Below are 57671 nucleotides of genomic sequence, written 5' to 3' on the forward strand. Positions count from 1 at the left end.
GGTATTGAGCAATTATCAGGCACAAAAGATAAAGAAGATAATTTCTTTTTACTACCTGACCTTGGAATGGAAATAGCCCGAATTGAAAAGGAAAATGAAACTCCCGAAGATATTGCGAAAGGCAAGGAAGAATTGTTTAGAGATTTTAGTATAAAAAGTGAGCGTATCCATACCTTAAATCAACTTTTAAAGGCCTATACCCTATTTGAAAAAGATATAGAGTATGTAATCATGGACAACAAAATTAAAATTGTTGATGAGCAAACGGGTCGTGTTATGGATGGTCGTCGTTATTCTGACGGACTACACCAAGCATTAGAAGCAAAAGAGAATGTAAAGATTGAAGATGCTACGCAAACATATGCTACTGTTACCCTACAAAATTATTTCAGAATGTACAACAAGCTTTCTGGGATGACAGGTACTGCTGTTACGGAAGCTGGTGAATTTTGGGAAATTTATAAATTAGATGTGGTTGAAATACCAACCAATGTTCCTTTAGTCCGTAAAGACAAAGAAGATTTAATTTATAAAACCAAACGCGAAAAATACAATGCTGTCATTGATGAAATTGTAAGATTGGTTGAAGAAAAAAGACCAGTATTAGTTGGTACAACCTCTGTTGAGATTTCTGAATTATTAGGTAGAATGTTAACCATTAGAAAAATACCTCATAATGTATTAAATGCAAAATTGCACAAGAAAGAAGCTGACATTGTTGCCGAAGCTGGTAATCCTGGTGTAGTAACTATTGCTACAAATATGGCCGGTCGTGGTACGGATATTAAATTATCTGCTGAAGTAAAAGCGTCAGGTGGTTTAGCCATTGTCGGTACAGAACGACATGATTCTCGTCGTGTAGATAGACAATTACGGGGTAGAGCTGGACGTCAAGGTGATCCAGGATCTTCTCAATTTTATGTTTCTTTAGAGGATAATTTAATGCGATTATTTGGTTCGGAACGTGTTGCCAAAATGATGGATAGAATGGGATTGAAAGAAGGCGAAATGATTCAACACTCTATGATTTCAAAATCTATTGAACGAGCTCAGAAAAAAGTTGAAGAAAATAACTTTGGTATTAGAAAAAGATTGTTAGAATATGATGATATTATGAACTCTCAACGTGAAGTGGTTTATAAACGTCGTCGTCATGCATTGTATGGAGAACGTTTACAGGTTGATATTGTAAATATGGTTTATGATACCTGTGAAGCTATTGTAATTGATAACAAAGCGTCTAATGATTATTCTAATTTTGAATTTGAACTAATTCGTTTTTCTTCAAGCTCTTCACCGTTTACAAAAGAAGAATTTGAAACGAAACCTGAGCAAGATTTAATTGACGAACTGTTTAGAATTATTTATAAACACTATCAAAATAAAGTTGAGCGTAACGCTGAAGCAGTATTCCCTGTAATTAAAGATGTTTACGAAAAACAAGGCAATCAATATGAACGTATAGCAGTTCCTTTTACGGATGGTGTTAAAACTCTAAATGTGGTTACGAATCTAAAAGATGCTTATGAATCGCAAGGAAAAGGATTAGTTTCTGATTTTGAAAAAAATATTTCATTAGCCATAATTGATGAAACCTGGAAAGATCATTTACGTCAAATGGATGAGCTAAAACAATCCGTTCAGAATGCAACTTACGAACAAAAAGATCCACTTTTAGTGTATAAATTTGAGGCGTTTGAATTGTTTAAAAAAATGTTGACTAAGGTAAATAAAGAAGTATTATCATTCTTATTTAAAGGAGAATTACCAAATCAAAATGCTCAAGAAATTTCTCAAGCTAAAGAGCAAAAACGAGAAAAAGTACAAGTAAGTAAGGCAGACTACAATAGTCCCACTCAAGATACAAGCACCAATCAAACACAAGAACAACATGTTACCGAAACCATTGTACGTCAAGAACGTAAAATAGGAAGAAATGAACGTGTTACCATCAAACATGTGATGAATGGTGAAAGTAAAGAAGTTAAATTTAAGCAAGCCATTCCTTTAATTGAAAAAGGAGAATGGGTTTTGGTTGAATAGAGAATAGAGAATAGAGAATAGAGAATAGAGAATAGAGAATAGAGAAAAAAAATAAAAACATTAAATAGTACTATATGAAATGTCCAATTGATGGTTCTGAATTAGAAAAAAGAATGCATGAAAACACTGTAGAAGTTGATGCGTGTAACGAATGTGGAGGTGTTTGGCTTGATGCTAATGAATTAGAAAAAATTCAGGATGTTAAAATAAATGATTACAAGGAAGAATTAGCTCGCATACCTGATTATGTAGGTAAATCTATTTTAATGGCAAAATCTAAAGATCAGCCTTTACTAAATTGTCCAAAATGTGATAGAGAAATGGAACGTAGAGAATACGGATATTGCTCTCAAATCTATATAGATTCTTGTGTTAATGGTCATGGTGTTTGGCTTGACAAAAGTGAACTAAAAGATTTAGAAGTCTTTTATGAAAGATCTAGAATCGAAGCTCCTGAAATACGAATGGGATTTTTCAGTAGCCTTTTAGATTTTTTTAAATAGACCTATTTCTTCTTATTAAAAACTAAATCCAATGTTCTTTGACGTTGGATTTTTTTTGTTTTAGTTTCAACGAACTTTTCAATAAAATATACTTCTTTTGGTACTTCAAATTTTGTTAAATATGGTAAAGTGGTAAGTTGATCAATTACTTTTTCTTTGTGCTCACTTTCAATGATTAAAATCAGCTTCTCTCCTAATAATGAATCTGGAACACCTGCTACAAAAAAACGTTGATGAATAATTTCGGATAATTTTTCCTCAATTTGCTCAGGTATTAACTTTATACCTCCCGAATTAATAACATTATCAGCACGCCCTAACCATTTAAACTCATTGTTAGAAATAATTTCAACCAAATCATTGGTAATAATTATGTCATCAGAAATTTCAGGAGCCTCAATTACCAAACATCCTCTTGAATCTTTTGAAATAGCAACTGTATCAAGAGTTTTATAATTAGATAACTTCAAAGCTGCTCCTTGCCGAGATTGATTATTTAGCCTTTTTACAGCAATGTGAGTAATCGTCTCCGTCATTCCATAAGTAGCAAATATTTCTGTTGAAACCGATTGTAAGTTTTCCATCAGATTATTATCTACAGCACCACCTCCAACAATAAGTTTTTTTACCTTATGTAAATGACCCAGAGAATGGTGGACTTGCAATGGCACCATTGCACAGAAATCATAAACTCTATCAATATCTTGCAACGGATTAGAACTCGCCTCTATAACGTCTATATGCCATCCTAATATCAATGCTCTAACCAACATCATTTTTCCAGCAATGTAATCTGTAGAAAGACATAATAAAGCCGTTGTATTTTCTGGTAAATCAAAAAAAGTACTGGTAGCTTTGGCACTATTTACCATATATTCCTTTTTTAATTTTATCCTTTTAGGAGTTCCTGTAGAACCAGAAGTTTGAACATTTACAATTGCACTATCATTAAACCAATCTTCTAAAAAAGTTGTAACACTGGAAGGTAAATCTTTTGAAAACAAAATCAATTCTTCCTCCGAAACAAAAGATGTTCCGTTGAGTTTAAAGTTTTTATGGTAGTTATTGTTATGCATTGGATAAACATCCTTATAATCCCCTTAAGGCGATCTTTAATCGATTATAATAGGTTCTTCAACTTTTCCAAATAATTTCTCTTTCCAATTTTTCCAGCCGTACTTTCTTGAAAAAATAAATAACATAATGGGATATATAACAAATACAGGTAAATATGTATTTAAACCTAATGAAGGTTCAGAAGTATCTAAATACAGAGCATCTGTCTGAAATACAGACCAATTGGTCGTTATTAAAAATGCCGCGATAATATTATTTGAAGCATGTAAACCCAGGGCAAGTTCAGTTCCTTCATCCATTAATGTAGAAATTCCGTAAAAGAAACCTGTTCCGATGTAAAATACCATAATACCAAATCCTAATTTTTCAACTTCCGGATTCATTCCGTGTAAAAGACCAAAGGCAGTCGAAGTCACTATTAATGGAAACCACCTATTTTTAGCTAACACTCCTAATCCTTGCATTAAATAGCCTCTAAAAACCAATTCCTCAGCACTTGTTTGAAATGGTAAAAGTAAAAAGGAAACCAATAACAATGTGAAAAACGGAATAGGTTTAAAATTCCATACAAAATCATCAGGAGATAAATAAACACCAACTAAAGACATGATCAAAACTATACCTCCCCAAAGTATAAATGCAAACCAAAATCGTTTCCAATCAATTTCAAAGCGAGAAGTAATTAAGCTTTTAAAGCTACGTTTATGCAAAAATCTAACAAACAAGTATAAAATAAAGAGAGCTACGATAAAGGTAAAAATCATCAATCCTAAAAATAAATTGTTGTCAATACCCGCTTTCATGAAATTATCCAAAGCTTCTTTTCTAAACATATCCATATCACCATCTACAGCAAAATATCCTGTAATCATTAATGGAATACTAGCAAACTGGATACCTACAAAAATGGAAACAAATGTAAGTACATACATCCACCATTCATTTCTACCTTTATATGCTTGTTGTATAAAATTCATCTTTCAATTTTGATTTTCAAAAATAAGAGTTAAAAACTAAACTGCCATTTTAAATTAGGGTTATAATGTAGTTGCCCATTGTTAACCTCTAAAGGCGATTTTAAATTGTTGGTAAACAAGCCTCCAGTGCCCAGCCCTTGAGGCATTGTTGTATTTAAGCTATAGGTAAACTGAGCTATCGCATTTAATCCTATATTACTTTCTAGGGCAGAAGTAATCCACCACAACACATTGTGTTGATTTGATATTTCAATCCAATCTTTACTCCCTTGAAAACCACCAACTAAGCTTGGTTTTAAGATAATATACTGAGGCTTAATCGTTTCCATTAAATTTTGTTTTTCTACTGAGTTAAATATGCCTATCAACTCTTCATCTAATGCAATAGGTAAAGGTGTTTTATCACACAAAGTTGCCATTTCTTGCCACTGCCCTGCTTTAATAGGTTGTTCAATGGAATGTAAATCGAAATCTGATAATTTCTGTAACTTTTCTAATGCATTCTGAGGTGTAAAAGCTCCATTTGCATCAACTCTCAACTCGATATCAGAAGCTTTAAACTCTTTTCGAATAGATTTTAAAAGTTCTATTTCGGCATCAAAATCAATAGCTCCAATTTTTAATTTTAGCGTAGTGAATCCTGCCGCTAATTTTTCTTTAATTTGTTGCTTCATAAAATGAGCAGTACCCATCCAAATTAAGCCATTAATAGCAATTGAATCGTTACCATTTGTAAATTCCGAGGGAAACAACATGAATTTATTCTTATTTTGAAGTGAGCTTAACGCTTGTTCTAATCCAAATTGAATGGAAGGAAACTCAGATAATTCTTCTAACAGTGTGTCCTTTTCTAAATTTATATGATTACAAACCCATTGCAGTTTTTCTTCATAATCTGGTCTATCATCTGCACTTAGTCCTTTAAAAAGTCCACACTCTCCTATTCCATGCTCGTCCTCTTTATTTATGAATAAAAAATAGGTTTCTTTAGTATGTAAAATACCACGAGAAGTTCCGCTTGCTTGCTTAAAATTAAGCGTATATTTTTTATAATTTGCCTTCATTTTCTGTATTAAAAACAACAAATATATACTATTTTTGTAAGGCAATTGCCCTCGTAGTTCAATGGATAGAATAGAAGTTTCCTAAACTTTAGATCCAAGTTCGATTCTTGGCGAGGGTACTAATTTCTCATAAAAATTGAGAAATCATCGATAAGATTTTAGACTGCATTACATATCTCAAAATAGTTAAATCCCAAAACAATTAGCATAGAGCTCTTACAATTCGATAACAGCACCTACTTCTAGTAAAATCAACTCTTTATCCTTATCAGCGAATTTTTTTACAGCTACTTTATGGTCAATTTTTATATAACCAAAAGTATCGAAGTGACAACCTAAAATTTTATCACATTCCACAAAATCAGAAGCAACGATAGCACTTTCTGTACCCATTGTAAAATTATCACCAACAGGTAAAATTGCTAAATCTAGTTTTCCGATAACCATTGGGATCAATTTCATATCATAGGTTAACGCGGTATCTCCAGCGATATAAACTTTATGGTTTACTGTTTCCAGCACAAAACCGGCCGGATTACCACCATAACTACCATCAGGAAAAGAACTTGTATGAATGGCATTAACCATATGTAGTTTTCCAAAATCGAATTGCCAAGTACCTCCGTGATTCATAGGGTGTCCCTTAATCCCTTTAGCTTCGAAGTGATTTACAATTTCAAAATTTGAAATAATATTAGCACCAGTATTTTTTGCGATGGCTTCTACATCTAAAATATGATCGCCATGGGCATGGGTTAGTAAGATATAATCCGCTTTTAACGTATTAATATCTATATTTTTAGCCAATTCATTACCTGTAATAAATGGGTCAACAATAATTGTTTTTCCCTGTGTTTCAATGCTTAAAGTAGCATGTCCGAGATACGTGATTTTCATTTTGAATATATATGAGATAATGCAATTTACAAAAAAACTGTGATTAAAATTACTTCCAATCACAGTTTCACTATATAAAAAAGTTAAAATTTATAGTTCACTTTTACTGTAAAATTCCTACCAGGTTCAAATATTCTTCCTGAAAGCAAATCAGAATTTTGATATGAAAAATTCAGATGTTCATAATATGTTGTATCAAAAATATTTAAAACAGATGCTCCTACTGTTAAATTTTTTATCGGTACAAAACCAATACTAAAATCGAAAGTGGCAAAGTCGTTAGAGGCAGTTTCCATAAAACTTTTTGATATTCTATTTTGAGCCGCAACAAATCTGGAATTTAAACGGGTCCAGAATTTTTCCTTTTCGTACTCTAAACCGGCATGAGCAGTAAGCGGAGTTATTTGAGGCAATGGCTCGTCATACTCTTCATTTTGAGCATATGTATAAGAAATATCTGTTGTGAATTTTAAGTCTTTATTAATCTCATAGTTGAAATAAAACTCAAATCCAGATTGGGAAGCCTTATCTATATTTACAAAGCGTTTTGCAAATGTAGGTTGAGCACTAGGCATGAATTTACGCGATATATTTTCATCTACTACAGGCACAATATAGTTCGTTATTAAGGAATAGAAAACGTTTGCTCCAACTTCAATTTGATCGAATCTCTTGTTAAAAGAAACTTCAATTTGATTATTAATTTCAGGATCTAAGTTTGGATTTCCTACGTATTCATAGGGATCAACACCTACGCTAAAATGATTAACAAAACGTTCTATCATCGAAGCTGTCCGTACTCCTCGCCCTAAGGCTATTTGTACTTGAGCATCTTCTGATTTATATTTCAGCGAAACGGTACCACTTATATTCGTTTCATTAGTATCCTCAATTTCACCTCCATATAATTGTAAAAAGTCTAATTCCGCATCATTTATAGATGCATTTACAAAATCGGAACGCAATCCTGCTGTTAAAGTAAAAAGATTCGTTAGTCTATACTTACCCTCCACAAAAACACCAAAATCATTCAATTTAGAATCTTGCCATATTTTATCAGTAAATAGTTTAGGAGTTGCTAAGGTATTTCCGTTCATTATCTTAACTATTCTTTCTCTATCTCCCTCTCTGCCAATAAGGTTAGCATCTAAACCTGTATAAATAAAAAGATTATCATTTGGTGTTAATACCAATTCTGTTTTACCCCCATAAGTTGTTGAAAACACGTTTGAAGCTGCCTCCGTCACTTTATAACTCGGTCTATTTTCATTTGTCATTAAATGATCTACTTCAGAATAAAACCCTTTAACTGAAAAGGAACTAATTAGGTCTGATATATCCGTAACTTTATAATCTAATCCAGCTAAAAAGCTATCATCATAAGGAGAATCCATAGGTAATCCAGCATGTTTTATGTCGCTACCAAATGACTGCCTCCAACTTAATTGAATGCGTTGCTTTTCTGTTGGATTATAGCCTAATTTTACGGAATAATCTGTTGATTTAAAGGATGATGGAACAACGGTACCCTCACCATCTTCGTAATCGCCATAATCACGATACTCGCCATTTAAGGAAATATCGAATTGATCTGTTTTATAGCTAATACTTCCTCTTGTAGAAAGATTATCTCCATTAGTTTCATAACCAGCTTCTACATCCCCATGAATACCATTTGCTAAGGTATTTGGATTTCTAGACACTAAGTTTACTATCCCCCCAAAGTTAGGACCAAATCGCATCGTATAAGGACCTTTCACTACTTCAATTCTTTCAATTTCATCTGAAATAATATGCGTAGTAATCGGGTCCATTCTATTTGGGCATGCATTTAAAATTTTCATACCACCATCAAGCTGAATATTCAATTGTTCATATTTAAATGCTCTAAAAAATGGTTCAGAAGCATAGGCTCCCCTTTTTTGAATACCAAAGCCAGGTATGTCTCTAAACAAGTCACTAACATTTCTGGGTTGTGTAGTACTTTTAACATGATCCACCACAACTTTAGATTGCGATAAATCTTTTAAAACATCAGCCTCCACTATTATATTCTCTAAATTTATATGTTTTACATCTAGAGCTATAGACAACTTGCTCGTTTCAATAATAATCTCTTTTGATTCAAAACTCAAATGCCGAATTATGAGTACATCACCAATAGCAGCATTTATGGTAAAATTTCCACCACTATCAGAATTTACGATTTCATTTGATTTCTTGATTTGAATAGAGGCATTCTCAATAGTTTTATTGGTAATTGCTTCTACTACTTTTCCTGTTATTATGGTTTGTTGACACCATAATGTGTTAGTTGATGATACCAAAAATAGTATCATTAATAAATATGTTTTCATTAGTTTATGTTTTAGCTTTTATTAATCAATTACTCTGATTATTACCTATGAGATTTTATAATTAAAAAAAATCATATAGCAATACACCATTCTAATACAGACAATATCCTTAAAAAAAGATTCAGTATGCTGTAAAAAATTGTTTGTAAACGAAATGGATAATTGTAACTATTTAAACTAAAAACTCTGGAGGTTGAAAAACAGAGCTTATGTAGTTATTTGTTTTGCCTGTTTTTATTATATGGAAATTTAATTTTTTTGAAAATTGAAATGCATTTAGCTTATGATGCTCATTTTCATGAGAAGTTATAGGAAATTTATCAAAATCAATTACAGGTAATCCTGATGGTTTGTCCTGATTATCACTAGGAAGTGTTTTCTTTATTTCTTTGGCAAGATGACATTTACCATTACATTTAAGCTCTGGTTCGTCTTTATTAATACACAATACCTTGGCTATATAATCATAATTCAAATTATAGTCAATTACCGGAACAATGGGCCTAATCAATGCTCCAACGTATAAAAAGATAAAAAGATATGTATATATTAATTTCACTTACTTCCTCTAATGATACAAAAATAATATTTTTGATATGCGTAAAGAATGACTTTTATCATAAAGTTTGAGACAATCCTAAAAGAATGGCGAATAAAAAAGTACTTAAGGCTAATTTCTTTAACTCAGGATCTAGTTTAGTGGCATCTTTATTATGATATACGGTAAGTAAATGATTGGAAATAGGTATAAATGCAATTACAAATAAAAATTGTATCGGTGATTTATAATGAAGAACTGAGTAAAATAATGCCGTTAGAAAAGCGACAATTAACAAACTATAATGATAATACTTAGCCAATCTTTCTCCCATTTTAACCACTAATGTTCTTTTATTTGCCATTGTATCAGATAAGCGATCACGAAGGTTATTTAAATTTAACACGCCAACACTTAACAAACCAATAGAAACTGCCGGTAGAAAAACGGACCATTCCACCTGTTTAGCATATAAAAAATAGCTCCCTACAACGCTTAATAAACCAAAAAACAAAAAGACAAAAACATCTCCAAAGCCACTATATCCATAAGCCTTTTTACCCATTGTATATTTTATCGCTGCTGCGATACTTGCCAAACCTAAAAGAAGAAATAAAAGAAAATAGTAGAAATTATCTTTACCAAAAGCGAAATACAACAAAATCACAGCAATAAGAAAAGTAATAACTCCAGTAATTTTAATGGCATTTAACATCTCTTTCGGAGTTATAATACCACTTTGTAATGCTCTTTGCGGACCTTTTCTATCTGAATTATCAGTACCTTTTACTCCATCACCATAATCATTGGCAAAATTTGATAATACTTGAAATCCAATGGTAGTTACTAATGCTAAAAGACATATTTTCCAATCGAAATATCCCTGAGCGTACCCTAAGAAACTCCCTACAATGATTCCAGAAAGTGACAAAGGTAATGTTCGTAAACGAGCGGCTTTTAAAAAAGCTGTAGATTTTGTATTCAAAAGTTTAATGATTAGAATATGGAAATTTAAGATTCAAAAGAATTTTAGATTTGAGCTTATGACTATACACTTAAAGCATGCCAAAATTAACAATTTTGCTAAGGATCAATACCTATTTTAAATATTGAGTTTCTTCACTTAACTCTAAGGCCTCTCTGATATTTACAGGGTCTCCATAAGATTGTGCAATAATAAAACAATCTGCAAAACCTAATCTTTTTAAATCCTCTTTTAAGACTATTGCTTCAGCGTAACTCACAAAATTACCAATAGCATACTTGTTTAAATCTCCATCAACAAACTCTTTCATATGTGCTAGATCATCTGAAAATAACTTTGCTTTAAAATTAGCAAAAGCACCAATTTGGATACTATAAACTATTGTTTCTCCCACTATACCTTGAGCATTTTCTTTAACCTGAATTACGGCTTTTTTTGCTTCTTTTAAGGTATATAGTGTATCGTTATTAATAAGTGATAAATTATTTTTTATTAAATATTTATTATCGAATTCATTCGTTTTTGGTAAAAAAGACCATAAAAAAAGGATTAAGGCTAATAAGCCAAATAAGCCTAAAATAACTCTGTGTTTTCTTAGTATAGAATTATTCTCCTCTTCTTCTTTGAGCAGGTTATTTAACTTATTTATGGTTTGGTTTGCTTTATCAACCTCCTCATAAATATTCACTAAGTTTTTATCTTTAATATATGGCATAATTAGTTTCGGTTTAGATTATAGATCTTGTGCATTTGCAATAAGTTCTACAATATCTAATACTTCTATATCATTTTCTTTCTCCTTGCTCTTAATCCCATCTGTCATCATTGTATTACAAAACGGACAACCTGTAGCGATAATATCAGGTTTTATTTCTAAAGCTTCTTCCGTACGTTCTACATTAATATCTTTAGTTCCTTTTTCAGGTTCTTTAAACATTTGGGCTCCACCGGCTCCACAACATAAACCATTACTTTTACAGCGTTTCATCTCAACCAATTCAACTTCTAATTTTTGAATTAGTTCTCTTGGTGCTTCATAAACACCATTGGCTCTACCCAAATAACAAGGATCATGAAAAGTAATTCGCTTTCCTTTATAAGAACCTCCTTCAATTGTTATCTTACCTTCATCTAACAATGATTTTAAAAACTGAGTATGATGCATTACCTCATATTTACCACCTAATTGAGGATACTCATTTTTTATGGTATTAAAACAATGGGGACAAGCGGTAACTACCTTTTTAATTTCATAGGCATTCATGACCTCAATATTGGTCATGGCTTGCATTTGGAAAAGAAATTCATTTCCTGCTCGTTTTGCAGGATCTCCAGTACAACCTTCTTCTGTACCTAATACAGCAAAATTTACCTCGGCCTTATTTAAAATTTTAACAAAAGCTTTGGTGATTTTTTTTGCTCTATCATCAAAACTACCTGCACATCCCACCCAAAATAAAACTTCAGGTTGTATGCCTTGAGCTGTCAGTTCAGCCATGGTAGGTACATTCATAATATACTATTTAGAGTTACTAAGTCTTAAATTCTAAGCATAATATATACTTAGTAAAGTAAGAGTTTATTTTTTAATTTTTCCCGTCATCCAAGACTTGAATGATTAATTTTTTATCTAATAAATCTGTCAATTTTAATTTTCACAGATTCGTTGTTTTGGTAAAATGAATTTACTATTCGCTAATTTTCATCTTTCCAATTTAATCTATCTAATTGATTATACTGCCATGGGGCAGCATTATTTTCTATGTTAGTCATCATTACATTCAATTCTTGAGGAGCAGCCGATTTTTCCATTACCTGAAATCTTCGCATATCCATAATGATCGATAACGGGTCAATATTTACAGGACACTCTTCTACACAGGCATTACATGAGGTACATGCCCAAATTTCTTCATCAGAAATTGTTGTAAATAGATTTTTATCATCTAACTTAAATTCACCATTAGTATCAATGTTCTTACCCACTTCTTCTAACCTATCTCTAGTCTTCATCATAATCGCTCTAGGCGATAATTCCTTACCTGTTATATTAGCAGGGCATACAGATGTACATCTACCACATTCCGTACAGGTGTAAGCATTTAATAACTGGACCCAATTTAAATCAAAAACATCTTCAGCTCCAAATTTTTCTGGCATACTATCATCATTACTTTCAGTTTCATCTGGTGCTGCAAATGGATCTACATTAGGGTCTAGCATCATTTTAACTTCATCTGTTACCGATTGTAAGTTATCAAATTCTCCTAAAGGATTCAAATTAGCATAATAGGTATTAGGAAAAGCCAATAAAATATGTAAATGCTTAGAATAGTATAAGTAATTCAAGAAAATTAAAATTCCGGCGATATGCAGCCACCAAGTAGTTCTCTCAATAACATGTAATGTTTCAGGGTGAATACCACTAAACAAGGGTGCTATAAACTGACTGATAACATTTCCTGAATTAGCTTGCTGAAAAGCAGTATCAGCAGCATTCATAGTTAAAAATAATGTCATTAAAATTATTTCAAAATACAAAATGTATAAGGCATCATTTTTCGGGAAGCCTTTCATTTCTTTATTCCAAAATCTAGGAATACGAATAACCATTCTACGAATCCAAAAAATAATAACTGAAATTAAAACTAATAGAGCAAGAATTTCAAAAGTTCCAATTAACACTCCGTAAAAGCCACCTAAAAATGATAAAACCCTGTGTGTACCAAAAAGACCATCAATAATAATCTCTATAACTTCAATATTTATAATGATAAAGCCTACATAAACTATGATGTGAAGAATTCCTGCAATAGGGCGTCTTACCATTTTAGATTGCCCTAAAGCAATATTTATCATATTCTTTAGGCGTAAACTAGAATTATCAGTTCTATCTACAGCTTTGCCCAATTTAATATTACGCACTAATTTTCTTACGTTTTTAGCAAAAAAACCAATACCAATTATTAATAAAATGGCAAAAAGTATGTTAGGTAAGTACTGCACTTAGATAGTAATGTTGTTATATATGTTTCTATTTTTAGGTTTAAAATGTCAAAAACACAAGTGCAAAAATTCAATAAACTGACATATCACAACATCAAATTTAAAGATTAAAATATTGAATATCAATACTATAAGTATTGACTGCTCATGTATTCACCATATAGTAAAACTAATGAATAATATTTACGATATGTAGTTTACTCCCAATTAGTTATTAACCATGTCTTAACAACTTTATGTTGCCATCAGGTAGTATAGTTGATAAAGGTGTAATTACGGTCTTAAGCGAATAAAATTAACGAAAATTTATTGCTGAATTTCTTCAACTTCAGGTGTATAAGCTTTTGCTTTTTTTCCAAATAATGAAAAATGAACAAATCTTTTAGGGTTAACTTTTAGCTCAAAAAGTAATTCTTCCATTTCTTTTGAGGCTGCCTCCAGATTATTATACAAACCTTCATCTTTAAGCAATTTACCTATTGAACCATTACCATCTTCAATATTTGTTAGAATACCGTTAAATTTAGCAATGGTACCTTGTAATTTCTGAACGGTCTCTTTAATTTGTGACTCATTTAACGAGTCCGTTAAACTAACCAAATTATGAGATGCCATGGTGGCATTTGTTAAAATAGAATCTACTTTACCGTTTTCGGCCAACATATAATCTAAAGATCTAGAAGCCGTTTTAAAGGTAGATAATGTAGTACTTAACGAAGCAATGGCTTCTCTTAAGTTTGCTTGTGTTTTTTGGTCAAAAATAGCATTAAACCCTACTAACAAAGTATCTGTATTCGTTAAAAAACTGGCTACTTTAGCCTGTAATGGTGCAATTTGATCATTTACAGCTCCTAATAAACCAGCCTCTATATTACCTTTTAGTGTGTCTCCAGAAACAGCATTACGACCATCAAATGCAGGAAGTATTTTTATGGATTTACCACTTATAAAGTCGGGACTATAAATTTCGGCAATACTATTTTTAGTAAATGCAAAATCATTCTCTAAAGAAAAATTAACGACAAGTACTCCTACTTTTTCAGGATGAAAATAAATACGATCAACTACACCAACCTTTAAACCATTAATCGTTACTGGAGCCGAAACTGAGAGTCCTTGAACATTTTCATATTCTACATAAAACTTTCTACCACTCTCAAAAAGATTATTTCCTTTTATAAAATTAAACCCCCAAACAAAAAGTGCAATGGTAAGCACTGCAATTATTCCTGTTTTTAATTCTCTAGAAATTTTAACCATAAATTATTTAATAAGAAGCAATATTACTAATTATTTCCGTGAGTAGAAAGTTAAGCATCAATTTTTACTTCGATGCTAAGGCATCCTTTACTGAAATCTTTTTCTCATTTTTAAAGGCTACAATAAATGCCCCTTTATATCCTTTCGCTTTTGCTTCTGTTCTTAAAGCCACTGCTTTATTGTAATCAGAGGTTATACCATAATAATATTTATGATGTGCCCCTACTCTAACTCTTTCTATACCTTTCAAGCCTTTAAAGTTATACGATGCCGTAGCTACTTTTTTTGTGCTTGATGAAATTTGCACTTTAAAATCAACACCTTTAACAATTCTTGTTTTTGGAGTTACATCTACTTTCGGTTTCACCTTTGGCTTCACTTCAACAACTGTATTGGCATCAATTTGTTTTTTATATGATTTAATGGCTTTAAATATTGATGTAGCCATTTCTTGTTGCCCTTTTTTAGAATTTAAATATGCACCTTCTGCCTTATTCGTTAAAAATCCAGTTTCCACCAAGACACTTGGCATAAATGTATTTCTCAATACCAAAAAACCAGCTTGCTTCACCAGTCTATCTTTTCGTTTCAAATCGCCAGTAAAGTTGTTTTGAATTAAACTAGCTAATGCTAAACTTTGATCTAAAAATTCCTCTTGCATTAATGTTAAGCCGATTACTGATTCTGGTGCATTAGGATCAAAACCATCATAATTTTCTTTATAATTATCTTCTAGCAAGATAACAGAGTTCTCTTTTTTTGCAATTTCAAAATTCCGATCATTCTCATGTAAACCCAACACAAAAGTACCTGCACCATAGGCCGATGATTTACCAAATGCATCACAATGAATTGAAACAAATAAATCTGCTTTTGATTTCTGTGCTATCTTACCTCGTTGATTCAATTCGATAAAAGTATCATCATCACGCGTGTAGATAACCTCAAAACTTTCATCAGATTTTAACAGCTTACCTACTTCTAAGGCTATTTTCAAGACAATATCTTTTTCAAAATATCCATTCCCCAAATTCCCAGGATCTGTACCTCCATGCCCAGCATCGATAACTACTTTAAACTTTTTTTGAGCAGAAACAGAATTGGCTTGCAATACAAGAAAAAAAGTAATTGACAACAAAAAAAACTTTTTAATTATTGTTTTAAACAAAGGAGTATTCATAAAATTATTAATTATTAACTATTCTTTAGCTTATTCCACTTAAAAAATATATGTAAGTTTGTAGTTTCAAAAACTAAGCCAAATTTAACGTTTACAAAAATACTATTTATAGCATTGCAATCAAATTTTAAGTATATAGTTTTTGTTTTCCTTTTTTTAGGGACAGGTTGCCTATTTGTAAACGCTCAAAACACAACCCAAAAGAGAGATTCTCTTGAACCAGTAAAAAATACGATTATAGGTTTAAAAGGCCTTTCTTTTAACGACACTATTCAACTTCCTGATGCGGCTTCCCTAAAAGCAATAGATACAACCAGAATAGATTCTTTTAAACCCAAAGAATATCTAGATGATGCTATTCGTAAAAAAGCAACTGATTATATCAAAAATGATTTTGAAAACAAGACAGCCACTTTATACAATGAAGCCGAAATCTATTATCAAGATATAGAATTGAAAGCGGGTATAATTAAAATTGATTACGAAAAAAACTTGGCGTATGCCCAAGGTATTGTAGATAGTACGGGGGCGTACACTCAAATGCCTCAATTTAAACAAGCTGGTCAGGAAAGTGAACAAGACTCGTTAATTTATAATTTTAAAAATGAGAAAGCAATTATTTACAACACTAAAACCGTTCAAGAAGGTGTCATTGTTAGAGGCGAAATTACTAAAAGAGAAAACGACTCGGTCTTTTATTTAGATAGAGCTCATTTTACAACGTCAACTAAAGACAAACCTGATTACGAAATTATTACTAGAAACATTAAATTAGTTCCGGGTAAAAAAATTGTAGGAGGTCTTTCTCAGTTAAAATTAGCAGATGTTCCTACTCCTGCTATATTACCCTTCTTTTATGTACCATTGACTAAAGAGCGATCTGTTTCTGGTTTTTTGATTCCTACGTATGGAGAAAATAGCAGTCAAGGATTTTTTCTTCAAAATGGTGGTTATTATTTTGCCATTAATGACTATGTTGATCTTGCTGTTTTAGGTGATGTATACACTAATGGTAGTTGGGGAATGCGATTTGAGTCAAATTATGCAGTCAGATATCGTTTTTCAGGGAATTTTAACTTACGTTTTGAAAACTTAATAACAGGACAACGTGGGTTTAGTACATTTAATAAGAGAAATAATTTTTATTTACGTTGGTCACATAGCCCGTCTCAACAAGCTTCTCCTAATTCTCGTTTTTCCGTTTCGGTTAATTTAGGTAGCAGTCAATATTTTAGGGAATCATTAAATGAGTACAACATTGGTCAGACAGTTACAAATACATTTAATTCCTCGATAAATTTTTATAAAAAATTTGTAGGCACACCCTTCAATATGAATGTTGCCATGACGCATAGTCAAAATACAAATACAGAAAAAATTGATATGACCTTGCCTTCATTACAGATTGGTATGGACCGAATTTACCCCTTTGCCCCTAAGTCTGGTGCAAAGAAAAACCCTATTCAAAGTCTTGGTTTAAGTTATAGTTTTGATGCTCAAAATAGAATCTCTACGGATGATGATCAGTTTTTAAAATCTGACATGTTTAAAGATGCTCGTTCTGGAGCAAAACATACTGTTTCCGCTAGTACCAATATGAAAGCTCTTAAGTACATAACACTTTCGCCATCTGCAAATTATAATGAAGTTTGGTATTTAAAAACGGTAGAACAAAGATATAATGCCGAATTAGATGAAATAGAAAAAGACACAGTAAACCAATTTGATGCGTTTAGAGAGTACTCTGCTGGAGTTTCAGCCTCTACAACCCTTTACGGAATGTTTAATTTTAAAAAAGGAAGATTACAGGCAATTCGTCATGTAATGCGTCCTTCCGTTTCATTTAATTACCGTCCCGACTTTAGTAATTTTTACGATGAAGTACAACAAAGTGAAGATGATGATGATTTTATAGAATACAGTCGTTTTGATGGAGGTATTTATGGTTCACCTTCTAGGGGATTATCAAGTAGTATCGGACTTAGCCTTAACAATACTTTCGAAGCTAAAATGATGTCAAAGGATTCCACAGCTACAGAACCTGAAAAAATTAAATTATTAAACAATTTAAATTTTTCTACAAGTTATAATATTGCCGCTGATTCTTTAAACTGGAGTCCCGTTAGAATGACAGCTGGGACAACCATATTGGACAATAAATTAAGTTTGAATGCCAGTGCTACATTAGACCCTTATGCATTAAGTGCTAGTAACAGAAGAATTAACACGTATAATATAAATAATAACGGAAGTTTATTCAGACTTACTCAGGCAAACATGTCTGCCAGCTATTCTATCTCTAGTGATATATTTAATAAAAAAGATTCAAAAACGGATTCAAAACAGCCCCCTAAAGGAAATAAAGGAGATGAGGATAGTTTATTCGGAAGTGACATAACCACTAGAAACGTAAAAGACGATCAAGAAGAGAGCAAAACGAAAGTAGCGAAACTTTATGGTGCTACACTGCCATGGAATTTAAGTATAAGATACAATGTGGGGTATTCCAATTCAACTAGACAAAATGAAATATCAAATAACTCACTTCAATTTTCAGGTAACGTAGAATTAACACCAAAATGGAGTGTTGGACTTTCTTCTGGGTACGATTTTAAAAATAGAGGAGTTACGTATACCAACTTGAGTTTTGAACGTGACTTAGACAGTTGGCGTATGAGTTTTAACTGGGTACCTTTTGGAAATAGTACTACTTATTATTTCTTTATTGGTATTAAATCTTCAGTATTGAGCGACATTAAATATGATAAGCGTAAAGTGGCTGATCAACGATTGTTTTAATTAACCTTAAGAGCTTTAAGTAAATTATTTAAGAGAGAATTATCAGCAACTCTTTATAGTATTAAAATACGTTCTAAGGCACTCATATCTTTAACAATAGGTACTTCAACACCGGCCAACATTGTTTTATTACTTTCGTTTTCAAGAGCATACACATCAAAACCTCCTGCTTTTGCCGCGGTTACACCTGGTAAACTATCTTCTATTACCACGCATTCTTCTGGTTTAAAACCCATAGTTTTTGCTGCATGTAAAAAGATATCAGGTTCTGGTTTCCAGCTGTTAATTTGGTAGCAACTAAAAATATTATCATTAAAATAATGTGATAATTTAGTTACCTTTAAATTCAATTTTATCTTATTTATTGGACCACTAGAAGCCACACAAAAAGGAATAGTAAGCTTATCTAATAATGTATGAACACCTTTTATGGGTTTTAAATCACGTTGAAATGCTTCAAAAGACAAGGCTCTATAAGTCTCCTCAAAATCTTTAGGTAATTTTCTACCCAATTTCTTTTCTACAAGGGTAAAATTATCCTTCAAAGCCAAACCTGTAAATAAATCAATAGCCTTTTCTATATCTATATGATAATCAACTGTTTTTAGTAAATCGACCATTACTTGAGTAGAAATAGCTTCACTATCTACTAAAACACCATCACAGTCAAAAATGACACATTTATATTTCAAACTTTTTATTTTTTATTGATTAAATATACTTTCTTACTAAAAATAGATTTTAGTTGAATTTGTGCTCCACTTTGGGTTTCAACAGCTGTAATCGTTGGGCAAATTATCCTCGTTAAAAAGGCAGTAATTACAATTAACATAACATTAGACTCTATATGAACTACAAACTTTAATACCACCCAAATTAAAGTAAAAACCAAAAGAGAAATAACTAGGTTTAAAAGAACTGCAGTGGTTTGTTTGTTCATTATTTTTTTAATTTTATCAATAGATTCAATATCAATAGCTTTAGAAACTCATTTCCATATTAACAACAACCTTCTTTTACCATTCTATAAACCTCTTCGTATTCTGGTAATATTTTGTCAATAGTAAATCGCTTTGCAAACTGATACGCATTGTTTTTAAATGTTTCCAATCGTTCATCATCCGACAAAAGATATATAGCATTTTTCGCCATTGCATCAGTATCACCAACATCACTTAAAAATCCTGTTTTCCCTTCCAAATTAACTTCTGGTAATCCACCAGAATTAGATGAAATTACGGGTGTTTTAGCCGCCATTGCTTCTAATGCTGCCAAACCAAAACTTTCTGTTTGAGAGGGCAACAAAAATAAATCTGTTAAGCATAAAATTTTTGCTAACTCTACACTATTACCTAAAAACTTAACGTGATCAGCAATTCCTAATTCCATAGACTTTTTCTCAGCAGCATCTCTTTCTGGTCCATCTCCAACCATTAATAATTGAGCTTTAATTTTTTGTTGCGTTTTATAAAACACATCAATAACATCAGGGATGCGTTTTACTGGTCTAAAATTACTAATATGTGTAATAATTCGTTCATCTTCATTTGCAAGATTTCCTCTTAAACAAGGTTCATTATCTAAAGAATCATATTTATCAAAATCAATAAAGTTATAAATTACCTTTATATCTTTCTTAATATTAAATAACCTCAACGTATCCTTTTTTAAACTTTCAGAAACTACGGTTACTGCATCAGAATTATTAATACTAAACTCTACCGCATTTTTATAGTTAGGATGACTTCCTACTAGAGTTATATCTGTACCATGTAGTGTGGTTACAAATGGAATATGAATACCATCCGCTTTCAACATTTGCTTTGCCATATAAGCCGCATAAGCATGAGGTATTGCGTAATGTACATGCAACAGCTCAATATCATGTAACTTTACCATAGCAACTAATTTACTTGATAGTGCCAATTCATAAGGTTGATAATGAAACAGTGGATATTCTTCTACAAATACTTCATGAAAGTGAATATTATTAGAGAGTGCATTTAACCTTACAGGTTGATTGTACGTAATAAAATGTACTTCATGACCCTTTTTTGCCAACGCTATACCCAATTCAGTTGCAACTACTCCACTACCTCCATAAGTAGGATAACACACGATACCTATTTTCATAAATAATTATTTTTTTTTAAGTCGAACTAACATTAGAATCCTTTCAAGATAATAAATTGTAATTTTGAATAAATTCTCCGTAAAACTAAAAATTTAAATGGACTTCAACTCGTTTTTAACACAAATAAACAATCTAAAAAAGCGAACTCTAGGTGGCGAGGAATCACAATTTAAAATGGCTCCTGAATTAAGAAAGGCTTTTTCGTTAAACGACATCAAAAATAAAAACCCTAGAGAATCAGCCGTTTTGGTATTATTCTATCCTGATGAGAACAACAACACTAGAGTTATTCTGACCTTAAGGTCAGATTATAAAGGAGTACATGCCGCACAGATAAGTTTACCTGGTGGTAAAAAAGACAAACAGGATAAACGTTTAGTAGACACAGCACTCCGTGAAAATGAAGAAGAAATTGGGATAGATAAAAATGACGTTATTATTTTAAGAGAAATGACCAAGACCTACATTCCCCCTAGTAACTTTTGGGTGTACCCATTTTTAGGCTATCTAAATAAAACACCAACCTTTACTATCAATTATGAAGTAGAAACGCTAATTGAAGTTTTAGTGAGCGATTTAATTGATGATAAATCTTTAAGTACAAAAAATATGACTACATCTTATATGGAAAATATAGATGTACCCTGCTTTAAATTAAATAGTTATGTAGTTTGGGGTGCTACTGCAATGATTTTGAGTGAGATAAAAGACTTATTTAAATGTATTAATTAGTAATATCTTTTGTAAATTTGATGTTTAACAACCTATTTTAATCTTAATGAAACTTTATAAACAGGACCCTTTTGGTAATGCCTTATTTTTAAAAAAGTTCTTAATACGAGTACTTGGGCTAATATCGCATGGGAGATATCAAGGTTTTAACAAATTAGAAATAGAGGGTTCTGAAATACTTAGAAATTTACCCGATAGAAATGTTCTCTTTGTATCAAACCATCAAACTTATTTTGCCGATGTAGCAGCAATGCTACATGTATTTAATGCCTCCTTAAGTGGTAGAGATGATTCTATAAAGAATGTAGGATATATTTGGCAACCAAAATTAAATATTTACTATGTTGCTGCTCTTGAAACTATGAAATCGGGAATATTACCGAAAATATTTGCTTATACAGGATCTATTTCTATTGAACGTACTTGGAGAAGCAAAGGAAAAAACGTTAATCGACAGGTAAAAATGTCTGACATAAGTAATATCGAAAAAGCCTTAAATGATGGTTGGGTTATTACATTTCCACAAGGCACCACAACTCCATTTAAACCAATTAGAAGAGGAACTGCATTTATTATAAAAGAAGCAAAACCTATTGTAATACCCATTGTTATTGACGGCTTTAGAAGAGCCTATGACAAAACAGGTTTACAACTAAAAAAACGAAACATATTACAATCCATGGTTATAAAACCACCTATGGATATTGATTATGAAAACGATTCTATTGCTGATATTGTAGAGAAATTAGAATATGCAATTGAACAGCACCCTTCATTTTTAAAAGTACTATCTCCTGAAGAATATGCAGAACAAGAAGCTCTTCTCGATAAGAAGCGAAAATTCTGGAATTCTTAAAATTATTGGGATTACTCAGTATTCAACTAGCATATATTGCCAAATAAACATTGAGTAATCCCAAATAAATTATGCCAACCAAGCTTTTAACATCCAAACCGTTTTTTCTTGTTCAGAAATAAAGTCGCTCATCATTGCATTTGTTCCTTCATCATCAGCTTCTCCAGATTTATCTAATATAGCTCGCTCAATCTGTATTAATTGTTTTAATGAAGTTACAACTAACGTTACCGCTTCAACATCTTTTGAAATGTTTTTTCCTACAGGTACTTTTGAAAGCTCTGTATAATCGTCAAAAGTGTGTAAAGGTGTACTTTCTAAAGTTAGAATACGTTCAGCAATTTCATCTATTTTCAATTGAGAATCATTGTATAATTCTTCAAATTTCTCATGCAATTGGAAAAAGTTTTTCCCTTTAATATTCCAATGTAAACCTCTTAAGTTTTGATAATACACTTGATAGTTTGCCAACAATCCATTTAAATCTGTTGCTAATTCATTTACTTTACTTTCATCTAATCCTAATGTTGTAGTTTCCATACTATTTTAAGTTTTAATTTATAATTAATTTTTGATTTGATTACGTTTGGGTAATAATTAAAAATAACCGCCCTTTAAACTTACAAGAACATATCCTTATTTTTATCACTTGCAATTTGAGTAATGTTTACTTACCCTTTTAACGCAATACAAATTTATCGTAACTTATTTAAAAATTACTATAATAATGATTGATAGTTTTTATATTTTTATAGCCAAAACTTATACATAATTATAAATGACTATTACTCAACTCACCTACGTACTTGCTGTTGCAGAACACAAAAACTTCACCTTGGCTTCCGAAAAATGTTTTGTAACTCAGCCCACCTTAAGTATGCAAATACAGAAGTTAGAAGATGAGTTAGATGTTATTATTTTTAATCGTAAAAAGAAACCAATTGAACTTACCCCAATTGGTGAGAAAATAATTGAGCAAGCCAAGGTTATTGTTAATGAAAGTAATAGAATTACTGATATTGTAGATCAACAAAAAGGGTTTATAGGAGGTGAATTTAAATTAGGTATTATACCTACGGTAATGCCAACATTACTCCCGTTATTTTTAAGAACATTTTTAAAAAAATACCCTAAAATTAATTTGGTTATTGAAGAGCTAACCACTGAAGATATTATTAAAAAACTATCTGATGGTCATTTAGATGCTGGGATTGCTGCCACTCCGTTAGAAATTGCTTCTATTAAAGAGCGGCCACTCTATTACGAGCCATTTGTAGGCTTTTTAGGTAGTAACCATCGTCTTTCTAAAATAACAGAATTATCAGTTGAAGATTTGGATATTGACGATATATTATTGCTAGAAGACGGACATTGTTTTAAAGACAATATTCTTAATTTATGCAATAGTTTGAAAAGAGAAGATCCGCATCATTTTAGATTAGAAAGTGGGAGTTTTGATACTTTGATAAAATTGACAAAAGAAGGATTAGGTATGACACTATTACCATACTTACACACTCTAGACTTAAATGAAAATGATAAAAAATTAGTAAAATCGTTTAAAAGCCCTACTCCTTCTCGAGAAATAAGTATCATCTATCATAAGTCACAATTAAAAATACAATTAATTGATGCCTTAAAAGATGTAGTTGATGGTATCATAAGAGGCGTTATTGCCTTTAATGATGTTAAAATAATAAGTCCACTGAAAAGATAACTAAAATCTGAGCTATCTTTTAGGATTTACAATATTCATACAAACATAAAGTTCTGGCTTATTTACGGTGTACTCTTGCAGCCAAATTTTTAATTCATCAATCTCATAGGGTAACAACCTATTTAAAGCTTTCTCTAATTCTTTACAAAATAATTCAACATTAAAACTTACCTTTTTCAAGACTGTTTTAGTGTATTCAAAAATTGCTCTAGCCATATCGTTAATGGGTTTAATTGGTATAGTGAATATTTATAGAAATAAATGGTATTCACTAATTCATCAACGATAAAGTTAGGCAATTATTTTATCACAATGTGTTAAAATTTTTCTTAAAATTTACAACACATTTAGTGACTATAGATTACAGTTTTTCAATCTTTGCTAAAAGAGATTCACCTTTTGTTTGAAGTTCTGATTTTAACGCTTTAAAATGAGCTTTTTTATCATCTACATCTTTGTTATTTACTTTTACAATCAATTCATCAAAAGTAACAATAGCTTCATCTATAATTTTTTCAGCTTTATCTACATTTTTTGGATCGTCTTGTAACATTTGCCACACATAACACTCTTCAATAATATCTGATAAAACGTAGTTAATATCTTTCTTTAAGTTTTTTACACTTGCCATATCTTTATTTAATTTTATAATTTGTGCAAATTTAAGGTAAAAACCAATAGAATTTGCCTTAAAATTTTATTTTATATAAACCTCTAAAACTTCTGATTTCTCTTCTGAATTCAGAACATATTTAGAAAGACAAGCTGGCATTAGTATTGTCTCTCCTTTATTTAATTGAATTTCTTTGTCATCATTATAACTAATGGTTACGTTACCATCTACCGCCATATAAATCACAAATGAGTCTTTATCTGAATTATCTATTGATATAGTACCGTTCAATTCAATAATATTAGTGGTAAAATACTGACAGTCAACAATATTTTTACTTGCATTAACTGCTGATGTGTAATCTGACTTATACTTGTCAATTGCAGTATAATCTATCGCGTCTAAAGCTAATTCCGTATGTAATTCTCTACCATTACCTTGATCGTCCTTTCTATCCCAGTCATAAATTCTATAAGTGACATCACTAGTTTGTTGAATTTCAGCTAATAAAACCCCAGCACCAATTGCATGAATTCTACCTGTAGGGATAAAATAAACATCACCTTTTTCCACTTCATCAACATTAAGAATTTCTAATAATGATTTATTTTCTAAATGTTTTAAATACTCCTCCTTATTAGAATCTTTTTGAAAACCTACAATTAAATTAGCCGCCTTATCCGCTTGCATTACATACCACATCTCCGTTTTACCAAAAGAATTATGACGTTTTTTTGCCAACGCATCATTGGGATGTAATTGTATACTTAATGCTTCTTTAGCGTCAATAAATTTTATCAATAGTGGAAAATTGTTTCCAAAATTTTTATATACTTTTTTACCCAATAAGGTGTCTTTATATTCATTGATAAGAAATTCTAAAGATTTACCTTTGTATTTACCATTAGCAACTATAGAAACATCTCCTTTTACATCAGACAACTCCCAACTTTCACCAATATTTTCTTTATCAGTAACTTTATTTAGAACGCTATTTAGTTTTTTACCTCCCCAAATTCTCTCTTTTAGAATAGGCTCAAATTTTAATGGATATTGTATGCTCATTTTATATTTCTTTAAGTTTTAATAATGCTTCTGTGATATGTTTTTCAGCTCCTAACTGACTATTAAAAATATGAATTATTTTTCCATTTTTATTTATTATATACGTTACTCTACCAGGGATTAAACCTAACATACTCTTAGGCACTCCAAAAAGCTTTCTTATTTTATTTTCTGTATCGGCCAATAATGTAAAAGGCAATCGGTATTTTTCAGCAAAATTTTTGTGCGATTCAACATCATCTGAACTGATACCAATTACTTTTACATTCAAATCTGTAAAAGCTTCGAACTCATCTCGAAATTTACAAGCTTCTTTTGTGCAACCCGGCGTATCGTCTTTAGGATAAAAATAAATGACCAATGCTTTTTTACCAATAAAATTGGCAACATTAACATCGTTATTATCTTGGTCTTTTAAAGTAAATGTTGGCACGGAGTCTCCTACTTTCAATTTCATTTTTTGTGGATAAATGTATTGGATTACAAACAACAGCAATACAATAAAAATGATGCCGACAATAATCTTTTTTAACATATTACAAATATCGTTATTTTAAGGTAAATATTAAAATTTGTTTTAACTTTGATTATGATTAATTATATAAATAAACTACCCAAAGCAGAGTTACATCTGCATATTGAAGGAACGCTGGAACCTGAATTGTTATTTGCATTAGCTGAGCGAAATAATATTAAACTAAAATACGACTCGGTTGAACAATTAAAATTAGCCTATCAATTTGATTGTTTACAAGATTTTTTAGATATCTATTATCAAGGGGCATCTGTTCTAATAACTGAACAAGATTTTTACGATTTAACCTATAGTTATCTTCAAAAGTGTGCTGAACAAAATATTAGACATACCGAGATAATGTTTGATCCACAAACCCATACAGAACGAGGTATTGCATTTTCAACGGTTATTAATGGAATTTCAAAAGCCTGTATTGATGCCAAAGAAAAACTAAACGTTTCGTCGTTATTAATAATGAGTTACTTGAGACATTTATCTGAAGAGGATGCATTTAAAACGCTGGAACAGTCATTACCTTTTAAACATTTAATTACTGCTGTAGGCTTAGACTCCTCCGAAAAAGGAAACCCGCCTTCAAAATTTAAAAATGTATTTGAAGCTTCAGTTAAAGAAGGATATATTCCGCTGGCTCATGCCGGAGAAGAAGGCCCTCCTGAATATATTTGGGAAGCACTTGATGTGCTAAAAATTAAAAGGATAGATCATGGCAATAATTGTTTGCAAGATCAGCTTTTAATTGATGAAATAATAAAACGAGATATGGCTTTAACAGTTTGTCCACTTTCTAATACAGCTTTACAAGTTGTGGGCGATTTAACAAACCATCCCCTAAAAAAAATGATGGAATTAGGATTAAAAGTAACCCTAAATTCTGACGATCCTGCATATTTTGGTGGACAACTCAATCAGAATTTTATTGAGGTTCAAAAAGCTCTAAACTTAACGAAAGAGGATTTATTTGAATTGGCTAAAAATTCATTTCAATATTCATTATTAAGCGATAACGAAAAGCAAACAAATCTTAACAAATTAGAAAAATATTATGCAAATTAACGATAAATCAGGTATAACAGAATATATGGCATCTTCAAAGAGATATGATGCCATGAAATATAATAGATGTGGTAAAAGCGGATTACTTTTACCCGCTATTTCATTGGGTTTGTGGCATAATTTTGGTGAAGTAGACAATATGTTTAATGCTAGAAAAATTTTACGTACGGCTTTTGACTTAGGCATTACTCATTTCGATTTAGCCAATAATTATGGACCTCCATTTGGTTCTGCTGAAGAAACATTTGGACTCATTTTTAAAAAAGACTTTAAACAATATAGAGACGAATTAATAATCAGTACAAAAGCAGGTTATGATATGTGGCCAGGACCATACGGCAATTTAGGTTCTCGTAAATACTTAATTGCTAGTATTGACCAAAGTTTAAAAAGGTTGGGTCTAGAGTATGTCGATATTTTTTACCATCACAGACCAGATCCAGACACTCCTCTTGAAGAAACAATGGTTGCCTTATCAGATATTGTTAGGCAAGGAAAAGCATTGTATGTGGGTATTTCAAATTATGAACCAAAAGAAACGGCTGAAGCGGCAAAAATTTTAAAAGAATTAAAAGTACCGTTTGTATTGCACCAAGCTCGATATTCTTTATTTGACCGTTGGGTAGAAGATGGTTTATTAGAAACGTTGGAAGATAATGGCGTGGGTTGCATTGCTTTTTCACCATTAGCTCAAGGAATGCTAACTGATAAATATTTAAAAGGTATACCCAAAGATTCAAGAGCGGGTAAAAATTTCACCTATTTAAATACAGAACAGATTCAAGAAAATATCGATAAAATTCAAGAACTGAATGAAATAGCTAAAAATCGTGGTCAAAAACTTTCGCAAATGGCAATCGGTTGGTTATTGTCTCAACAAAGTATAACTTCTGTTTTGGTAGGTGCTAGTTCTTCTGATCAGTTAAAAGAAAATGTAAAAGCATTAGAAAATTTGAAATTTTCTAACAAAGAAATGGAACTCATTGAAGATGTTTTAAAATTTTCAGCAACATAAAATTAGTACATTTTCAACTTGATTTTTATTAGAAACTATCAACAATTATAAGTGTATTTGTGTAGCGTTTTAGATATTTGTGAAAATTTAATACACAGATCTATGGTTCTAAAATTACGTTTAACATTACTCTTTTTATGCTTTACTTGTTCAATATTATTTGCTCAGGTAACTGTAACTGATTACTTAACTGGTTTAAATCGCCCCATTGGTATGGCCTTTGATACCGATGGAAATTTATTTGTTGCAGAAGGCAGCGGAGGTAATATAATTAAAGCTACCGCTCCCCTTACTTCTAGTGTTTTTGCCTATACTGGATGGAATAATACGGGGTTAGCTATTGATAATAATGGTGATGTTTTTGTCGGTGAGTCTCTTTTCGGACAAATCTTTAAAATTACATCCAATGGCAGTGTAACGACCTATATCGGAGCCTCAGATACAGATCATAATCCTTGGCAACTATACTTTGACGAAGATAATAATATGTTTTACAGTAATGTTTTTGGCGACATTGTTAAGGTAACACCGAGTAAAGTTTTTTCTGATTATGCAACCGGATTTTCAACCCCAGAGGGATTTGATTTCGATAGTAATGGTAACCTATTTATAGCTGCTCGAAACGAAGCCAAACTTATAAAAGTCGAACCTAATGGGACTAAAACAACTTTACTGAGTGGATTATATGAAATCAGAGCAATAGTTGTTGATGCCAACGATGATGTGTATTACAATGTTAGACAAGGGTTCAATACTTATAAAATAATTAAATATAAACAGTCAGATGGTTCGTTAGAAGATATTGTTGTTACGGGAATTGAAAGTGTAAATAACATGATTTTTAATGATCAAGGAGATTTGTTCATTGCACATGGTGATAAAGTAAGCTTAGCCCAATCTTTAGTCACTATGTCAACTGAAGATTATTCTAAAAATGATAATATTTTTAAAATATATCCAAATCCTTCTTCTGATTTGGTGAAAATTTCTGGACAAATTGCAAATTATACTATTTATGATATTACTGGTAAAATAGTTATGAACGGAAGCTACAACAATAACACTATAGATATAACTTCATTAAACAAAGGAGTGTATTTGATTGAATTAGAAGATATTAACAATCTATTAATAACAAAAAAAATTATTAAAAATTAAGTGATTATTGAATTTGCATTACTATCATCACTCATGATGATAGGGTTCGTTTTTCAAAATAGTAAATGCTCTATACAATTGTTCTACCATAAACAAACGAATCATTTGATGTGAAAAAGTCATTTTAGACAGCGATATTTTACCCTGTGCTTTTTGATAGACGGCTTCTGAAAATCCGTAAGGGCCACCAATTACTAAAACCAACCGCTTTATACCGGCATTCATTTTCTTTTGCAAAAATTTTGAAAACTGTATCGATCTAAATTCTTGCCCTTTTTCATCCAATAAAATCAACACATCCGTTGGAGATAACTGCTGTAAAATCAACTCTCCTTCCTTTTCTTTTTGTTGATTTTCAGTAAGATTTTTTGCTTTTTTAAGATCAGGAATAATTTCTAAATCAAAATTAATATAATGCTTTAATCGCTTTTGATACATTGTAATTAAAGCTATTAAATTTTTATCATCCGTTTTACCAATGGCAAGTAATTTTATTTTCATTTTATCAATCTTAATTTAGGCCGTTCAAAAAAACAACATTTTAATATTTTATTGAAGGAAAATTGATGTGTGAATCATTTTTTTATCAAAATACCTTTCTGAACTTTAATTAGGTAAATATAATCGTTATTTTTACCTCACAAAAATTTGAATATGATAACCGAACAACAATTTAATACAGAATTAGACCTTATTATTAAAAATGCCATTAGAGAAGATGTTGGCGATGGCGACCATAGCTCATTAGCTTGTATTCCTTTTAGTGCTAAAGGAAAGGCAAAATTACTAGTAAAAGATGAAGGTGTTATTGCTGGGGTTGAATTTGCTAAAATGGTTTTTCACTATGTGGATTCAAATTTAAAAGTAGAAACGTTGATAGAAGATGGGAGCCATGTAAAGTATGGTGATATAGTATTTTATGTAGAAGGTAGTTCGCAATCTATCTTAAAAGCAGAACGCTTAGTTCTAAATGCAATGCAACGTATGAGTGCTATTGCTACTAAAACAAAATCATTTGCAGATTTACTGGAAGGTACAAAAACTAAGATTTTAGATACTAGAAAAACGACACCAGGTATTAGAGCTCTTGAAAAATGGGCCGTGAAAATTGGTGGTGGTGAAAATCATAGATTTGCCTTATATGATATGATTATGCTTAAAGACAACCATATTGATTTTGCTGGTGGAATTACCAAAGCTATCAATAAAACCATTCAGTATTTAAATGATACTAACCGTGACTTAAAAATTATTGTAGAAGCTAGAAATCTTCAAGAAATTGAAGAGATACTGCAATCCGATGCTGTGTATCGTATTTTAATTGATAATTTTGATTACGATGATACCCGAAAAGCGGTTGCCTTAATTGGCGATAAATGCTTAACCGAATCTTCTGGTGGCATTAATGAAAACACCTTACGTAATTATGCAGACTGCGGCGTAGATTACATTTCTTCCGGTGCACTTACCCACTCCGTTTATAATATGGATTTAAGCTTGAAGGCTGTATAAATTTAATGGTAATCAGATTTATTAAATCCACTTTACAAAGTCATTGAGGTAGTTTACGCAACCAAAAGGCACATTCACTAAACCTCGATTAAGCAATACATTTTAACACTTAAATTTGTAAAAAAACACTATGAAACAAATTTTTATCACATTATTTATGCTAGCGAGTTTAACTACCTTTTCGCAAACGCTAGTTAGTTCAAAAATTAGTACAGTAAAAGTTTATAAGCAAAATGCTGAAATTCAAAGGGAAACCTCGGCCAATTTACTTTCAGGAAATCAAGAAATTATTTTAACCCATATTTCTCCCTACATAAACCCGAATAGCTTACAAGTCCAATTAACTAATGGAAATGATGTAACCTTACTCTCTGCCAAATACCAACGCAATTATTTGATTGAGAAAAAAGATAATCCAGAAATAGAAAAATTAAAAGTAACGCTAGAAACTAAAAGAGATGAACTTTTATGGATCAACGACCAAAGAGCCATTTATAAGGGAATGGAAGAAATATTGAGTGCAAATAAAGATTTAGGTGGAGGCAATGCATCATTTACGCCAACGCAAGTAATAAACCTTGTGAATTCATATAAGGACAAACAATTAGAAATAAAAAAAGAATTAATTAAGTTAACGAAACAAGAGTTAGTTATAAATAAAGAATATACAAAAACACAAAATCAGTTAAATGAACTAAATAGTGCAAGTAACAGCAGCCCTACTGGTAATATTGTATTACAACTTACTTCTAAAAAAGCGACCAACACAAAAATAAAATTTACTTATATCGTAAGTAATGCAGGTTGGACTCCCTTATACGATTTACGTTCAAACGGAATTGAAAATAATGTTCAATTAAAATACAAAGCCAATGTATTTCAAAGTACAAACATTGACTGGAAAGACGCTGACCTTACCATATCTACAGGAAACCCTGTGCAAAACAACGATAGACCAATTTTAAACCCTTTGTATGCCAATGTTTATATACCTGCACCACCAATCATGTATGATGAAAGTGATAATCTCGAAGAAGTAGTAGCTACACCATTAGGGTCTCAAATGAATATGTTATCAAAGTCAAGTTCAAAAAGAATAGAAGAAAAATTTGAAGATGGCTACAACTATAACACACAAGTTAATGAAAATCAATTAAGTACAGAATTTAAGATTCAAAACAAACAGACCATAAAAAGTGATGGTAAAGAGCAAATTTTATCTCTAGAATCCTATGAACTAGACACGAAATATGTGTATCATACTGTTCCTAAAAAAGATAAAGGAATTTATTTACTAGCCAAAATTAGTAATTGGGGTAAATACAATCTTGTTTCTGGTGCGGCAAATCTATTTTTTGAAGGTGCCTATGTAGGTAAATCTTACATAAATACTAATGTTACTTCAGAAGAATTATTTCTCTCATTAGGTAGAGATAATAATATTACTGTAAATAGAGAGTCATTGCAAGAATACACTTCTTCTAAATTTGTTGGTGCAAATAAAAAAGAAACTTTCGGTTATGAAATTACTGTCAAAAACAAAAAGAACATCAACATAGATTTAGAAATTTTAGATCAAATACCAGTATCTAGAAATAAAAGTATTGAAGTTGAACTTTTAGAAAAAAGCAATGCTGAATTTGACACCGAAATTGGAAAATTGTTATGGAAGCTAACCTTAAATCCCGGAGCATCAAAAACGGTTAAGCTAAATTATTCCGTAAAATATCCTAAAAAAGAAATTGTAACCGGTATTAAATAATATAAATAGTCCATCTCTAACTTTCTCAAGAGTTAGGGCTGGACTTTATTTTGCACTCTCTTTCAACATAGGCACAAACCTAAAATCTCCAAACTCATGTTTTTCAAATTCTTTTTCGCTATTGCGAATAAATAAAGTCATTACTTGAACATCATCACCAACAGGAATAACCAACCTACCTCCTATTTTTAATTGACTTAATAGCGGTTTCGGTACAAAAGGAGCACCAGCGGTAACTATAATTTTATCAAATGGAGCAAATTCAGGCCAACCTTTATAGCCATCACCATATTTTAACTTTTTGGCAACATAACCCACTTTAGGTAAGAACTTTTTCGTTTTTTCAAACAGTTCTTTTTGCCGTTCAATACTATATACTTCGGCTTTCAAATCTACCAACACTGCCGTCTGATAACCAGAACCCGTACCTATTTCTAGCACTTTATCCTTTGGTTCTATTTGTAACAGTTCCGTTTGAAACGCGACGGTATAGGGTTGTGAAATAGTTTGATCTGCTGCTATAGGAAATGCCTTATCTTGATAAGCAAAATCAATAAACCCAGAATCCATAAATAAATGTCTCGGGATTTTTGATATCGCGTCAAGCACATTTTTATCTTTTATGCCTTTACTTTGAACCGTTTTAACTAACTGGTTACGAAGTCCTTTGTGTTTGGGGTTGTCTTGCCTCATAATTTTACCAAAGTAAATAAATATTCTCATAAAAAAACAATTAAAAAAGTGTTATTTACTACCTTTGTTTAAAATCTTAATTTATGCTTAAAGTTGGTGTGTTAGGTGCGGGGCATCTTGGTAAAATTCATTTAAAATTATTACAAGAATCAAAAGAATACGATTTGGTCGGGTTTTACGATGCTGACATAGAAAATGCAAAAAAAGTTTCTGAAGAATTCGGATATAAATTTTTCCCTACAGTAACAGAATTGATTGATGCGGTTGAAGTTATTGATATTGTAACCCCTACACTTTCACATTTTAATTGTGCAAAAGAAGCGATTACGAAAGGCAAGCATATCTTTATTGAAAAACCCATAACACATTCCGTTCAAGAAGCGGAAGCCATAAGAACTTTGGCAAGTAAATATCATGTCAAAGGGCAAGTTGGACATGTAGAACGTTTTAATCCTGCGTTTACGGCTGTAAAAGATTCTATTAAAAACCCAATGTTTATAGAAGCACATCGTTTGGCTGAATTTAATCCACGTGGAACGGATGTTCCAGTTGTTTTAGATTTAATGATCCATGATATTGATATTATATTAAGTGTGGTGGATTCAGAAGTTAAAAATGTATACGCAAGTGGGGTTTCCGTTATTAGTGAAACACCAGATATCGCGAATGCACGAATTGAATTTGAAAACGGTTGTGTTGCCAATTTAACGGCAAGTAGAATATCCTTAAAAAATATGCGTAAAGCACGATTTTTTCAAAAAGACGCCTATATTTCTGTTGACTTTTTAGAAAAGAAAAGCGAAGTGGTTCGAATGAAAGATGTTCCTGAAAATCCCGATGAATTTGCAATGATTCTTCAAAATGCTGAAGGTGTTAAAAAACAAATTTATTTTGAAAATCCCGATGTTGAACCTAACAACGCTATTTTAGATGAGTTAGAAACCTTTGCACAAGCTATTTGTAACGATACAAGACCTGTTGTAAGTTTAGGACAAGGTGCAAAAGCATTACGTGTGGCACAAATGATCATTGATAGTTTTTAATTTATTATACTTTTAAATAACGTATTATTTCACTGTACAAGTAATTTTGAAGAACATCTCGTTACACCATAAAACAAATCAAAAATTAAACAATTTTCTATGAAAAATATAGCTGTTATTGGAGCCGGAACTATGGGGAACGGTATTGCACATACCTTTGCTCAATTTGGTTATCAAGTACATTTAGTTGATATCTCTCAAATTTCTCTAGATAAGGGTATCGCAACAGTTACTAGAAATTTAGATAGAATGTTGGCCAAGGAGAAAATTACCAATGAAGACAAACAGCAAACCTTAGCCAATATTAAAACGTTTACTTCATTAAAAGAAGGCGTGCAACATTGCGATTTAGTTATTGAAGCCGCCACTGAAAATGTCGATTTAAAATTGAAAATTTTTAAAGAATTAGATGCCCATTGTAATGCAGAAACGATATTGGCAACAAATACCTCATCTATTTCCATTACTAAAATTGCATCTGTCACTAACAGACCCGAAAAAGTTATTGGTATGCATTTTATGAATCCTGTTCCAATCATGAAATTGATTGAAGTTATTCGAGGGTACTCAACTTCTGATGAAGTAACCAAAACGATTATGGCTCTTTCTGAAAAGCTAAATAAAGTTCCAGTGGAAGTTAATGACTATCCTGGGTTCATTGCCAATCGTATTTTAATGCCAATGTTAAATGAGGCCATTTATTCTCTTTATGAGGGTGTAGCTGGTGTTTATGAAATTGATACTGTAATGAAGTTAGGTATGGCTCATCCCATGGGGCCCTTACAACTAGCTGATTTTATTGGTTTAGATGTTTGTCTATCAATTCTAAAAGTCCTACAAGACGGCTTTGGAAACCCAAAATATGCTCCGTGTCCATTATTGGTAAATATGGTTACCGCAGGCAAATTAGGCGTAAAATCTGGTGAAGGTTTCTATGATTATTCTGAAAGTAGAAAGGCAGAAAAAATTGCAAAGCAATTTTCGTAATTTGCCTTTTAAGCTCTTAATTTCAAGAGGATGAGACGAAGGTTAAGGACAACTTGAATTTACCATCCCATCCATAAAATTTATTTCAAAATTTAAACTTTCGTTTGGACACCCCTCCTTAAAAAGAAGCGGAATTATTTCATGATAAAACTTCTTAATAAATAAAAAAACCTCCATTTAATAAAAAATGGAGGCTCCGTTAACTAATACTATTTGAGTTAGCAATGAACTAACCTTTTCTTTTAGACGTTAGTCATAAAGTAAAGCTCAGATCAATTAGTTATTTCCATTATCATCATCTAGTTTTTTTGAAACTTTATTCCATACTTTAATAGCGTCATCTTTAGTGACTCCACTTACTATTTCCACATTTATTCCATCTGAAATACCGATCTCTATATCTTTTCTCTCATATGTATCATCACCAGTTTTCACTTCAACATATGGTTTTTCTGTTTTTCTGTCAAACTGTAATAAAGCTTCCTTTATAGACAGCACACTGTCTTTCTTCTCCAAAACAATATCAGCATTGGCACTATATCCCGCTCTTACAAAATAATCATCATCTAAAGAAACATCTGCTTTAATTTTAAACTGTACCGCACCATTTTCTTCTGTTCCTTTAGGAGCAATAAAAGTTAACCTTGCAGGAAATTTCTTTTTATCGATAGCTCCTAAGACTACTTCAATATCAGAATCTTCTTTAAGCTTACCAACTTGAGCTTCATCCACTTGACCTTCAAATATCATCTTGTTCATATCAGCGATAAAAGCGATAGTAGTACCTGCATTAAAGTTATTGGTTTCAATAACTTGATACCCTTCTTTAACAGGAATTTCTAATATCATACCTGAAGTTGTAGCTCTAATATTTGTATTGGCCGTTCCACCCGAGCCAGCAGAACCCTTTTTGATAATTTGATAGTCATTTTGAGCATTTTGTAAATCTTGTTTCGCTTGACTGTAAGCCAATTCAATATTTTCAAAATCTGCACGAGAAATTACTCCTTTATCAAATAAACCTTTATTTCTGTCATAAGAAATTTTTGCATTATTCAATTGGATTTGGATGCTACCAATACGACCTCTGGCGTTACTTAACGATTGCTCATTAGGAACAACTCTAACTGTAGCAATAAGATCACCTTTTTTAATTTTCGCACCTTCTTCAACGAATATTTTTTCAATAATACCTGAAATTTGAGGTTTTATTTCCACTTCTTCTACAGGTACTACTTTACCTGTGGCTACAGCCTTTCTTTCAATAGTTGCCTTAAAAGGTTTTTCAGTTTCAAAATCCATAGCAGGTTTGCTATTCATTTTACCGAACCATATTAAAACTAACACAAATGCTACTGCGATGATACCAAATATGATTTTTTTCTTCATTTTAAATTTATTTTCAGTTGATTGATTTTTATTGTCTTATTGTTATTCTATATTTTTATTATTTATTCTTCTCGTAATGCTTCAATTGGTCGAATACTCACCGCTCGTTGAGCCGGAATTAACCCTATTAATGTACCTAAGACTACCAAGGTTGCAAAAGCAATTAGTATTACTGGAATATCAACCGTAGGATTAACCAAAGTTGCTTCATCACCTTGGCCAACCGCCGCATTAATTAACATTAATACGAGACCACCAAAAATAATTCCTAAGGTTCCTGCAATTGTTGTTAAAAAAATAGATTCTAATATAATTTGCCTTCTAATTTCTGCCGGTTTTGCTCCTAAAGCTCTTCTAATACCAATTTCATTGGTACGTTCTTTAACCGTGATTAACAAAATATTACCAATGGCAAAAACACCTGCAATTAATGTCGCAATACCAACAAACCATGTTAGAAATTGCATTCCTGTTAAAAACCCAGTTACTTTAGATATTTGGTCTCCCATATTAAAACTACCAAATGCCCTTTCGTCCTCTGGATGAACACTATGAATGTTCCTTAACATCAATTTAATATCCTCTTCCATTTGCCTGATATCAAATCCTTCACTAGCGGTTACCATCAACCAACCAATATTATCTGCCTGATTATAAACCTGTTGAAATGTAGTGAAAGGAATGTGAATTCCTCCTTGAGGCCCTCCCATTCGCATCTGGTTTTTGTACAAACCGACAATTTGATAACTAACTTCATTAATAGTAAGGTAAGTTCCCAAAGGGTTTACCCCCTTGTCAAATAACTGCTTATAAGTTTCGTTTTCTATGACACAAACTTTTTTCTTGTAAACAATATCATTTTCATTAATAAAGCGACCAAAAACCATGTGCTTTTTCTGTAACAAATCTAATAATGGGTAATCTCCAAAGACTCCTGTGGTTAAGGTTTTTGTTTCATTAACCACCAAGCTATTTGTAATATTTCTTGGTAAAATGTATTCGATTCCTTTTATTTCTGCTTCAATTTTTCCAACATCGGCACGTTTGAGTCTTAACTGCTTCCCTTCCTGAAATCCTTTAAAGGGCATACTGGTTTGTTGCCCCCAAATAAATACACTATTGGTAGCAAAATCACCAAAAATGGTGTCGAATTTATTCCCTACTCCTCTTGCGGCACCCAGCAACACTACGAGTAAAAATATACCCCACATTACCCCAATAATAGTAATACCAGTACGTAATTTATTTTTACGGATGCTACTATAAATTTCTTGCCAAGTATCTCTATCAAATAAAAACTTTATCATTAGTTATCGTTTAATGCGTCAATAGGTTTTATACGTGCTGCTCTTTTGGCTGGTAAATATCCCGCTATCGTACCTGCAATAATTAAAATAATAGTGGCTCCCAAAACAACTCCAGTATTTACACTAGGGTTGGTTATAAAATATTTTTCTAAACTTGTACCTAAAGATTTTAATGCTCCTGTACCTATTAACAAACCTACATATCCTGCAATAGCAGTAATTAGTATCGATTCCATCATTATCATACCAATGATTGATCCTGGAGTTGCTCCTAAAGCCTTTCTGATTCCCAATTCTTTTGTCCGTTCACGTACAATATATACCATGATATTACTGATACCAATAATACCTGCAACCAGAGTCCCGATACCAATAAATAATATTATTATATTTAACACCATCATAAAATTAGAAGTATCTCTATTTACTTCCGCCATATTAAAAAGCCGTATGGCTCCTTGATCATTTGGTGCAACACTATGTTTTTCCTTTAACGCTTTTGTTAAATTGTTACTAAATGAAATTGCTTGGTTTACACTTAAGTTAGGATTGTAACTCAACGTAACAGATCCTAATTCATCTGTATTACCATATAATCTTTGAAGGGTGGTAAAGGGTGCATATATTTTTCTTTCATCACTTGAACCTCCCGGATCTGAAAATACACCAATCACTTTATATGAGATTCCATCCAAACTAATATTTTTTCCTAAGGCACTCAATTGCCCAAACAAATCTTTTTCTACCAACCTACCAATAGCAACTACTTTATTTCTTTGCTGTAAATCTAAAAGGGTTAAAAATCGTCCGCTCTCAATTTCAGCCGACTCCATTTTTTGAATATCAGGATACACTCCCGTAACACTATAATTATCTTGTTCTCCCTTATAAACTGCTTGAAAATTTTTACTTATTTGTGGAGTAATCCCGTTTAACTTACTATCGTAATTATCTACAATAAATTTAATATCGTCGTTTTTTAATTGAACTTGTCGGTCACTTTGTTGACCTTTATATGGTTTTGTAGTTTTACCCGCCCATAGATAAATAGAATACATTGAATCACCTGCAAATTGCTCTTTAAAAGTATTTTTTAAACCATTACCAATTCCAAAAAGAATAGTAAATAACATAATAGCAAAGGCAATAGTAAATCCGGAAAGTATTGTCCGTAATTTATTCTTATTTATAGATTGAAAAATTTCTCGCCAACGATCTATGTCAAACATATCTAAGCTTTTACTTTTTGATTAACTTTTTCATCACTGATAATCACACCATCTTTTAACCTTACAATTCGTTTGGATTGTTCCGCTACTTCTTCCTCATGTGTAATTACAAAAACTGTCATTCCTTCATTATTAATTTCTTTTAATAAATCCATCACGGAGTCTGTAGTAGTCGAGTCTAACGCTCCTGTGGGTTCATCAGCCAAAATCACTTTCGGTTGTGTAACCAAAGCTCTAGCAATAGCAACACGTTGTTTTTGTCCACCAGAAAGTTCGCTCGGTAAATGATTTGCCCATGCTCCAAGCCCAACTTTCTCTAAGTATTCCATAGCCGTTTCTTGGCGTTCTTTTCTACCAACACCTGCATAATATAATGGTAATGAGACATTCTCTAAAGCCGTTTTATAATTGATTAAATTAAAGGATTGAAAAACAAATCCTAAAAATTTATTACGTAATACAGCTGCTTTCTTTTCATTCAAATTTTCAATTAGCTCTCCATTAAGAATGTAATCTCCTTCATCATGCACATCTAATAAGCCTACAATATTTAATAATGTTGACTTACCAGAGCCCGAAGACCCCATAATAGATACAAACTCTCCTTCTTCAATTTTTAAATTAAGTCCTTTTAATACATGAAGCGATTCTTTACCCATTGGGTAAGATTTATGAAGATTTTTTATTTCGATCATTATGGTTAATTTTTATACTAAATTAAGAAATCTGTTCGGTACTTTATACTCATGTTACATTTAAAGACGAATCAATAATCATTTTGTAACTTTACTTGATGATAAATTTAAATAACAAATCAATTATTCTATTTGATGGTGTTTGTAACCTATGTAATAACTCGGTTCAATTTATCATTAATAGAGACAAAAATAATCATTTTATATTTGCTTCTTTACAATCAGACGCCGCCCAAGATATTTTGTTACACTTTCAGAGGAATAATTCTGATTTTGACTCTATTATTTTAATTGTCAATGGTAAAATATTCGACAAATCATCAGCTATTCTTAAGATTTTCAACAAGTTGAATGGATTTTGGAAATACAGTTATGTATTCATAATAATTCCAAAATTTATTAGAGATTTTTTTTACACACTTATTGCTCAGAACAGATACAAATGGTTTGGAAAAAAAGACAGTTGTATCATTCCAACAAAAGAGTTAAAAGCAAAATTTTTAATGTAATTAAGATTAAGTGTATACGAACGAAGGTTTTCTTAAAATCAATTCAATTCTATAGGTAATTGATGCAAACTGCCCCACTCCGTCCAAGAACCATCATATACCGCTAAGTTTTTATAACCGGCAACTTCTGCACCAAGTGCTAAAATACAAGCGGTTATTCCAGAGCCACACGAAAAAAGTATTTCAGACTCTTTATCAATTAAATTATCAAATTTTTGAATCAATTCTGTTTGGGATAATAATTTCCCATCATCAATAAGTTCCGTAAAAGGTAAATTTTTTGAATTGGGAATATGACCACTTCGCAAGCCCTCTCTAGGTTCGGGACTTGTGCCTTTAAACCTGTCTGAAGAACGAGCATCTAAAATTAATTTATTACTATCCGACAGTACTTCCAACACCTTTTTATAATCGTATAAAGCACTGGGTTTATAGCTAGATTTAAAATTACCGAGTGCTCCATTATATACTAACAGGGCTTCACTAGCGTAACCTGGTTTTTTCCATTCAGGTAATCCTCCATTTAATACGGCAACATTTTCAAAGCCCATTGCTTTAAATAACCACCATGCTCGCGGACTTGAATACACACCATGTTGATCATAGATCACTATAGCATCATCATGATTTATTCCTAATTTTCGAACTTCTCGTTCAAAAACATCGGGCGTTACAGCTGTATTTGGGAATGGTGCTGTGGTATCAGAAAATATGTTTTTTATATCAAAAAAAAAAGCGTTTTCAATGCCTTCAATTTTATTTGACGCTGATTGTTGTTGTCCAACTTTTGGAAGTGTAGCATCTAAAATTACCAAATTTGATGCAGACTTATTTTCATGAAGCCATTCAACTGAAACTAAAGGTTTATTTATTTTTAATGGAGTACTCATACTTTCAATATTTCTATTTTGCATTGCAAACAACTATCCTTAGCAAACCAACACTTTAATTATTTCTTTTTATAATCATCGTTCCACTCTTTCACATGAGGATCTCCTAATTTATCAACCGATTTAGCAACAACCATTGCGACAGTTGCATCGCCAGTAACATTTACAATAGTTCTACACATGTCTAAAGGCCTGTCAACGGCAAAAATTAGAGCTAAGCCTGCTTCCGGTATTCCTGCTTGAGCCAATACAATTACCAACATTACCATACCTGCACCGGGTACCGCCGCACTTCCTATTGATGCTAATGTTGCCGTAGCCACAATACCCAGCTGTGTAGCAAAACTTAAATCCATACCAAAAGCCTGAGCAATAAAAACCGCCGCAACTGCTTGATATAAACTAGTACCATCCATATTAATAGTGGCTCCTATGGGCAACACAAAACTAGCCACCTCTTCCTCAACTCCAATATGTTCCGTAACACGCTCCATAGTAACGGGTAAGGTTGCTGCACTCGAACTTGTTGAAAATGCTAATAATTGAGCGGGTGCCATATTTTCCATAAAAGATTTCGGACTTCTTTTAGTATACATATACATGATCATATTATATACTACTATCATTAAAGCCAACCCTACAATTACAGTTATAGCATACCAGCCTAAGGCTTTGAATAGATCGAGACTAGGTGATTCCACCACCAAAGCCGCCAACAATGCAAACACCCCATAAGGAGCTGCTAACATTATCAAATCAATCATTTTGAGAATAACCTCATTAAAACCATCGAAGAATTTTTTTACAGGTGTTGATGTTTTCTCGGGAATTAAAATCATTCCAATTCCAAAAAAGATCGCGAAAAAAATCACTTGCAGCATACTGCCGTTATCCGTTGCTGCTTTAAAAATATTTGACGGAATTAAATCTTCAAGAGCTTGTAATGGACCGCTTTCTTTTTGCAGATCTGCATTTGCTTTAATTTTTGCGGCATCACCACCATAACTTTCCACCATCTCCGTCCTCGTCTCTTCAGTTATTGAGCTACCAGGTTTAATTACATTCACCAACACAAGACCTATGGTAACTGCAATTACTGTCGTTATTAAATAGATTCCGATGGTTCTACCTCCCATTTTAGAAAGTTTGGAGATATCTTTTAGATCTGAAACCCCTTTAATTAAGGATCCTAAAATTAAAGGTACTGCAATTAATTTCAAGGAATTAATAAACATATTTCCAAAAGGTTTTACCCAATTTTCAACCATATCACCACCTCCTTCAAAATTTGTCATTCCCCATCCAAAGGCAACCCCTAAAATCATTCCAATTAATATTTGCCAGTGTAATGCTATTTTTTTCATATGATTGATTCTTTGCTATAAATGAAATTAAAAATTAAGAACATATATACATATACTGTTCTCTTATTAAAAGTTTTATTACTATTCTAAATGAACAGAAATATCATTTTTTAATGACCTTTTATTCGCTTTGGGTTTAAAATTTTCTGAAAGATATAAAAAAAGATACTAATTTTATAAAATACTTGATGTGGCTTATCCGTAAAGCGTAAAAAAAATACAATTTAACTGTTTTAGCTTTCCTACAATAATAAATTGTATATTAGGACACGATTTTTAATAACAAATTAAACAAAAAATGGCAAATTTATTAGATTTATTAAATAGTGATTTAGGAAAAACGTTAATCAATGGAGCTAGTCAACAATTAGGACAAGACAAAGCAAAAACAACTTCAGCATTGAGTGCTGCATTACCATTAATTTTAGGAGCAATGAAAAACAATGCTAAAACTCCCGAAGGAGCATCTGGCTTGTTAAGTGCATTAAACAATGATAAACACAGTGGTGGTATATTAGATAATTTAGGCAGCATTTTAGGTGGTGGCGGTATTGATGATGATGTATTAAGTGATGGTGCAGGTATTTTAGGTCACGTATTTGGAGGAAAAGAACAAAATGTAGCGGGTGCAGTAAGCAAATCAAGTGGTTTGGATATGGGCTCAGCAATGCAAATATTAAAAGTAGCAGCTCCATTTATTATGGGAGCATTAGGTAAACAATCGCGTCAACAAGGAGTGACAAGCACAAGCGGTTTAGGTGATTTACTTGGTGGTATGCTTGGTGGTGATGACAACCCTGAAGAACAAAGTATGATTACGCGTTTGTTAGATGCTGATGGAGACGGAAGTGTAATTGATGATGTTGCAGGAATGATTTTAGGTAGCGGAAGTAATAAAGGTGGTGGAATAGGCAGTATTTTAGGCGGTTTATTCAAATAATTTTATACAATTTTATAATTGAAGGTTGGGCATCGCTTAACCTTTTTTTTGTGCTTAATTTTCCTTTTATATTGCATCTGTAAGTCGTAATTTTGCATTTATGTTTGAAAAACTAAAAAAACGTTGGAACTTAACTTCTAACCTACAAGTAATTGCCATATTAGTTGTATTCTCAATTACAGGTTATACCTCGCTAATAATTGCAAAACCCATTTTGGAATTTGTAGGGTTGCCTCAAGCAACTACAAATCCTTGGATCTATAGACCATTACGTATACTACTTATATTTCCATTTTACCAAGTACTGATATTAATTTATGGGTGGTTATTTGGGCAGTTTGAATTTTTCTGGAATTTTGAGAAGAAAATGTTAAGCCGAATAGGATTCAAACGATTTATTAAGCCATAAAAAAAGAGCTACTAAAAGTAACTCTTTGGTATGTAGTGTGTTTTTAAATACTATTTACCCAATTCTTTTTGAACCATATAGTAAAAAGCAACTCTATTTTTTTGTTTAATACCAGACATTTTCTCTGCTACTTTCTTAACCGCTGCTTCACCTTTTTCCTTATCATCAACACCCAATTTTTTTACAACAAAATTCTTTCTTACCGTTTCCAATTCTTTTGGATCCGTACCCGATACTAAAATAGCATCTTTATTACTTACTATTAATCTCATTCTACTTACTAAATCATCCACTAATGCTGTGTCAATTTTTGACACTCCTGATTCTTTTAATTGAGACTCTGCTTTTTCTTTTAATTTAGCTAATTTTTCTGCTAATTCACTCATGATACATGTTTTTTGGTTATTAAATTGTTCTTTGTTAAAACAAAACGAAATTGCACTTTACAATTCGCTTACTAAGTTAAAAAAAATAATGTTAATTAAATAATAAATTCTTAAACATTACCTTTTTTAATTACATATTTGTAAATCCAGGTTAAGGTAAATGTTGGAATAAAATCTAAGCCTGGCACTATTTCTTCTATAAAAGAAACCATACCTCCAATTTTACCTACAGCTCCTTTATACATCTTAAAAACTAATAGTGCTGATATTGGTGCCCAAATAACATCGCTAAATTCGCCAATTCCTGGAATAGCAAATGAAAGCATCCCTACTGCATCAAATAAAATACTTAAGGCTAACAATCCAAACTTACTTGTTGGATTAATTTTATGGGGTATTGGTTCTATAATTTCTGGTTCTATGGTATTCATGTTTATTTTTATTTACTATTAGTATAGCAATAAAAATGCCAAAAACACTTGGCAACCTTTAATTGTAGTATGTTTCTTGTATTTCGACTGGAAACAATCTGAGATTTCTTATTTAATTTACATAACAATAGAGTCTCATTTATTTTCTCTTTGCATCTCGATTTCTATGGTCTTATTCTATGTTAGATATTACGACAATTTAGCACTAATCAATTTCAGAAACTCATTTCTCGTTTCATTGTTTTTAAAAGTACCTCTAAAAGCTGAAGTTGTGGTTACTGAATTTTGTTTTTGAACGCCACGCATCATCATACACATGTGTGAAGCTTCAATAACAACGGCAACCCCTTGAGGCCTTAGCACATTATTAATTGCATTTACAATTTGATCGGTCAATCGTTCTTGCACCTGCAAACGTCTCGAAAAAATATCTACAACACGCGGTAATTTACTCAACCCTACAATTTTTCCATTAGGGATATACGCAATATGAGCTTTACCAAAAAATGGTAAAATATGATGCTCACATAAAGAATACAGTTCAATATCTTTGACAATTACCATTTCAGAATAATCTTCATTAAACAAAGCTGATTTCAAAACTTCTTCCGCATCCATACCGTAACCTGAGGTTAAAAACTGCATGGCTTTTGAGGCTCTTTCCGGAGTTTTCAACAAACCTTCTCTATCTATATCTTCACCAATACTTTCTATAATAGAATGATACTTGTCTTTGATATCTTCAGTTACTTTAATATTGTATTCTTCAAATTTCTTATAAGGCATAAATTATATTTTTTTTAATAACTAAAGGTATGCATAATTAAATGATTGAAAAACTAAAAGCATAAAAAATTCTATCATAAAATGTTATAAATAAATTGGCTTTAATGGTAAACATAAAGTCCGTAAAAAAAGAAAGATTTGCCAAAAACGAATTTCGACAAATCTTTCAAACCAAAAATCAACCAACTCTTTAACTTTTTTTAAGCTTCTCTTTATATTGCTTTTTAAATTTTTCTAACTTCGGGTTAATAACCGCTCTACAATACCCTTGGGTTTTATTATTGTTGTAATAATTTTGATGATAATCTTCTGCGGGATAATAATTATTCAACGCAGTTATTTCTGTTACAATAGCATCATCAAAGATATTTTCTTTCTCCATGGCTGCAATCATCGCTTCTGCAGTTTTCTTCTGCTCCTCATTATGATAAAAAATAGCGGATCGATATTGTGTACCAACATCTGCTCCTTGCCTATTCAATGTTGTTGGATCGTGTGTACTAAAAAACACTTCTAACAATTCCGTGAATGAAATCACCTTTGGGTCAAAAACGACACGAAGTACTTCGGCATGACCTGTAGTACCTGAACTTACTTCTTTATAAGTAGGATTCTTCACTTCACCACCAGCATATGCAGATTCAACTTTACTTACACCTTCTAATTGCTGAAAAATAGCTTCTGTACACCAAAAACATCCATTACCAAATGTTGCCAATTCATTACCATCACCTACCTCTTGAGTAATAGCAACTTTGGTATCTTTACTATTCTCTTCAGCTTTCAAATTACAAGAAAAAAGACTTATCGTTAATATCAAAAAAACACTTTTATGAATCATATTCATTATTTTATAGGTAAGACGAAGCATGAGTTATAATATTACAGACTTAAGAAAACTTTAACATTAGTCTCTTCCAATCAATTGATTTGGAAATTGCACTAAACTTTCCGCACCGTTTTTTCCAATACTAGCAACACCAAATAAGTAATTATCAATCACTATATTCTTTAATGCATATGCTGTTACTTTACCTATAAACCGACTGTATTGCCATTGTGGCGAAGTAGTATCTCGCCAATATATTTTATAACCTATTAAGTGATCATCTTTAACTTCATCCCATTGTAATTGAGTTGAGGGTTGCACAACTCCACCAATTTTAACATTTTTAGGTGCCAACGGAGCAGATGCCAATGAAGCTAAAGTCAACGCATTAACAGCCGTTAATTTAGAAGCATAATCAAAATTAACAGCTTCTAATACATCACCATATTTAATTCCATTTTCCGTACGGATATCTTGATGCTGTTGATTATAATTTTCATGTGTTTCCATTATACGAACACCTGTAAAACCAGCATCATTAAAGGGTCTATGATGTCCACCTCTTCCAAATCTATCCAATCTATAAATCATAATAGCATCTAAATTTGTCATATAATCGTCTGTAATCTTATCAATATACCGTGCCAACTGCCGTGATGGCCCATCTACCTCACCACCATAATACCGCATAGCAGCTCTTTGTTTATCTGTGGTGGCCATAGAAATTGCTTCTGAAAAGACGCGAAAAGTACTGTTATCAATTACACCATCAATACCTTTTATATTGCCAATCATATCATTATTTATTACCCCTACAATATTCCATCCTTCTTCTTTAGCAACTTTAGCCATGTATTGTCCACCAAATAAACCTTGCTCTTCACCTGAAAGTCCCACATAAATAATAGATACTGGAAATTTATATGCACTCAACACTCTGGCTGCTTCTATAGTTCCCGCCATTCCTGAGGCATTATCATTAGCTCCAGGCGAATCTGATGTGAAATTATTAGCATCTGAAACACGAGAATCAATATCTCCCGACATAATTACATAGCTGTTAGGATATTTTGTACCTCTTTGAGTGGCCAATACGTTTACAACATAGGTATCTTTAACAATTCGTCTATTATCTTTTGGCACTAAGTTACGTTGATAACTAACCTCTAAACAATCGTCACATGCTTTAGATATGTTATCAAACTCTGACTTTATCCAACGTCTGGCGGCACCAATGCCTCTTGTTTTTGAAACTGTATCTGACAACGTATGCCGTGTTCCAAAATTGACAAGCGTTCGCACATCTTTTTCAATGCGGTCAGCTGAAGGAGCGGTAGCAATTTCTGTTAATATTTTTGAAACATCGCTTTGAGCAGATGCTATTGTTGTACATGCGATTAGGATAAGTGTAACTAGTGTTTTCATTTTTTTTATTATTTCAGTGTTATAGCGACGCGATGCCTCACGTTTTTATGCCAGATTTAAATTATTTCAATTGATCATCATCATCCATTTGAATGGACTTTTTCAAATAATGCAACTACATATTCAATAGTTCAATTATTTCACTATTTTCGTAAAAATAATTTAAAATACTATGAAAAAGATACTTATAGTTTGTTTTCTATTAACATCTGCGTACATATTTTCTCAAAATGACGATAAACCTAAATTTTGGGGCAATGTTCAATTTGGTGGTGGTTTAGGATTAAATTTCAGTAATAATTATACAACCCTCTCTATTTCACCAAGTGCTATTTACAACTTTAACCAATATGTTGCAGCTGGCCCTGGATTGAGTTATTTATACTCTAAATACAGAGACGTCAAATCGAACGTATATGGTGCAGGACTCATAACTTTAATTAACCCGATACCAAATTTACAATTTTCAGTAGAGTACGAGCATTTGTTTGTAACCCAAAAAATAGCCTTTGATAAAACAAATTTTGACTATCCATCACTATATTTGGGTGGAGCTTACCGTATGGGTAACTTTTCTGCAGGACTACGTTTTGACGTTTTATACGATAGCGATAAGACTATTTATTCTTCAGCCGTTTCTCCAATTTTTAGATTTTATTTTTAAACATATTGCAAACAGACATGATGCTTATTAACTGACTGGTACTTCATTATTATTTTTGCAATACCTGTACTACATGTTCAACCATTTCATCAGTAATATCCAAATGAAATACCATTCGCAATTTACCTTGTCCCATTCCAGTAATTAAAATATTTTCTTCTGCTAATTTATTTACAAAATCAGTATCATCAATATCATCATTGGTATAAAATATAACAATATTAGTTTCTACAGGTTCTACTTTTTTGATATCGTTGGAAGCCTCAAGAGCAGCTCCAACCTTTTTTGCATTATTATGATCTTCCACTAAACGATCTACATGATTATCTAAGGCATAGATTCCTGCCGCTGCTAAATAACCAATTTGACGCATGCCACCTCCCATTGTTTTTCTATAACGCAAGGCTTTTTTAATATGTTCATTTGAACCTAAAAGCAATGACCCTACAGGACACCCTAACCCTTTTGATAAGCAAATAGAAATGGTATCAAACATAACTCCGTATTGTTGCGGCCGTTCCTTTTTAGCAATCAATGCATTGTACAATCGTGCTCCATCTAAATGCAACGCCAAGTCTTGTTGTTGACAAACCTGTTTAATTTTTTTAAGCTCTTTTAGATTCCAACAGGCACCACCGGCTTTATTCGCTGTGTTTTCTATGGTTACCAATGTTGTAATTGCTTGGTGAATATCTTCACGGTTACTCACTTTCTCCATGAGCTGCTCGGCAGTAAACATACCTCTATCACCATCAATTAAATTGCAAGACACTCCGGAATTAAAAGATACCCCACCACCTTCATAATTATAAACATGGCTCCACTTATCGCAAATAAGCTGTTCACCAGGTTGGGTATGTATTTTAACAGCCACTTGATTTGCCATTGTTCCTGATGGAAAAAACAAAGCAGCTTCCATTCCAAAAAGTCTTGCTATTTTTTCTTGTAGGTGATTTACAGTTGGATCAGCGTTAAACACATCATCCCCAACCTCAGCGTTAAACATGGCTTTTAACATTCCTTCAGTTGGTTTAGTAACTGTATCTGATAATAGGTTTATAGTCATTATATTTATTTGATATTAGAATAATTGAACACAAAACACTCCTAAAGTCCACTCAAAGAGACAATATTTAATATTTTGGCGATATATTATTTTCTTTTCTATACGCTCCAAGTAATTACAAATTCGAGATAATCTACTCCATTCCAATAGGTGAACCATCAGGAATTTTAGGAGCTTCTGTTTTTTTATAATTTGTTGGATTTTTTTTAAATTTTTCGATATTATTTACGAACTCTATGTTTATCATTTTTTGCAGTTCGGTTGTTTTTGAAGAGTTCAACCAACTTTCAAGCTCATTAAGCTTTGCATTAACGATGGCATTTACTTGCAGATAATTATCTTCATATGCAGCTAATGCAAATAGCTGATTCAGTACTTGTGCATTCACTATATTTTGCAACTCTCGATGATATGTATTTTCATGTTGTTTCTTAAAGGTCTCTTTTATCACTGCATCAATTACCTCAATAAGTCCCAATTGCGAAGCGTCTAAACTTTTATGCTGCACTAAACGTGAAGCTCTTTGTGGATGGAATAAAAAGCTCAGGGTCATTTCTGAAGCGGTTTCTACGGCTCCAAAAGGATCAAAAGCTACCCCATTTTTACTTTTAAAAGATTCTCTACTTCTACCATACCCCATGGCTCTCGGTGGAAATAAATCCAATACCTTTTCGGGAATTGCAAGGTTTTCTACTGCTAATGTTTTTAATAAATTATCTAAAGCTTTACGTTCAATAGCCCCACTTACTCTTTTCACTATTTGAGAATTACCACCCTTTACAGCATAACTATAATCCAATCCACCAATCATTTTAGCAGTGGCTTCAGTTTGATAACGATGGAAAAAATACAAGGGTACAAAAACATCTTCCAGCACAGAATAAGGTTCGCTTGATTTTATATTATCCTTAGAAAAATTAGCAATTGCCTTCTTTCTAATTTTCAATACCTCTAGCAATTCATTGGCTGGATCAGATCCATTATCCCACAAATGAGCATAGCCATGTGCACTACCTGCCGGTCTTGCATCTTGATCAGAAATATATCGCATTCCATTCATAAATGCATTATTTAATAGCTGCGGCAGCATATCCTCTTCTTTTTGTCCGTTAGGAAAATCCTGATACGAATAGGCAACGGTAACTTTATCCCATTCGCCAATACCAACAGCATAGGCATCTGAAAAATCTATCGTTCCTTCTGTTAATTTAAGTTGAGGATGTGGATAGTCCATTACCGAACCTCTATTTTTTGTACTGGCGGCAAAATTATGAGCAAAACCAATGGTGTGCCCCACTTCATGAGCTGCCAATTGACGAATTCTTGCCAAAGCCATTTCCAAGGCAAAATTATCATCGCTATTATTCGTAGCATATGGAGCTTGCAAGGCCTGTGCAATCAAAAAATCCTGACGAATACGTAAAGAACCTAAACTTACATGACCTTTTAAAATCTCTCCCGTTCTAGGGTCAGAAATACTACCTCCATAACTCCAACCACGTGTAGAACGATGTACCCATTGAATTACATTATATCTTAAATCTAATGGATCAGCACCTTCAGGAAGCATTTTAACCTGAAAAGCATTTTTATAACCAATGGCTTCAAAAGCCTCATTCCACCAACTCGCACCTTCTAACAAAGCCGACCGAACAGGTTCTGGAGCTCCACGATCCAAATAATAAACAATAGGTTCTTTAGCTTCACTTATGGTAGCATTCGGATCTTTCTTTTCTAATCGGTGACGGTAAATAAATCGTTTTACAATTGATTCATTTACAGGGGTCGCATAATCCATATAACTCATCGGATAAGAACCTGAACGGGGATCGTACTTTCTCGTTTTATAATCACTATCTGGCAACTCAACAAATGAATGATGTTGCCCCACTGTAACTGACGACGCATCTGGCGTAACACTTCTTATATTATACCCCTTAGCACTCCCCTTAAAAGTTAGCATTACATCAAATTCCACGTTCTTCCGAAATGCCTTAGTACGCTCCAGATTAAAAGCACTGCGACTTTTATCTAAACTGTAACTCCCTTGATCATTTCGCTGTAATCTATTAGCAACCCCATGAGCATCTCGCATTAAGAAATCAGTTGCATCTACCAAATAACGCTTCTTTTTTTCTTCCTTAATCACAAATCCATATAACACTGATTTTGCAAAAGCCTCTTCTATCGACTTTCGTTCATCCTCATTCTCTGTGATAGCCCGATATGATAAATTGGGTTGAATTAATAAAATTTTATTACCGGCTTTTTTAAATTTCACCACCACACCATCACCCAATTGCCCTCTATCTAAACCAATATCGTTTGAACCTAAACCTTCAGACAAAGCGTTTACATAGAGAAATTCTGTATCTAACTTATCAATTTCTAGATAGATTTTATCTTCACCTTCGTCATAATAGAAATTCACATAGCCTTCGTATTTGGTTACACTCTTACTATCTTTAAAGAATTGAGCATACCCTAATTGAAAAATTAAGAAAAACAGTAAGGCTAAAGTTGATTTTTTCATAGGTTAGATATTTTGGTTAAAACTACTAATTTAAATACACAAATTCAACCTGCTTAAATTATCTAATCTCATTTTTTAGTTTAATTTTGTCATAAAGGAATTTTTTGATAAGTCTAAAATGCGGTATAAGTTTAAATAAGTTACATTGGAGTCTATACTATTTTTACGTTAACAATTCCTTTATTTTACCTCACCCAGAACTTCAAAAAAATAAGTTCTGACCTCTCCCAAGGAGAGGTGAATTTGAATCCCTTAAACAAATATCTGGGAATATTTTATAGAGTATGATTACACAAGAAACCATAAAAGATATTGACGAGCGAATCATAAAGCTCAAAGATTACCTAAATATCGATCAGAAATTGATTGAAATTAGTAATGAAGAGGAAAAAGCTTCTAATCCCGATTTTTGGAATAACCCAAGAACCGCAGAAGTATTGATGAAATCTTTACGTGAAAAGAAAAAATGGGTAGAAGATTACAATCTACTTATTACGCATGGAGAAGAACTTCAAATTCTATTTGATTTTTATAAAGAGGGAGAATCGTCTGAAGAGGAAATCATGAAAAGCTACCATAAGGCGAATAACCTGTTGGAAGGTTTAGAGTTTAAAAACATGCTTTCTGACGAAGGTGATAATTTAAGTGCTGTATTACAAGTGACAGCGGGTGCCGGAGGTACAGAAAGTTGCGACTGGGCCGAAATGTTAATGCGAATGTATTTAATGTGGAGTGAAAAACAAGGTTTTAAAGTTAAAGAACTCAACCTTCAGAGTGGAGATGTAGCAGGAATAAAAACGGTAACCATAGAAATTGATGGCGACTTCGCTTTTGGTTATCTAAAAGGCGAAAATGGGGTACATAGACTTGTTAGAATTTCCCCTTTTGATAGTAATGCAAAACGGCATACTTCATTTGCTTCGGTTTACGTATATCCTTTGGCAGATGATAGTATTCAAATTGAAATTAATCCCGCTGATATATCATGGGATTTTGCTAGATCAAGTGGTGCCGGTGGTCAAAATGTAAATAAAGTAGAAACCAAGGCTATCCTAACCCACCACCCTACGGGCATTGTAATTCATAATTCTGAAACACGTTCTCAATTGGAGAATCGTGACAAAGCTATGGTGATGTTAAAATCGCAACTCTATGAAATTGAATTACAAAAACAACGTGAAAAACGTGACGAAATAGAATCAAATAAAATGAAAATTGACTTTGGTTCTCAGATTCGAAATTATGTGATGCACCCTTATAAATTAGTAAAAGACGTACGTACAGGTCATGAAACTGGAAATGTAGATGCCGTAATGGATGGTGATTTAGATGGGTTTATCAAAGCCTTTTTAATGGCTGCAGGTCAGAAAAATGAATCGTAAAAAACAATATTTCTATTTGGCATTACTATGGTTAATTGTAATGTTACCCAACCTTTTATTAATTGTAATAGGCGAAGACTCTGTTATTGCTTCCTTTCTTAAAAAAATAGTGTTCTTTATTTTATGTAGTGCACTCACAACATTTCTTCTTTCTTTTTTGAAACCAAAATATTTTGGTTGGTTTACCCTTATTGTATTTCCTTTTCTTGTTTTTGAGCTGTCTATGATATATTATTACAAAGCTCCCTCTTCCGAGGAATCAATAAGCTTATTGTTTTTAACCAACTATCATGAGGCAACTGAAATTATTAAAGGAAACTTACAACTACTCCTTTTTACAATTGCTTTTCTTTTTGTAATACTTTGGTTAATTATAAAACTTAAAAAAGAATTTAAACTTTACAAAAGGCAAAGAATTGCCATCTTTTTATTTTCAATTTCTATAATTGGTATTTTATATATTAGAAATGTTTATGCGGCAAGTAAATTACATGATAACTTATCTGAAACATTAAATTCAGCAAACTATTCGCTGCAGGTTCAGCTAGGTAAAATATTCCCATTAGACGTTTTTATAAAATTGAATAGTGTGTCTAAAGGAATAAAAAAGAGAAAGGAATATAAAGAAAATGTTAAAGATTTTAAGTTTGGTGCTATAAAAAATGACACTCTAAAAGAATCTGAAATATATGTTTTAGTAATTGGTGAAACCGCTAGAAAACATAACTTTAGCATATATGGCTACCCTAGAAAAACGAGTCCAAATTTAGATACGATTACAAACGTGATTCCCTTTACAAATGTAAATTCAGCCGCAAACCTCACTTCAATTAGCATACCTTTTATTTTAACCAGAGCCACCCCAAATAACATGGAGGCGAAATTTAATGAGCCTGCCGTTGTCAATGCTTTTAAAGAAGCAGGATTCAAAACCTACTGGATTACAAACCAATCCATAGGAATTGGTAGTGTTTTTGGTTTCTATTCAAGTTTAGCGGACACCTATGAAAATACAGCCGTTTCATTGGATGCCGCTACCTATGATGCTGCCCTATTCCCAATTTTACATACATTTTTACAAGATACAAAAAACACAAAAAAGTTTATTGTAATACACACCATCGGGAGTCATTTTAGATATAATTATCGATATCCAGAATCTTATAACATCTTTAAACCTTCATTAACTAGAGATCTTTCTTTGGAAAACACGACTAGTATTTCAAAAAAAGAAGAACTGATCAATAGCTATGACAATTCAATATTTTATACTGATTTCGTTCTAAATAATATTATTGAACAATTAAAAAGCACCAAATCCAATTCATATCTTTACTACATATCAGATCATGGTGAAAATTTATATGACGATGAGGACAACAAGTTACTTCATGGCTTTATTAACCCTACGAAATATGAAATAGAAGTTCCGTTAATAGTTTGGACTTCAGATGAATATAATAAAAATTACCCCCAAAAGATTAAAAATTTAAAAAGAAACCAACACTTAAAGATATCGTCTACGAATAGCTTTCACACATTGCTAGACATGGCGAACATATACTATCCTTCAGAAAAGCTAAAGTTTAGTTTTGCAGATAGCGTGTTTAACAAAAATCAAAATAGGTATCTTTACAAAACGAATGGTGAAGTATTAAAATTAGAATAATTATGAGCAAAATAGACACTATAATCTTCGACTTGGGTGGTGTTTTGATAGATTGGAATCCGAAATATGTATATCGAGAAGTATTTGACGGCGATGAAGAAAAGGTAGATTGGTTTTTAAACGAAATCTGCACAATGGATTGGAACGTAGCACACGACGCAGGACGTTCATTAAAGGATGGTACAGAACTCTTAATTAATCAATACCCACAATACGAAGCTTGGATTCGAATATACTACGATCGATGGGCAGATATGTTGGGTGGCCCGATTAAAGACTCCGTAAACATCTTAAATAAGCTCAAAAAAGCAAATATGACGCAATTGTACGCTTTAACCAATTGGAGTGCTGAAACGTTCCCTGTAGCTCTAGAGCGGTACGATTTCCTACAACACTTTGAAGGAATTGTAGTCTCAGGCACGGAAAAAACCAGAAAACCATTTGCAAAAATCTATGAAATAATCATAGACAGATACACTATAACGCCTGAAAACGCAGTGTTTATTGATGATAATTTAGACAATGTAGAAGCGGCTCAACGTCTTGGAATACATGGTATTCACTTCAATTCCGCAAGTCAGTTAGAGGCCGACCTAATCAAACTTGGCGTTCAAGTATAAATTGAATTTTATCTCCTGTAGCTTTTTGTGCCAATTTGTTAATGGCCATTTCACTTAATTGCAACACTCTAGGGTAACCACCGGTTACTTGGCAATCTCGCATTAAAATAATAAACCTACCTGAAGGGGTTAACTGCACCGTTCCAGGCAACACAGCCGATGTTAACATGGAGGGTAAATCATTTTCAATAACCCCTTCTAAACGGTAGCCCATTCGGTTATTATCACTAGAAATAGAAAAAAGTACCGTCCTTAATTGCGTTTTCTGTTTAAAACTCAACAATTCATATTCAGGACCTGGATACACCAACAGGTTCCTGTCTGTAATGTGATCCCTATCAATTTTAACGCTGGCATTTCTTTGTTCCTTAGCATTTTTTAGATTTTCAATAGGTAAAACATCCTCTTTTTTCAGTAATGCTTGTTGCGTAATACCACGATAAAAACTTCGACTCCCCAACACTTTATTGGTTTGAATTCCTCCTTTCACAGCCAGGTAAACACGGGCTCCATAACTGGGTTTATCAAAAGTTAAAATATCTTTTTTAGATACTAATATTGATCTATTTAAGTCGATTAATTCTTCATTTACTTTGGCGGAAAAATCAGCACCACAAATACATATAATCGTTTCTTTTTCAAACAACAAAATAGTTTTACCTAAACCAATTTCTACAAGTGCATCCTGTGGTGAATTACCAATAATATGATTCGCTAACTGAGCCGAATACCGATCCATTACACCAGCGTTAGGCACACCGATATCCACATATTCAAATCGACCTAAATCTTGTATACTCGTAAAAAATCCCGGAGCGATTACGCGTATCATATTTTGGATTTTTTAAGTTTGTATTTTCCTTTTACAACTTCAGATTGAATGTTATGATATTCAGATAATACGACGGATTTAAACTTAATTTCATCACCAGCTTTCGCAAAACAGGGTTCTTTTGCGTTTACATTAAAAAATGAAATAGGCGAATTCCCTATAACATACCAGCCTCCCGCACTAATCGAAGGGTAAATTCCAGTTTGAGCACCGCCAATTGCTACAGACCCTTTTTCAACACGTAATCGAGGGTTCGATTTCCTTGGAATATGCAATCTCTTATCGAGGCCTCCTAAGTATAAAAATCCAGGTAAAAAACCAATGAAATAAACCGTATAAACTGTCGACGAATGCAAGTCTATAATCTCACGATATGTAAGCTCATTTTCAGACCCCAACTCTTCTAAATCAATCCCATATTGAGGGTCATAACAAACAGGGATCTCCCACCTATAATTTTCAGTAATTTCGCCATCAACTTCTTGCTCATAGAGCGATTTTAAGTCCAAAACAACGTCATAGATAATATTTATAGTGCTATCATAAATAATTGTTAATGAATAATATGTATTGATTACCTGAATAATTTGTTTAGGATTATTTTTTAAAATTTTATTTTTGAACGAAATAACGTCTTCGCATATTTTTTCATCAATTCTAGATGGCCATTCGATTAGAATCGCACTTTTTCCATAGCTTTTATATGTCAATCTGAAGACACCCATTTAACCAATTTTAATCCCGAAGTTAGG

58 protein-coding genes and 1 tRNA gene (2 of these 59 cut by a window edge) are annotated in these 57671 nt (G+C 32.3%); 21 read left to right on the forward strand and 38 right to left on the reverse strand.

Going from position 1 to position 57671, the window contains the following annotated elements; all coding sequences use genetic code 11:
* On the forward strand, positions 1-2043 hold the 3' portion of the coding sequence (gene secA / locus JBL43_RS01955) for a preprotein translocase subunit SecA (RefSeq protein WP_198839796.1). It extends 1296 nt beyond the left edge of the window; the window shows 2043 of its 3339 coding nt (coding positions 1297-3339); the start codon falls outside the window, past its left edge; it ends in the stop codon at positions 2041-2043.
* 74 nt (positions 2044-2117) lie between these two features.
* Entirely contained in the window at positions 2118-2546 is a 429-nt protein-coding gene (locus JBL43_RS01960; protein WP_198839797.1) for a zf-TFIIB domain-containing protein, read from the forward strand.
* A gap of 2 nt (positions 2547-2548) precedes the next feature.
* Here the strand turns inward: JBL43_RS01960 and JBL43_RS01965 are convergent, their stop codons facing one another.
* From JBL43_RS01965 to JBL43_RS01975, 3 genes are read right to left on the reverse strand one after another with little or no spacing between them, the layout of a single operon-like run.
* Complete coding sequence (locus tag JBL43_RS01965; protein WP_198839798.1) at positions 2549-3622, reverse strand: AMP-binding protein; 1074 nt, start codon at positions 3620-3622, stop codon at positions 2549-2551.
* Positions 3623-3658: 36 nt separating this feature from the next.
* Positions 3659-4600 carry a CPBP family intramembrane glutamic endopeptidase gene (locus tag JBL43_RS01970; RefSeq protein ID WP_198839799.1) on the reverse strand — a complete coding sequence of 314 codons (942 nt, stop codon included), beginning with the start codon at positions 4598-4600 and terminating at the stop codon, positions 3659-3661.
* 29 nt (positions 4601-4629) lie between these two features.
* Positions 4630-5664 carry an o-succinylbenzoate synthase gene (locus JBL43_RS01975; protein ID WP_198839800.1) on the reverse strand — a complete coding sequence of 345 codons (1035 nt, stop codon included), beginning with the start codon at positions 5662-5664 and terminating at the stop codon, positions 4630-4632.
* Positions 5665-5711: 47 nt separating this feature from the next.
* Between JBL43_RS01975 and JBL43_RS01980 the strand changes: the two genes are divergently transcribed.
* Positions 5712-5783, forward strand: a tRNA-Arg gene (locus tag JBL43_RS01980).
* Positions 5784-5880: 97 nt separating this feature from the next.
* On the opposite strand, the gene JBL43_RS01985 is transcribed toward JBL43_RS01980, so the two are convergent.
* From JBL43_RS01985 to JBL43_RS02025, 9 genes are all read right to left on the reverse strand, one after another.
* Positions 5881-6561 carry a metal-dependent hydrolase gene (locus JBL43_RS01985; RefSeq protein WP_198839801.1) on the reverse strand — a complete coding sequence of 227 codons (681 nt, stop codon included), beginning with the start codon at positions 6559-6561 and terminating at the stop codon, positions 5881-5883.
* An 83-nt stretch (positions 6562-6644) separates the two neighbouring features.
* On the reverse strand, positions 6645-8918 hold the full coding sequence (locus JBL43_RS01990) for a TonB-dependent receptor domain-containing protein (RefSeq protein WP_198839802.1): 2274 nt from the start codon (positions 8916-8918) through the stop codon (positions 6645-6647).
* 172 nt (positions 8919-9090) lie between these two features.
* Positions 9091-9477 (reverse strand): hypothetical protein, encoded by a 387-nt coding sequence (locus JBL43_RS01995; protein ID WP_198839803.1) that lies wholly within the window; start codon positions 9475-9477, stop codon positions 9091-9093.
* Between the two features lie 58 nt (positions 9478-9535).
* The gene (gene menA / locus JBL43_RS02000; protein ID WP_198839804.1) at positions 9536-10441 is read right to left on the reverse strand and encodes a 1,4-dihydroxy-2-naphthoate octaprenyltransferase; all 906 of its coding nucleotides are present in this window, start codon (positions 10439-10441) and stop codon (positions 9536-9538) included.
* A gap of 112 nt (positions 10442-10553) precedes the next feature.
* Positions 10554-11156 (reverse strand): SPOR domain-containing protein, encoded by a 603-nt coding sequence (locus JBL43_RS02005; RefSeq protein WP_198839805.1) that lies wholly within the window; start codon positions 11154-11156, stop codon positions 10554-10556.
* Between the two features lie 18 nt (positions 11157-11174).
* A complete protein-coding gene (locus JBL43_RS02010) occupies positions 11175-11954 on the reverse strand; it encodes a (Fe-S)-binding protein (RefSeq protein WP_198839806.1) in 780 nt (259 codons plus the stop codon).
* A 182-nt stretch (positions 11955-12136) separates the two neighbouring features.
* Complete coding sequence (locus tag JBL43_RS02015) at positions 12137-13447, reverse strand: 4Fe-4S dicluster domain-containing protein (RefSeq protein ID WP_198839807.1); 1311 nt, start codon at positions 13445-13447, stop codon at positions 12137-12139.
* 306 nt (positions 13448-13753) lie between these two features.
* Entirely contained in the window at positions 13754-14707 is a 954-nt protein-coding gene (locus tag JBL43_RS02020; RefSeq protein WP_198839808.1) for an MlaD family protein, read from the reverse strand.
* A gap of 64 nt (positions 14708-14771) precedes the next feature.
* A complete protein-coding gene (locus tag JBL43_RS02025) occupies positions 14772-15887 on the reverse strand; it encodes an N-acetylmuramoyl-L-alanine amidase family protein (RefSeq protein ID WP_198839809.1) in 1116 nt (371 codons plus the stop codon).
* A gap of 114 nt (positions 15888-16001) precedes the next feature.
* Here JBL43_RS02025 and JBL43_RS02030 point away from each other — a divergent pair, with 114 nt between their 5' ends.
* Positions 16002-18686, forward strand: coding sequence for a putative LPS assembly protein LptD (locus tag JBL43_RS02030; protein ID WP_198839810.1), 2685 nt, complete (start codon positions 16002-16004; stop codon positions 18684-18686).
* Positions 18687-18739: 53 nt separating this feature from the next.
* Here the strand turns inward: JBL43_RS02030 and JBL43_RS02035 are convergent, their stop codons facing one another.
* Genes JBL43_RS02035 through bshA form a run of 3 tightly spaced genes read right to left on the reverse strand, consistent with a single transcriptional unit; the run spans position 18740 to position 20819 of the window.
* Positions 18740-19378, reverse strand: coding sequence for an HAD family hydrolase (locus JBL43_RS02035; protein ID WP_198839811.1), 639 nt, complete (start codon positions 19376-19378; stop codon positions 18740-18742).
* Positions 19379-19383: 5 nt separating this feature from the next.
* Entirely contained in the window at positions 19384-19626 is a 243-nt protein-coding gene (locus JBL43_RS02040; protein ID WP_198839812.1) for a hypothetical protein, read from the reverse strand.
* 59 nt (positions 19627-19685) lie between these two features.
* Complete coding sequence (gene bshA / locus JBL43_RS02045) at positions 19686-20819, reverse strand: N-acetyl-alpha-D-glucosaminyl L-malate synthase BshA (RefSeq protein ID WP_198839813.1); 1134 nt, start codon at positions 20817-20819, stop codon at positions 19686-19688.
* Positions 20820-20916: 97 nt separating this feature from the next.
* On the opposite strand from bshA, the gene JBL43_RS02050 reads away from it, so the two are divergent.
* On the forward strand, positions 20917-21552 hold the full coding sequence (locus tag JBL43_RS02050; RefSeq protein WP_198839814.1) for an NUDIX hydrolase: 636 nt from the start codon (positions 20917-20919) through the stop codon (positions 21550-21552).
* A 46-nt stretch (positions 21553-21598) separates the two neighbouring features.
* Positions 21599-22408 carry a lysophospholipid acyltransferase family protein gene (locus JBL43_RS02055; protein ID WP_138950359.1) on the forward strand — a complete coding sequence of 270 codons (810 nt, stop codon included), beginning with the start codon at positions 21599-21601 and terminating at the stop codon, positions 22406-22408.
* Between the two features lie 69 nt (positions 22409-22477).
* Here JBL43_RS02055 and JBL43_RS02060 read toward each other — a convergent pair whose 3' ends face one another.
* A complete protein-coding gene (locus tag JBL43_RS02060) occupies positions 22478-22948 on the reverse strand; it encodes a Dps family protein (protein WP_198839815.1) in 471 nt (156 codons plus the stop codon).
* 238 nt (positions 22949-23186) lie between these two features.
* Here JBL43_RS02060 and JBL43_RS02065 point away from each other — a divergent pair, with 238 nt between their 5' ends.
* Positions 23187-24125, forward strand: coding sequence for a LysR family transcriptional regulator (locus JBL43_RS02065; protein WP_198839816.1), 939 nt, complete (start codon positions 23187-23189; stop codon positions 24123-24125).
* 12 nt (positions 24126-24137) lie between these two features.
* On the opposite strand, the gene JBL43_RS02070 is transcribed toward JBL43_RS02065, so the two are convergent.
* The 4 genes from JBL43_RS02070 to JBL43_RS02085 all read right to left on the reverse strand — a co-directional run bounded on the left by JBL43_RS02070 (position 24138) and on the right by JBL43_RS02085 (position 26260).
* Positions 24138-24341 carry a hypothetical protein gene (locus JBL43_RS02070; protein ID WP_117883462.1) on the reverse strand — a complete coding sequence of 68 codons (204 nt, stop codon included), beginning with the start codon at positions 24339-24341 and terminating at the stop codon, positions 24138-24140.
* A 145-nt stretch (positions 24342-24486) separates the two neighbouring features.
* Entirely contained in the window at positions 24487-24756 is a 270-nt protein-coding gene (locus tag JBL43_RS02075) for a hypothetical protein (RefSeq protein ID WP_198839817.1), read from the reverse strand.
* A gap of 66 nt (positions 24757-24822) precedes the next feature.
* Entirely contained in the window at positions 24823-25803 is a 981-nt protein-coding gene (locus JBL43_RS02080; protein ID WP_198839818.1) for a type I phosphomannose isomerase catalytic subunit, read from the reverse strand.
* A 1-nt stretch (position 25804) separates the two neighbouring features.
* Positions 25805-26260: a peroxiredoxin gene (locus JBL43_RS02085; RefSeq protein ID WP_198839819.1), complete on the reverse strand. Its 456-nt coding sequence runs from the start codon at positions 26258-26260 to the stop codon at positions 25805-25807.
* A 132-nt stretch (positions 26261-26392) separates the two neighbouring features.
* Between JBL43_RS02085 and JBL43_RS02090 the strand changes: the two genes are divergently transcribed.
* From JBL43_RS02090 to JBL43_RS02100, 3 genes are all read left to right on the forward strand, one after another.
* Entirely contained in the window at positions 26393-27394 is a 1002-nt protein-coding gene (locus tag JBL43_RS02090; RefSeq protein ID WP_198839820.1) for an adenosine deaminase, read from the forward strand.
* The gene (mgrA, locus tag JBL43_RS02095; protein ID WP_198839821.1) at positions 27384-28409 is read left to right on the forward strand and encodes an L-glyceraldehyde 3-phosphate reductase; all 1026 of its coding nucleotides are present in this window, start codon (positions 27384-27386) and stop codon (positions 28407-28409) included. The genes JBL43_RS02090 and mgrA overlap by 11 nt, the downstream gene beginning before the upstream one ends.
* A gap of 102 nt (positions 28410-28511) precedes the next feature.
* Positions 28512-29567, forward strand: a complete 1056-nt coding sequence (locus JBL43_RS02100; protein ID WP_198839822.1) for a T9SS type A sorting domain-containing protein — start codon at positions 28512-28514, stop codon at positions 29565-29567.
* Positions 29568-29594: 27 nt separating this feature from the next.
* On the opposite strand, the gene rlmH is transcribed toward JBL43_RS02100, so the two are convergent.
* Positions 29595-30068, reverse strand: a complete 474-nt coding sequence (gene rlmH, locus JBL43_RS02105; protein ID WP_198839823.1) for a 23S rRNA (pseudouridine(1915)-N(3))-methyltransferase RlmH — start codon at positions 30066-30068, stop codon at positions 29595-29597.
* A gap of 153 nt (positions 30069-30221) precedes the next feature.
* Between rlmH and nadC the strand changes: the two genes are divergently transcribed.
* Both nadC and JBL43_RS02115 read left to right on the forward strand, forming a co-directional pair.
* A complete protein-coding gene (nadC, locus tag JBL43_RS02110) occupies positions 30222-31079 on the forward strand; it encodes a carboxylating nicotinate-nucleotide diphosphorylase (RefSeq protein ID WP_198839824.1) in 858 nt (285 codons plus the stop codon).
* A gap of 130 nt (positions 31080-31209) precedes the next feature.
* Positions 31210-32841 carry a DUF4139 domain-containing protein gene (locus tag JBL43_RS02115; RefSeq protein WP_198839825.1) on the forward strand — a complete coding sequence of 544 codons (1632 nt, stop codon included), beginning with the start codon at positions 31210-31212 and terminating at the stop codon, positions 32839-32841.
* Between the two features lie 45 nt (positions 32842-32886).
* Here the strand turns inward: JBL43_RS02115 and JBL43_RS02120 are convergent, their stop codons facing one another.
* Positions 32887-33564, reverse strand: a complete 678-nt coding sequence (locus JBL43_RS02120) for a protein-L-isoaspartate(D-aspartate) O-methyltransferase (RefSeq protein ID WP_233098664.1) — start codon at positions 33562-33564, stop codon at positions 32887-32889.
* Positions 33565-33617: 53 nt separating this feature from the next.
* On the opposite strand from JBL43_RS02120, the gene JBL43_RS02125 reads away from it, so the two are divergent.
* Positions 33618-34577 (forward strand): Gfo/Idh/MocA family oxidoreductase, encoded by a 960-nt coding sequence (locus tag JBL43_RS02125; RefSeq protein WP_198839826.1) that lies wholly within the window; start codon positions 33618-33620, stop codon positions 34575-34577.
* Between the two features lie 99 nt (positions 34578-34676).
* A complete protein-coding gene (locus JBL43_RS02130; protein WP_198839827.1) occupies positions 34677-35564 on the forward strand; it encodes a 3-hydroxyacyl-CoA dehydrogenase family protein in 888 nt (295 codons plus the stop codon).
* A 276-nt stretch (positions 35565-35840) separates the two neighbouring features.
* Here the strand turns inward: JBL43_RS02130 and JBL43_RS02135 are convergent, their stop codons facing one another.
* From JBL43_RS02135 to JBL43_RS02150, 4 genes are all read right to left on the reverse strand, one after another.
* Complete coding sequence (locus JBL43_RS02135) at positions 35841-36953, reverse strand: efflux RND transporter periplasmic adaptor subunit (RefSeq protein ID WP_198839828.1); 1113 nt, start codon at positions 36951-36953, stop codon at positions 35841-35843.
* A 62-nt stretch (positions 36954-37015) separates the two neighbouring features.
* Positions 37016-38257: an ABC transporter permease gene (locus JBL43_RS02140; protein ID WP_198840083.1), complete on the reverse strand. Its 1242-nt coding sequence runs from the start codon at positions 38255-38257 to the stop codon at positions 37016-37018.
* A gap of 2 nt (positions 38258-38259) precedes the next feature.
* Positions 38260-39489 carry an ABC transporter permease gene (locus tag JBL43_RS02145; RefSeq protein ID WP_198839829.1) on the reverse strand — a complete coding sequence of 410 codons (1230 nt, stop codon included), beginning with the start codon at positions 39487-39489 and terminating at the stop codon, positions 38260-38262.
* Between the two features lie 2 nt (positions 39490-39491).
* Entirely contained in the window at positions 39492-40184 is a 693-nt protein-coding gene (locus JBL43_RS02150; protein WP_138950374.1) for an ABC transporter ATP-binding protein, read from the reverse strand.
* Positions 40185-40282: 98 nt separating this feature from the next.
* Between JBL43_RS02150 and JBL43_RS02155 the strand changes: the two genes are divergently transcribed.
* Positions 40283-40693, forward strand: coding sequence for a thiol-disulfide oxidoreductase DCC family protein (locus JBL43_RS02155; RefSeq protein WP_198839830.1), 411 nt, complete (start codon positions 40283-40285; stop codon positions 40691-40693).
* Between the two features lie 38 nt (positions 40694-40731).
* Here JBL43_RS02155 and JBL43_RS02160 read toward each other — a convergent pair whose 3' ends face one another.
* Both JBL43_RS02160 and JBL43_RS02165 read right to left on the reverse strand, forming a co-directional pair.
* Complete coding sequence (locus JBL43_RS02160; protein WP_198839831.1) at positions 40732-41583, reverse strand: sulfurtransferase; 852 nt, start codon at positions 41581-41583, stop codon at positions 40732-40734.
* Between the two features lie 59 nt (positions 41584-41642).
* Positions 41643-42947, reverse strand: a complete 1305-nt coding sequence (locus tag JBL43_RS02165; protein WP_198839832.1) for a dicarboxylate/amino acid:cation symporter — start codon at positions 42945-42947, stop codon at positions 41643-41645.
* Positions 42948-43245: 298 nt separating this feature from the next.
* Between JBL43_RS02165 and JBL43_RS02170 the strand changes: the two genes are divergently transcribed.
* Together JBL43_RS02170 and JBL43_RS02175 are read left to right on the forward strand one after the other, a co-directional pair.
* The gene (locus tag JBL43_RS02170) at positions 43246-43887 is read left to right on the forward strand and encodes a DUF937 domain-containing protein (protein WP_198839833.1); all 642 of its coding nucleotides are present in this window, start codon (positions 43246-43248) and stop codon (positions 43885-43887) included.
* 100 nt (positions 43888-43987) lie between these two features.
* The gene (locus JBL43_RS02175) at positions 43988-44296 is read left to right on the forward strand and encodes a DUF6787 family protein (protein ID WP_198839834.1); all 309 of its coding nucleotides are present in this window, start codon (positions 43988-43990) and stop codon (positions 44294-44296) included.
* A gap of 50 nt (positions 44297-44346) precedes the next feature.
* Here the strand turns inward: JBL43_RS02175 and JBL43_RS02180 are convergent, their stop codons facing one another.
* From JBL43_RS02180 to JBL43_RS02200, 5 genes are all read right to left on the reverse strand, one after another.
* Complete coding sequence (locus tag JBL43_RS02180) at positions 44347-44682, reverse strand: DUF2853 family protein (RefSeq protein ID WP_198839835.1); 336 nt, start codon at positions 44680-44682, stop codon at positions 44347-44349.
* 110 nt (positions 44683-44792) lie between these two features.
* Complete coding sequence (locus JBL43_RS02185; protein ID WP_198839836.1) at positions 44793-45113, reverse strand: hypothetical protein; 321 nt, start codon at positions 45111-45113, stop codon at positions 44793-44795.
* Positions 45114-45302: 189 nt separating this feature from the next.
* A complete protein-coding gene (gene folE, locus JBL43_RS02190; protein WP_138950382.1) occupies positions 45303-45899 on the reverse strand; it encodes a GTP cyclohydrolase I FolE in 597 nt (198 codons plus the stop codon).
* A 190-nt stretch (positions 45900-46089) separates the two neighbouring features.
* The gene (msrA, locus tag JBL43_RS02195) at positions 46090-46740 is read right to left on the reverse strand and encodes a peptide-methionine (S)-S-oxide reductase MsrA (protein WP_198839837.1); all 651 of its coding nucleotides are present in this window, start codon (positions 46738-46740) and stop codon (positions 46090-46092) included.
* A 66-nt stretch (positions 46741-46806) separates the two neighbouring features.
* Positions 46807-48153, reverse strand: coding sequence for a M28 family metallopeptidase (locus JBL43_RS02200; RefSeq protein ID WP_198839838.1), 1347 nt, complete (start codon positions 48151-48153; stop codon positions 46807-46809).
* 172 nt (positions 48154-48325) lie between these two features.
* On the opposite strand from JBL43_RS02200, the gene JBL43_RS02205 reads away from it, so the two are divergent.
* Entirely contained in the window at positions 48326-48817 is a 492-nt protein-coding gene (locus JBL43_RS02205) for a hypothetical protein (RefSeq protein WP_233098666.1), read from the forward strand.
* A gap of 49 nt (positions 48818-48866) precedes the next feature.
* On the opposite strand, the gene JBL43_RS02210 is transcribed toward JBL43_RS02205, so the two are convergent.
* Both JBL43_RS02210 and JBL43_RS02215 read right to left on the reverse strand, forming a co-directional pair.
* On the reverse strand, positions 48867-49883 hold the full coding sequence (locus JBL43_RS02210; protein WP_198839839.1) for a threonine aldolase family protein: 1017 nt from the start codon (positions 49881-49883) through the stop codon (positions 48867-48869).
* Between the two features lie 133 nt (positions 49884-50016).
* On the reverse strand, positions 50017-52416 hold the full coding sequence (locus JBL43_RS02215) for a zinc-dependent metalloprotease (RefSeq protein ID WP_198839840.1): 2400 nt from the start codon (positions 52414-52416) through the stop codon (positions 50017-50019).
* Positions 52417-52700: 284 nt separating this feature from the next.
* Here JBL43_RS02215 and prfB point away from each other — a divergent pair, with 284 nt between their 5' ends.
* Genes prfB through JBL43_RS02230 form a run of 3 tightly spaced genes read left to right on the forward strand, consistent with a single transcriptional unit; the run spans position 52701 to position 56087 of the window.
* Positions 52701-53798, forward strand: coding sequence for a peptide chain release factor 2 (prfB, locus tag JBL43_RS02220; RefSeq protein WP_198839841.1), 1098 nt, complete (start codon positions 52701-52703; stop codon positions 53796-53798).
* On the forward strand, positions 53788-55467 hold the full coding sequence (locus JBL43_RS02225; RefSeq protein WP_198839842.1) for a phosphoethanolamine transferase: 1680 nt from the start codon (positions 53788-53790) through the stop codon (positions 55465-55467). Before prfB ends, JBL43_RS02225 begins: the two co-directional genes overlap by 11 nt.
* A 2-nt stretch (positions 55468-55469) precedes the next feature.
* Positions 55470-56087 (forward strand): HAD family hydrolase, encoded by a 618-nt coding sequence (locus JBL43_RS02230; RefSeq protein WP_198839843.1) that lies wholly within the window; start codon positions 55470-55472, stop codon positions 56085-56087.
* Here JBL43_RS02230 and JBL43_RS02235 read toward each other — a convergent pair.
* The 3 genes in view from JBL43_RS02235 to pxpA are tightly spaced (each overlapping or abutting the next) and all read right to left on the reverse strand, a layout consistent with a single transcriptional unit that may run on beyond the window.
* Positions 56065-56919 (reverse strand): 5-oxoprolinase subunit C family protein, encoded by an 855-nt coding sequence (locus tag JBL43_RS02235; RefSeq protein WP_198839844.1) that lies wholly within the window; start codon positions 56917-56919, stop codon positions 56065-56067. The two genes, JBL43_RS02230 and JBL43_RS02235, sit on opposite strands and share 23 nt — an antisense overlap.
* On the reverse strand, positions 56916-57644 hold the full coding sequence (pxpB, locus tag JBL43_RS02240) for a 5-oxoprolinase subunit PxpB (protein ID WP_198839845.1): 729 nt from the start codon (positions 57642-57644) through the stop codon (positions 56916-56918). The genes JBL43_RS02235 and pxpB overlap by 4 nt, the downstream gene beginning before the upstream one ends.
* A protein-coding gene (pxpA, locus tag JBL43_RS02245) for a 5-oxoprolinase subunit PxpA (RefSeq protein WP_198839846.1) crosses the window boundary here: on the reverse strand, positions 57645-57671 show its 3' end. The gene runs 714 nt beyond the window's last position; the window shows 27 of its 741 coding nt (coding positions 715-741); its start codon lies off the right edge, out of view — the gene reads right to left on this strand; the stop codon is at positions 57645-57647.

Origin of the sequence: Aureibaculum flavum (assembly GCF_016406085.1) — a bacterium.
Taxonomy (GTDB): Bacteria; Bacteroidota; Bacteroidia; order Flavobacteriales; family Flavobacteriaceae; genus Aureibaculum; species Aureibaculum flavum.

Coding starts and splice junctions, on each gene's coding strand:
- JBL43_RS02050 (WP_198839814.1), top strand. CDS start 20,917: ATGGACTTCAACTCGTTTTTAACACAAATAAACAATCTAAAAAAGCGA.
- nadC (WP_198839824.1), top strand. CDS start 30,222: ATGATAACCGAACAACAATTTAATACAGAATTAGACCTTATTATTAAA.
- JBL43_RS02130 (WP_198839827.1), top strand. CDS start 34,677: ATGAAAAATATAGCTGTTATTGGAGCCGGAACTATGGGGAACGGTATT.
- JBL43_RS02205 (WP_233098666.1), top strand. CDS start 48,326: ATGAAAAAGATACTTATAGTTTGTTTTCTATTAACATCTGCGTACATA.
- prfB (WP_198839841.1), top strand. CDS start 52,701: ATGATTACACAAGAAACCATAAAAGATATTGACGAGCGAATCATAAAG.
- msrA (WP_198839837.1), bottom strand. CDS start 46,740: ATGATTCATAAAAGTGTTTTTTTGATATTAACGATAAGTCTTTTTTCT.
- JBL43_RS01960 (WP_198839797.1), top strand. CDS start 2,118: ATGAAATGTCCAATTGATGGTTCTGAATTAGAAAAAAGAATGCATGAA.
- JBL43_RS02010 (WP_198839806.1), bottom strand. CDS start 11,954: ATGAATGTACCTACCATGGCTGAACTGACAGCTCAAGGCATACAACCT.
- JBL43_RS02230 (WP_198839843.1), top strand. CDS start 55,470: ATGAGCAAAATAGACACTATAATCTTCGACTTGGGTGGTGTTTTGATA.
- JBL43_RS02155 (WP_198839830.1), top strand. CDS start 40,283: ATGATAAATTTAAATAACAAATCAATTATTCTATTTGATGGTGTTTGT.
- JBL43_RS02055 (WP_138950359.1), top strand. CDS start 21,599: ATGAAACTTTATAAACAGGACCCTTTTGGTAATGCCTTATTTTTAAAA.
- JBL43_RS01990 (WP_198839802.1), bottom strand. CDS start 8,918: ATGAAAACATATTTATTAATGATACTATTTTTGGTATCATCAACTAAC.
- JBL43_RS02165 (WP_198839832.1), bottom strand. CDS start 42,947: ATGAAAAAAATAGCATTACACTGGCAAATATTAATTGGAATGATTTTA.
- bshA (WP_198839813.1), bottom strand. CDS start 20,819: ATGAAAATAGGTATCGTGTGTTATCCTACTTATGGAGGTAGTGGAGTA.
- rlmH (WP_198839823.1), bottom strand. CDS start 30,068: ATGAAAATAAAATTACTTGCCATTGGTAAAACGGATGATAAAAATTTA.
- mgrA (WP_198839821.1), top strand. CDS start 27,384: ATGCAAATTAACGATAAATCAGGTATAACAGAATATATGGCATCTTCA.
- JBL43_RS02085 (WP_198839819.1), bottom strand. CDS start 26,260: ATGAAATTGAAAGTAGGAGACTCCGTGCCAACATTTACTTTAAAAGAC.
- JBL43_RS02080 (WP_198839818.1), bottom strand. CDS start 25,803: ATGAGCATACAATATCCATTAAAATTTGAGCCTATTCTAAAAGAGAGA.
- JBL43_RS02020 (WP_198839808.1), bottom strand. CDS start 14,707: ATGGTTAAAATTTCTAGAGAATTAAAAACAGGAATAATTGCAGTGCTT.
- JBL43_RS02070 (WP_117883462.1), bottom strand. CDS start 24,341: ATGGCTAGAGCAATTTTTGAATACACTAAAACAGTCTTGAAAAAGGTA.
- JBL43_RS02235 (WP_198839844.1), bottom strand. CDS start 56,919: ATGATACGCGTAATCGCTCCGGGATTTTTTACGAGTATACAAGATTTA.
- JBL43_RS01985 (WP_198839801.1), bottom strand. CDS start 6,561: ATGAAAATCACGTATCTCGGACATGCTACTTTAAGCATTGAAACACAG.
- JBL43_RS02170 (WP_198839833.1), top strand. CDS start 43,246: ATGGCAAATTTATTAGATTTATTAAATAGTGATTTAGGAAAAACGTTA.
- JBL43_RS02175 (WP_198839834.1), top strand. CDS start 43,988: ATGTTTGAAAAACTAAAAAAACGTTGGAACTTAACTTCTAACCTACAA.
- JBL43_RS02025 (WP_198839809.1), bottom strand. CDS start 15,887: ATGAATACTCCTTTGTTTAAAACAATAATTAAAAAGTTTTTTTTGTTG.
- JBL43_RS02005 (WP_198839805.1), bottom strand. CDS start 11,156: ATGCCATATATTAAAGATAAAAACTTAGTGAATATTTATGAGGAGGTT.
- JBL43_RS02145 (WP_198839829.1), bottom strand. CDS start 39,489: ATGTTTGACATAGATCGTTGGCGAGAAATTTTTCAATCTATAAATAAG.
- JBL43_RS02150 (WP_138950374.1), bottom strand. CDS start 40,184: ATGATCGAAATAAAAAATCTTCATAAATCTTACCCAATGGGTAAAGAA.
- JBL43_RS02075 (WP_198839817.1), bottom strand. CDS start 24,756: ATGGCAAGTGTAAAAAACTTAAAGAAAGATATTAACTACGTTTTATCA.
- JBL43_RS02090 (WP_198839820.1), top strand. CDS start 26,393: ATGATTAATTATATAAATAAACTACCCAAAGCAGAGTTACATCTGCAT.
- JBL43_RS02180 (WP_198839835.1), bottom strand. CDS start 44,682: ATGAGTGAATTAGCAGAAAAATTAGCTAAATTAAAAGAAAAAGCAGAG.
- JBL43_RS02210 (WP_198839839.1), bottom strand. CDS start 49,883: ATGACTATAAACCTATTATCAGATACAGTTACTAAACCAACTGAAGGA.
- JBL43_RS01965 (WP_198839798.1), bottom strand. CDS start 3,622: ATGCATAACAATAACTACCATAAAAACTTTAAACTCAACGGAACATCT.
- JBL43_RS02135 (WP_198839828.1), bottom strand. CDS start 36,953: ATGAAGAAAAAAATCATATTTGGTATCATCGCAGTAGCATTTGTGTTA.
- JBL43_RS02100 (WP_198839822.1), top strand. CDS start 28,512: ATGGTTCTAAAATTACGTTTAACATTACTCTTTTTATGCTTTACTTGT.
- JBL43_RS02200 (WP_198839838.1), bottom strand. CDS start 48,153: ATGAAAACACTAGTTACACTTATCCTAATCGCATGTACAACAATAGCA.
- JBL43_RS02065 (WP_198839816.1), top strand. CDS start 23,187: ATGACTATTACTCAACTCACCTACGTACTTGCTGTTGCAGAACACAAA.
- JBL43_RS02115 (WP_198839825.1), top strand. CDS start 31,210: ATGAAACAAATTTTTATCACATTATTTATGCTAGCGAGTTTAACTACC.
- JBL43_RS02225 (WP_198839842.1), top strand. CDS start 53,788: ATGAATCGTAAAAAACAATATTTCTATTTGGCATTACTATGGTTAATT.
- JBL43_RS02120 (WP_233098664.1), bottom strand. CDS start 33,564: ATGAGAATATTTATTTACTTTGGTAAAATTATGAGGCAAGACAACCCC.
- JBL43_RS02060 (WP_198839815.1), bottom strand. CDS start 22,948: ATGGAAACTACAACATTAGGATTAGATGAAAGTAAAGTAAATGAATTA.
- JBL43_RS02125 (WP_198839826.1), top strand. CDS start 33,618: ATGCTTAAAGTTGGTGTGTTAGGTGCGGGGCATCTTGGTAAAATTCAT.
- JBL43_RS02040 (WP_198839812.1), bottom strand. CDS start 19,626: ATGAACAAACAAACCACTGCAGTTCTTTTAAACCTAGTTATTTCTCTT.
- JBL43_RS02185 (WP_198839836.1), bottom strand. CDS start 45,113: ATGAATACCATAGAACCAGAAATTATAGAACCAATACCCCATAAAATT.
- JBL43_RS01970 (WP_198839799.1), bottom strand. CDS start 4,600: ATGAATTTTATACAACAAGCATATAAAGGTAGAAATGAATGGTGGATG.
- JBL43_RS02160 (WP_198839831.1), bottom strand. CDS start 41,583: ATGAGTACTCCATTAAAAATAAATAAACCTTTAGTTTCAGTTGAATGG.
- JBL43_RS01975 (WP_198839800.1), bottom strand. CDS start 5,664: ATGAAGGCAAATTATAAAAAATATACGCTTAATTTTAAGCAAGCAAGC.
- JBL43_RS02215 (WP_198839840.1), bottom strand. CDS start 52,416: ATGAAAAAATCAACTTTAGCCTTACTGTTTTTCTTAATTTTTCAATTA.
- pxpB (WP_198839845.1), bottom strand. CDS start 57,644: ATGGGTGTCTTCAGATTGACATATAAAAGCTATGGAAAAAGTGCGATT.
- folE (WP_138950382.1), bottom strand. CDS start 45,899: ATGCCTTATAAGAAATTTGAAGAATACAATATTAAAGTAACTGAAGAT.